This window comes from Nocardia sp. NRRL S-836 (assembly GCF_001279525.1).
In the GTDB taxonomy this organism is placed as follows: domain Bacteria; phylum Actinomycetota; class Actinomycetes; order Mycobacteriales; family Pseudonocardiaceae; genus Lentzea.
This window is the reverse complement of record NZ_LGDY01000105.1, coordinates 1-56,483: the sequence shown is the minus strand read 5'-3', so window position 1 is coordinate 56,483 and position 56,483 is coordinate 1. Positions and strand designations below refer to the sequence as shown.

57 protein-coding genes (1 of these 57 running past the window's edge) are annotated in these 56,483 nt (G+C 71.5%); 31 read left to right on the top strand and 26 right to left on the bottom strand.

Features of this window, described 5'->3' with window-relative positions:
• The 8 genes from ADL03_RS23720 to ADL03_RS23685 form a co-directional block, all read left to right on the top strand.
• Positions 1–1,024: the 3' portion of an MFS transporter gene (locus ADL03_RS23720; RefSeq protein WP_053735733.1), read on the top strand. The gene continues 152 nt to the left of window position 1, outside the view; the window shows 1,024 of its 1,176 coding nt (coding positions 153–1,176); its start codon lies off the left edge, out of view; it ends in the stop codon at positions 1,022–1,024.
• Complete coding sequence (locus ADL03_RS23715) at positions 1,021–1,806, top strand: trans-aconitate 2-methyltransferase (protein WP_053735732.1); 786 nt, start codon at positions 1,021–1,023, stop codon at positions 1,804–1,806. The genes ADL03_RS23720 and ADL03_RS23715 overlap by 4 nt, the downstream gene beginning before the upstream one ends.
• A gap of 11 nt (positions 1,807–1,817) precedes the next feature.
• Positions 1,818–3,347 (top strand): ABC transporter substrate-binding protein, encoded by a 1,530-nt coding sequence (locus tag ADL03_RS23710; RefSeq protein ID WP_053735731.1) that lies wholly within the window; start codon positions 1,818–1,820, stop codon positions 3,345–3,347.
• Complete coding sequence (locus ADL03_RS23705; protein WP_197288590.1) at positions 3,344–4,288, top strand: ABC transporter permease; 945 nt, start codon at positions 3,344–3,346, stop codon at positions 4,286–4,288. The genes ADL03_RS23710 and ADL03_RS23705 overlap by 4 nt, the downstream gene beginning before the upstream one ends.
• Entirely contained in the window at positions 4,285–5,058 is a 774-nt protein-coding gene (locus ADL03_RS23700; RefSeq protein WP_053735729.1) for an ABC transporter permease, read from the top strand. Before ADL03_RS23705 ends, ADL03_RS23700 begins: the two co-directional genes overlap by 4 nt.
• Complete coding sequence (locus tag ADL03_RS23695) at positions 5,055–6,473, top strand: ABC transporter ATP-binding protein (RefSeq protein ID WP_053735728.1); 1,419 nt, start codon at positions 5,055–5,057, stop codon at positions 6,471–6,473. The genes ADL03_RS23700 and ADL03_RS23695 overlap by 4 nt, the downstream gene beginning before the upstream one ends.
• Positions 6,470–7,060: a GNAT family N-acetyltransferase gene (locus ADL03_RS23690; protein ID WP_053735727.1), complete on the top strand. Its 591-nt coding sequence runs from the start codon at positions 6,470–6,472 to the stop codon at positions 7,058–7,060. The genes ADL03_RS23695 and ADL03_RS23690 overlap by 4 nt, the downstream gene beginning before the upstream one ends.
• A gap of 557 nt (positions 7,061–7,617) precedes the next feature.
• Entirely contained in the window at positions 7,618–9,303 is a 1,686-nt protein-coding gene (locus tag ADL03_RS23685; RefSeq protein WP_082373413.1) for an RICIN domain-containing protein, read from the top strand.
• Between the two features lie 55 nt (positions 9,304–9,358).
• Here ADL03_RS23685 and ADL03_RS23680 read toward each other — a convergent pair whose 3' ends face one another.
• Positions 9,359–10,921, bottom strand: a complete 1,563-nt coding sequence (locus ADL03_RS23680) for a translation factor GTPase family protein (protein ID WP_231642170.1) — start codon at positions 10,919–10,921, stop codon at positions 9,359–9,361.
• A 189-nt stretch (positions 10,922–11,110) separates the two neighbouring features.
• Here ADL03_RS23680 and ADL03_RS23675 point away from each other — a divergent pair, with 189 nt between their 5' ends.
• Entirely contained in the window at positions 11,111–12,073 is a 963-nt protein-coding gene (locus ADL03_RS23675; RefSeq protein ID WP_157529128.1) for a threonine/serine dehydratase, read from the top strand.
• Positions 12,074–12,143: 70 nt separating this feature from the next.
• Here ADL03_RS23675 and ADL03_RS23670 read toward each other — a convergent pair whose 3' ends face one another.
• From ADL03_RS23670 to ADL03_RS23655, 4 genes are all read right to left on the bottom strand, one after another.
• Positions 12,144–14,006 carry a DUF1996 domain-containing protein gene (locus tag ADL03_RS23670; RefSeq protein WP_053735724.1) on the bottom strand — a complete coding sequence of 621 codons (1,863 nt, stop codon included), beginning with the start codon at positions 14,004–14,006 and terminating at the stop codon, positions 12,144–12,146.
• Between the two features lie 174 nt (positions 14,007–14,180).
• Positions 14,181–14,963 carry a three-helix bundle dimerization domain-containing protein gene (locus ADL03_RS23665; protein ID WP_231642168.1) on the bottom strand — a complete coding sequence of 261 codons (783 nt, stop codon included), beginning with the start codon at positions 14,961–14,963 and terminating at the stop codon, positions 14,181–14,183.
• A 268-nt stretch (positions 14,964–15,231) separates the two neighbouring features.
• Positions 15,232–15,468 carry a hypothetical protein gene (locus ADL03_RS23660; protein ID WP_053735723.1) on the bottom strand — a complete coding sequence of 79 codons (237 nt, stop codon included), beginning with the start codon at positions 15,466–15,468 and terminating at the stop codon, positions 15,232–15,234.
• A 225-nt stretch (positions 15,469–15,693) separates the two neighbouring features.
• Positions 15,694–16,197 (bottom strand): MarR family winged helix-turn-helix transcriptional regulator, encoded by a 504-nt coding sequence (locus ADL03_RS23655; RefSeq protein WP_053735722.1) that lies wholly within the window; start codon positions 16,195–16,197, stop codon positions 15,694–15,696.
• Between the two features lie 155 nt (positions 16,198–16,352).
• Here ADL03_RS23655 and ADL03_RS23650 point away from each other — a divergent pair, with 155 nt between their 5' ends.
• Positions 16,353–17,297: an NADP-dependent oxidoreductase gene (locus ADL03_RS23650; protein ID WP_053735721.1), complete on the top strand. Its 945-nt coding sequence runs from the start codon at positions 16,353–16,355 to the stop codon at positions 17,295–17,297.
• A 171-nt stretch (positions 17,298–17,468) separates the two neighbouring features.
• Here ADL03_RS23650 and ADL03_RS23645 read toward each other — a convergent pair whose 3' ends face one another.
• The gene (locus ADL03_RS23645) at positions 17,469–18,284 is read right to left on the bottom strand and encodes an SDR family oxidoreductase (RefSeq protein ID WP_053735720.1); all 816 of its coding nucleotides are present in this window, start codon (positions 18,282–18,284) and stop codon (positions 17,469–17,471) included.
• Between the two features lie 82 nt (positions 18,285–18,366).
• On the opposite strand from ADL03_RS23645, the gene ADL03_RS23640 reads away from it, so the two are divergent.
• Complete coding sequence (locus ADL03_RS23640; RefSeq protein WP_053735719.1) at positions 18,367–18,789, top strand: MarR family winged helix-turn-helix transcriptional regulator; 423 nt, start codon at positions 18,367–18,369, stop codon at positions 18,787–18,789.
• Position 18,790: 1 nt separating this feature from the next.
• Here the strand turns inward: ADL03_RS23640 and ADL03_RS23635 are convergent, their stop codons facing one another.
• The 6 genes from ADL03_RS23635 to ADL03_RS50255 form a co-directional block, all read right to left on the bottom strand.
• Entirely contained in the window at positions 18,791–19,375 is a 585-nt protein-coding gene (locus ADL03_RS23635) for a TetR/AcrR family transcriptional regulator (protein WP_231642161.1), read from the bottom strand.
• A 35-nt stretch (positions 19,376–19,410) separates the two neighbouring features.
• The gene (locus tag ADL03_RS23630) at positions 19,411–20,151 is read right to left on the bottom strand and encodes an aminotransferase class IV (RefSeq protein ID WP_053735717.1); all 741 of its coding nucleotides are present in this window, start codon (positions 20,149–20,151) and stop codon (positions 19,411–19,413) included.
• Positions 20,148–21,308 (bottom strand): chorismate-binding protein, encoded by a 1,161-nt coding sequence (locus ADL03_RS23625; protein ID WP_053735716.1) that lies wholly within the window; start codon positions 21,306–21,308, stop codon positions 20,148–20,150. Before ADL03_RS23625 ends, ADL03_RS23630 begins: the two co-directional genes overlap by 4 nt.
• A gap of 32 nt (positions 21,309–21,340) precedes the next feature.
• Complete coding sequence (locus tag ADL03_RS23620) at positions 21,341–21,946, bottom strand: LuxR C-terminal-related transcriptional regulator (protein WP_053735715.1); 606 nt, start codon at positions 21,944–21,946, stop codon at positions 21,341–21,343.
• Positions 21,947–22,003: 57 nt separating this feature from the next.
• Complete coding sequence (locus tag ADL03_RS49735) at positions 22,004–22,645, bottom strand: LuxR C-terminal-related transcriptional regulator (RefSeq protein ID WP_063798683.1); 642 nt, start codon at positions 22,643–22,645, stop codon at positions 22,004–22,006.
• 137 nt (positions 22,646–22,782) lie between these two features.
• A complete protein-coding gene (locus ADL03_RS50255; protein WP_255353390.1) occupies positions 22,783–22,905 on the bottom strand; it encodes a hypothetical protein in 123 nt (40 codons plus the stop codon).
• Between the two features lie 211 nt (positions 22,906–23,116).
• Here ADL03_RS50255 and ADL03_RS23610 point away from each other — a divergent pair, with 211 nt between their 5' ends.
• Positions 23,117–23,407 (top strand): LuxR C-terminal-related transcriptional regulator, encoded by a 291-nt coding sequence (locus tag ADL03_RS23610; RefSeq protein WP_197288589.1) that lies wholly within the window; start codon positions 23,117–23,119, stop codon positions 23,405–23,407.
• Between the two features lie 28 nt (positions 23,408–23,435).
• Here ADL03_RS23610 and ADL03_RS23605 read toward each other — a convergent pair whose 3' ends face one another.
• A complete protein-coding gene (locus ADL03_RS23605; protein WP_197288596.1) occupies positions 23,436–25,247 on the bottom strand; it encodes a 1-deoxy-D-xylulose-5-phosphate synthase in 1,812 nt (603 codons plus the stop codon).
• Positions 25,248–25,578: 331 nt separating this feature from the next.
• On the opposite strand from ADL03_RS23605, the gene ADL03_RS23600 reads away from it, so the two are divergent.
• Entirely contained in the window at positions 25,579–26,481 is a 903-nt protein-coding gene (locus ADL03_RS23600; protein WP_053735762.1) for a cyclopropane-fatty-acyl-phospholipid synthase family protein, read from the top strand.
• A gap of 88 nt (positions 26,482–26,569) precedes the next feature.
• Positions 26,570–27,403 (top strand): methyltransferase domain-containing protein, encoded by an 834-nt coding sequence (locus ADL03_RS23595; protein WP_053735712.1) that lies wholly within the window; start codon positions 26,570–26,572, stop codon positions 27,401–27,403.
• Between the two features lie 56 nt (positions 27,404–27,459).
• On the opposite strand, the gene ADL03_RS23590 is transcribed toward ADL03_RS23595, so the two are convergent.
• Positions 27,460–28,680: a cytochrome P450 gene (locus ADL03_RS23590; protein ID WP_197288588.1), complete on the bottom strand. Its 1,221-nt coding sequence runs from the start codon at positions 28,678–28,680 to the stop codon at positions 27,460–27,462.
• A 297-nt stretch (positions 28,681–28,977) separates the two neighbouring features.
• Between ADL03_RS23590 and ADL03_RS23585 the strand changes: the two genes are divergently transcribed.
• The 8 genes from ADL03_RS23585 to ADL03_RS23550 are packed head-to-tail and all read left to right on the top strand — an operon-like array spanning position 28,978 to position 39,025.
• Positions 28,978–30,015 (top strand): polyprenyl synthetase family protein, encoded by a 1,038-nt coding sequence (locus tag ADL03_RS23585; protein ID WP_197288587.1) that lies wholly within the window; start codon positions 28,978–28,980, stop codon positions 30,013–30,015.
• Positions 30,016–30,040: 25 nt separating this feature from the next.
• The gene (locus ADL03_RS23580; protein ID WP_053735710.1) at positions 30,041–31,207 is read left to right on the top strand and encodes a cytochrome P450; all 1,167 of its coding nucleotides are present in this window, start codon (positions 30,041–30,043) and stop codon (positions 31,205–31,207) included.
• An 11-nt stretch (positions 31,208–31,218) separates the two neighbouring features.
• Positions 31,219–32,115, top strand: coding sequence for a UbiA family prenyltransferase (locus ADL03_RS23575; RefSeq protein ID WP_053735709.1), 897 nt, complete (start codon positions 31,219–31,221; stop codon positions 32,113–32,115).
• A complete protein-coding gene (locus ADL03_RS23570) occupies positions 32,112–32,942 on the top strand; it encodes an arylamine N-acetyltransferase (RefSeq protein ID WP_053735708.1) in 831 nt (276 codons plus the stop codon). Before ADL03_RS23575 ends, ADL03_RS23570 begins: the two co-directional genes overlap by 4 nt.
• Positions 32,939–34,951 (top strand): aminodeoxychorismate synthase component I, encoded by a 2,013-nt coding sequence (gene pabB, locus ADL03_RS23565; RefSeq protein ID WP_053735707.1) that lies wholly within the window; start codon positions 32,939–32,941, stop codon positions 34,949–34,951. Before ADL03_RS23570 ends, pabB (ADL03_RS23565) begins: the two co-directional genes overlap by 4 nt.
• Before the next feature lie 21 nt (positions 34,952–34,972).
• Entirely contained in the window at positions 34,973–35,899 is a 927-nt protein-coding gene (locus tag ADL03_RS23560) for a diiron oxygenase (protein WP_053735706.1), read from the top strand.
• A 44-nt stretch (positions 35,900–35,943) separates the two neighbouring features.
• Positions 35,944–38,040 (top strand): aminodeoxychorismate synthase component I, encoded by a 2,097-nt coding sequence (gene pabB, locus ADL03_RS23555; RefSeq protein ID WP_369809007.1) that lies wholly within the window; start codon positions 35,944–35,946, stop codon positions 38,038–38,040.
• Between the two features lie 43 nt (positions 38,041–38,083).
• Positions 38,084–39,025, top strand: coding sequence for a 4-hydroxy-3-methylbut-2-enyl diphosphate reductase (locus tag ADL03_RS23550; RefSeq protein WP_053735704.1), 942 nt, complete (start codon positions 38,084–38,086; stop codon positions 39,023–39,025).
• Between the two features lie 15 nt (positions 39,026–39,040).
• Here ADL03_RS23550 and ADL03_RS23545 read toward each other — a convergent pair whose 3' ends face one another.
• Together ADL03_RS23545 and ADL03_RS23540 are read right to left on the bottom strand one after the other, a co-directional pair.
• Positions 39,041–40,237 (bottom strand): hypothetical protein, encoded by a 1,197-nt coding sequence (locus ADL03_RS23545; RefSeq protein WP_053735703.1) that lies wholly within the window; start codon positions 40,235–40,237, stop codon positions 39,041–39,043.
• Between the two features lie 71 nt (positions 40,238–40,308).
• Positions 40,309–41,196: a LysR substrate-binding domain-containing protein gene (locus ADL03_RS23540; RefSeq protein WP_053735702.1), complete on the bottom strand. Its 888-nt coding sequence runs from the start codon at positions 41,194–41,196 to the stop codon at positions 40,309–40,311.
• 77 nt (positions 41,197–41,273) lie between these two features.
• On the opposite strand from ADL03_RS23540, the gene ADL03_RS23535 reads away from it, so the two are divergent.
• The 3 genes from ADL03_RS23535 to ADL03_RS23525 are packed head-to-tail and all read left to right on the top strand — an operon-like array spanning position 41,274 to position 43,895.
• Entirely contained in the window at positions 41,274–42,485 is a 1,212-nt protein-coding gene (locus ADL03_RS23535) for an acetyl-CoA C-acetyltransferase (protein ID WP_053735701.1), read from the top strand.
• On the top strand, positions 42,482–43,255 hold the full coding sequence (locus ADL03_RS23530) for a CoA transferase subunit A (RefSeq protein WP_053735700.1): 774 nt from the start codon (positions 42,482–42,484) through the stop codon (positions 43,253–43,255). Before ADL03_RS23535 ends, ADL03_RS23530 begins: the two co-directional genes overlap by 4 nt.
• Before the next feature lies 1 nt (position 43,256).
• Positions 43,257–43,895 carry a CoA transferase subunit B gene (locus tag ADL03_RS23525; protein ID WP_053735699.1) on the top strand — a complete coding sequence of 213 codons (639 nt, stop codon included), beginning with the start codon at positions 43,257–43,259 and terminating at the stop codon, positions 43,893–43,895.
• Positions 43,896–43,916: 21 nt separating this feature from the next.
• Here the strand turns inward: ADL03_RS23525 and ADL03_RS23520 are convergent, their stop codons facing one another.
• From ADL03_RS23520 to ADL03_RS23485, 8 genes are all read right to left on the bottom strand, one after another.
• Positions 43,917–44,414: a glutathione peroxidase gene (locus tag ADL03_RS23520; protein ID WP_053735760.1), complete on the bottom strand. Its 498-nt coding sequence runs from the start codon at positions 44,412–44,414 to the stop codon at positions 43,917–43,919.
• A gap of 27 nt (positions 44,415–44,441) precedes the next feature.
• On the bottom strand, positions 44,442–45,671 hold the full coding sequence (locus ADL03_RS23515) for a PP2C family protein-serine/threonine phosphatase (protein ID WP_053735698.1): 1,230 nt from the start codon (positions 45,669–45,671) through the stop codon (positions 44,442–44,444).
• A 102-nt stretch (positions 45,672–45,773) separates the two neighbouring features.
• Positions 45,774–46,409, bottom strand: coding sequence for a hypothetical protein (locus tag ADL03_RS23510; protein ID WP_053735697.1), 636 nt, complete (start codon positions 46,407–46,409; stop codon positions 45,774–45,776).
• Between the two features lie 238 nt (positions 46,410–46,647).
• On the bottom strand, positions 46,648–47,868 hold the full coding sequence (locus ADL03_RS23505) for a helix-turn-helix domain-containing protein (RefSeq protein ID WP_053735696.1): 1,221 nt from the start codon (positions 47,866–47,868) through the stop codon (positions 46,648–46,650).
• A 120-nt stretch (positions 47,869–47,988) separates the two neighbouring features.
• On the bottom strand, positions 47,989–48,807 hold the full coding sequence (locus ADL03_RS23500; protein WP_053735695.1) for an alpha/beta hydrolase: 819 nt from the start codon (positions 48,805–48,807) through the stop codon (positions 47,989–47,991).
• A 191-nt stretch (positions 48,808–48,998) separates the two neighbouring features.
• A complete protein-coding gene (locus ADL03_RS23495) occupies positions 48,999–49,889 on the bottom strand; it encodes a helix-turn-helix transcriptional regulator (RefSeq protein WP_053735694.1) in 891 nt (296 codons plus the stop codon).
• Between the two features lie 84 nt (positions 49,890–49,973).
• Positions 49,974–50,777 carry an SDR family oxidoreductase gene (locus ADL03_RS23490; RefSeq protein WP_053735693.1) on the bottom strand — a complete coding sequence of 268 codons (804 nt, stop codon included), beginning with the start codon at positions 50,775–50,777 and terminating at the stop codon, positions 49,974–49,976.
• A gap of 197 nt (positions 50,778–50,974) precedes the next feature.
• On the bottom strand, positions 50,975–51,226 hold the full coding sequence (locus ADL03_RS23485; RefSeq protein ID WP_053735692.1) for a hypothetical protein: 252 nt from the start codon (positions 51,224–51,226) through the stop codon (positions 50,975–50,977).
• 62 nt (positions 51,227–51,288) lie between these two features.
• Between ADL03_RS23485 and ADL03_RS23480 the strand changes: the two genes are divergently transcribed.
• Entirely contained in the window at positions 51,289–51,915 is a 627-nt protein-coding gene (locus tag ADL03_RS23480; protein ID WP_053735759.1) for a TetR/AcrR family transcriptional regulator, read from the top strand.
• Here ADL03_RS23480 and ADL03_RS23475 read toward each other — a convergent pair.
• Positions 51,904–52,764 carry a LysR family transcriptional regulator gene (locus ADL03_RS23475; protein ID WP_053735691.1) on the bottom strand — a complete coding sequence of 287 codons (861 nt, stop codon included), beginning with the start codon at positions 52,762–52,764 and terminating at the stop codon, positions 51,904–51,906. The genes ADL03_RS23480 and ADL03_RS23475 overlap by 12 nt on opposite strands.
• 82 nt (positions 52,765–52,846) lie before the next feature.
• On the opposite strand from ADL03_RS23475, the gene ADL03_RS23470 reads away from it, so the two are divergent.
• Positions 52,847–53,569, top strand: a complete 723-nt coding sequence (locus tag ADL03_RS23470; protein ID WP_053735690.1) for an SDR family oxidoreductase — start codon at positions 52,847–52,849, stop codon at positions 53,567–53,569.
• Positions 53,570–53,572: 3 nt separating this feature from the next.
• Here ADL03_RS23470 and ADL03_RS23465 read toward each other — a convergent pair whose 3' ends face one another.
• A complete protein-coding gene (locus ADL03_RS23465) occupies positions 53,573–53,995 on the bottom strand; it encodes a MarR family winged helix-turn-helix transcriptional regulator (protein ID WP_053735689.1) in 423 nt (140 codons plus the stop codon).
• Between the two features lie 103 nt (positions 53,996–54,098).
• On the opposite strand from ADL03_RS23465, the gene ADL03_RS23460 reads away from it, so the two are divergent.
• The 4 genes from ADL03_RS23460 to ADL03_RS48610 all read left to right on the top strand — a co-directional run.
• A complete protein-coding gene (locus tag ADL03_RS23460) occupies positions 54,099–54,839 on the top strand; it encodes an alpha/beta fold hydrolase (protein WP_053735758.1) in 741 nt (246 codons plus the stop codon).
• 51 nt (positions 54,840–54,890) lie between these two features.
• The gene (locus tag ADL03_RS23455) at positions 54,891–55,559 is read left to right on the top strand and encodes a hypothetical protein (protein WP_053735688.1); all 669 of its coding nucleotides are present in this window, start codon (positions 54,891–54,893) and stop codon (positions 55,557–55,559) included.
• 265 nt (positions 55,560–55,824) lie between these two features.
• Positions 55,825–56,070: a hypothetical protein gene (locus ADL03_RS48615; RefSeq protein ID WP_053735687.1), complete on the top strand. Its 246-nt coding sequence runs from the start codon at positions 55,825–55,827 to the stop codon at positions 56,068–56,070.
• Positions 56,071–56,078: 8 nt separating this feature from the next.
• Positions 56,079–56,483, top strand: a 405-nt coding sequence (locus ADL03_RS48610) for a PPE domain-containing protein (protein ID WP_197288585.1), incomplete at its 3' end; no start/stop codon positions are given.

The window sequence follows — 56,483 nt, the reverse complement described above, 5'->3', positions numbered from 1 at the left end:
GCTGAGCCAGCAGGGGCTGTTCCTGGTGGGCGGCACGGCGTCGGACCGGCTCGGGCCGCGGACGGCGATCCTGGCCGGTTGTGCGTTGCGCACGGTCGGGTTCGGGCTGTTCGCGATCGGTGAGTCGCTGACCGTCGTGCTGCTCGCATCGGTCCTCAGTGGACTGGCCGGGGCGCTGTTCAACCCCGCGGTGCGCGCGTACATCGCCTTGGAGGCGGGGAAGGAGCGCACCGAGGCGTTCGCGCGGTTCAACGTCTACGCCCAGGCGGGTGCATTGTGCGGGCCGGTGCTCGGCAGTGTGTTGCTGCTGTGGGACTTCCGCGTCTCGGCGGTGGTGGCGGCCGGGATCTTCGCGGCGCTGACCGCCGCCCAGGCCGTCGTGCTGCCCGCACGTCCGGCCGCTCGCCGGGGCGGGTCGGTCCTCGGCGACTGGCGCGAGTGCCTGGCGAACCGCCGGTTCGTCGCGTTCACCGGCGTGCTCAGCGGGATGTTCGTCCTGCAGAACCAGCTCTACCTGCTGCTGCCGATCCAGGCGCAGAAGGCCACCGGGTGGGCGGGGGTGGTGGCCGCGCTGTTCGTGGTCTCCACGGTCGTCACGCTGCTGTTCCAGGTGCGCATCACCCGCTTCGTGGCGGACCGCACGCGGGGACCCGTGATCGCCGCCGGCCTCGCCGTGATGGGCGCGGGCTTCGCCGTGCCCGCGCTGTGGTCCGGGCTCGTGCCGGTGCTGGTGGCCACGCTCGCGCTGGCGGCCGGGGTGATGATCGCGCACCCGCTGGTCTACGACCTGATCCCCTCGTTCGGCCCGGACAGCCTGGCGGGCACGCACTTCGGCGTGTTCTACCTCGGGTCGGGGCTGGCCGCCGCCCTCGGCAACACCGCGATCGGGTGGGTCAGCGGGGTCGGCGACCGGCTCGCGTCCCTGCTCTGCGTCGCGATCGGACTCGTCAGCGCCGCCGGTGTGGCCTGGCTGCACCGCCGCGGCGCACTCACCCCGGCGCAGCCGGAAGGGATCACCCGATGAACCTGCTCACCGACAACCCCGAGCTGTACGAGCACCAGTTCCCCGATCCCGGGCACGTGGCCGCCCGGTTCGTGCACGACGTGGTGACCCGGTTCGGCGGCGGACGGGACCTGCTCGACATCGGCTGCGGCACCGGCCGTGACGCGGGCTGGTTGTCGCGCAACGGTTACCGCGTCGCCGGCATCGACAGCTCGGCGGCCATGCTCGCGCACGTCCGCAAGCACCACCCGGCGGTCGGCGTGGCGCTGGCCGACATGCGGTCCTTCGACCTCGGCTGCCGCTTCGACGTCATCACGTGCCTGGACAGCGCGATGCTGTACTGCCACACCAACGCCGACCTGGACGCGTTCCTGGCCCGCTGCCGCGCACACCTCTCGCCGGGCGGCCTGCTCGTCGCGGAGATGCGCAACGGCGCGTTCTTCCTGGGCAACACCGAGCTGCTCGACGGTGTGCGCACCCGCTCGGTCACGTGGCGGGGCACCGAGTACACCTCGCACACCGAGCTGTGGATCGACCACGCCGCCCAGCTGCTGCGGCGCCGGCGCACCTGGGAGTGGGCGGAGCGCACCGAACCGCTCGTGCAGCGGTCGGCCTGGCGCCTGCTGTTCCCGCAGGAGCTGCGCCACCTGCTCGACCTCGCCGGGTTCGACGTGCTCGCCCTGTTCGACGCGCCCGGCCCGCGCACCGACCCGCTCTGGACCGCCGACGCCCCGCTGAGTGGCGCGCTGTCCGGCGACCGCCTCCACGTCGTGGCCCGCCTCCGCCGAGACGGGTGCCAGTGAAAGGAACCAGAATGTCCCTGAACCGCCGCGGTTTCCTCGGCCTCACCTCCGGTCTGGCGGTCGGCACCCTCGCGGGGTGCGGCGCCGGTGCGGCCCCGGCGGCCTCCACCCCGCGCACCGGCGGCCGGCTCCGCGCCGCGTTCGCCGGTGGTGGCGCCAAGGAGGTCCTCGACCCGCACCTGGCCAACCTGTTCGTCGAGGCCGCGCGGTCGAAGGCGATGTTCGACAAGCTCGCCGACCTCGGCGGTGACGTGTCGCCGCAGCCGCGGCTCGCTCAGAGGTGGGAGCCGAACGTGGACCTGACCCGGTGGCGGATCACGCTGCGCCAGGCGGCGTTCCACGACGGCAGACCGGTGCGAGCGCAGGACGTCCTCGCGAGCTACGCGCGCATCCTCGACCCGAAGCGCGCGTTCCGCGCCAAGTCGAGCCTCGCGCTGATCGACCTGCCGAACAGCCGTGCCGTCGACGACCGCACCGTGGAGTTCGCGCTGAAGCGGCCGTTCGGCGAGTTCCCCAACGCCCTCGCGGCGTTCGGCGCCTACATCGTGCCCGAGGGCGCGGAGGACTTCACCGCACCGGTCGGGTCGGGGGCGTTCCGGTTCGTGTCGTTCGAGCCGGGCCGGTCCGTGCTGCTCAAGCGCAACCCGGACCACTGGGAGGACGCGCCGCTGCTGGACGAGCTGGAGTTCGTGATCGCCAACGAGGAGTCCGCGCGCACCAACGCGTTGCTGGGGGGCCAGGTCGAGTACGCGCACGACCTCACGCCGACCACCGCGCGCGGCAACGCCTCCGGCGACCGGATGACGATCCACCGCTCCCCCAACAGCGCGGTGCAGGCGTTCGCCATGAAGGTGGACCGGGCCCCGTTCGACAACCGCGACCTGCGGGAGGCGCTGTTCCTGCTCGCCGACCGGCCGCAGCTGGTGGAGTCGGTGCTCGCGGGCAGCGGGCAGGTCGGCAACGACCTGTTCGGCAAGGGCTACCGGCACTACGCCGACGACCTGCCGCAACGGGAACGCGACCTGGACAAGGCGAAGTTCCTGATCCGCAAGGCCGGTGCGGAGGGCCTGGTGGTCAAGCTCGACACCTCGACGGCGGCGGCCGGCATGGTCGAGGCCGCCACGGTGTTCGCCGACCAGGTCAAGGGCTCCGGCCTGACCATCGAGGTGGTGCAGGGCAACAAGGACAGCTACTGGGCGGACACGCTCAAGAACGGCTCCCTGTCGAGCTTCCGCTCCGGTGCCATGCCCATCGAGACCCACATCGCGCAACGCCTGCTCAGCGGTTCGGGCACCAACGTGACCAGGTGGGCGCGGCCCGAGTTCGACGCGCTGTACGAGAGGGCGGTGTCCACTTCGGACCCGGCCGCGCGCACCCGGGCGTACCGGGAGATGCAGAGCGTGCTGCACGCCGAGGGCGGCTACCTGATGTGGGGCTTCGCCGACTGGATCCTGGGCGCGAAGCCGACCGTCGGCGGGATCTCCACCGCACCGGCCAACACGCTGGACTGGGCCCGGTTCGACAAGGTGTGGCTGGGGTGAGCCTCGCGTCCTACACGGCCCGGCGGGCCGCGCTGGGGCTGGTGCAGGTGCTCGCCGTGGTCACCCTCGTGTTCTTCCTGGTGGAGGCCCTGCCGGGAGACGCGGCGGTGGCGTTGGCCGGTGACAACCCGGACCCCGCGCGGATCGCGCAGATCCGTGCGGCCATGGGCCTGGACCGGCCGACGGCCGAGCGGTTCGCGCAGTGGCTCACCGGGTTGCCACGGCTGGACTTCGGCGTGTCACTGGTGTCGGGGCGGCCGGTCGCGGAGTTCCTGTCGAGCGGGATCGGCCCGACCGTCGTGCTGGCGGCGCTGACCCTGGTGCTGCTGGTCCCGATCTCGGTGCTGGTCGGGGTGCTGGCGGCGGTGCGCGAGGGCAGCCTGCTGGACCGGGCGCTGACGTCGGTCAGCGTGGCGCTGCACTCGATCCCCGAGTTCGCGCTCGCCGTGGTGCTGATCGCGGTGTTCGGCGTGCGGCTGGCCTGGCTGCCGCCGACCGCGGTCGGCGCGGACCTGGCCGCCCAGCCCGCCGTGCTGGTGCTGCCGCTGGTGGTGCTGCTGGCCCGGCCGATCTGCTCGATCAGCCGCCTGGTGCGTGCGGGGATGGTGGACGCGCTGGCGTCGGACCACGTGCGTCACGCCCGCCGGCTCGGGATCGGTGAGACGCGGGTGCGGTTCGCCCACGCTCTGCCCAACGCGCTGGCACCGGCGGTGCAGCAGGTCGCGCGGACCACGGACTGGTTGCTGGGCGGGGTGATCGTCGTCGAGGCGGTGTTCGTGATCCCCGGGCTCGGCACCGTGCTGGTGGACTCCGTGGCGGCACGCGACCTGCCGGTGGTGCAGGGCCTGGCCGTGGTCTTCGCCGTCACCACGGTGGCCGTGAACCTGCTGGCGGACCTGGTGGCGTTCCGGCTGGCACCACGCGCGGAGGTGGTCGCGTGAGGCGCGCGGGTGTCGGCGGGTTGCTGATCGCGGTGCCGCTGGCGCTGGCGCTGCTGGGACCGCTGTTCGTGCCGGACCGGCAGACCCGCGGCGCGCCGTTCGTGCCGGTGGGGCCGCTGGGCACCGACTTCGTGGGCCGCGACGCCTGGTACCAGGTGCTCGCGGGCGGCCAGACGGTCGTGCTGGTGGCGTTGACGGCCACCGCCGCGTCCTACCTGGCCGGTGTGCCGTACGGCGTTCTCGCGGCCACCGCCCGGCTGCGGCTGGTCGACGAGGTGCTGATGCGCCCGCTCGACGTGCTGCTCGCGGTGCCGTCGCTGCTGGTGCTGATCCTGGTGGCCGCCATCGCCGGTCAGGGTCTGCTCGTGCTCGTCGGTGTGGTCACGCTCGTCAACTTTCCCGACGTCGCACGCCTTTCGCGCGCCGCGGCACTGGAGATCTCCGGACGGCCCGCGCTGGAGGCGATGCGCATGCAGGGCGAGTCGTGGTGGCAGACCTCGATCGTCTACACCGGACGGTCGATGCTGCGCACGCTGGCGGCCGACGTGGGCGTCCGGCTCACGGCGGCGCTGTACCTGGTGGCGTCGGCCAGTTTCCTGGGTGTCGGCGTGCCGCCCGACGCGGCGGACTGGGCCGTGATGGTGGACCGCAACCGCGGCGGGTTGTTCCTGCAGCCGTTGACGGTCGTGGTGCCCGCGCTGCTGATCGTCGCGTTGTCCGTCGGGCTGAACCTGGTGTTCGACCGCGCGTTGCGGCGGGTGCGCACGTGACCCCGGTCGTGCACGTCGAGGGCCTGCGTGCCGAGGCGGGCGGGCACGTGTTGCTCGACGGCGTCAGCTTCGCGTTGTCCGCGGGCCGGGTGCTCGCCCTGGTCGGTGCGTCGGGCAGCGGCAAGACCACCACCGGCCTCGCCCTGCTCGGTGAGCACGCTCCCGGCGTGGCGGTGAGCGGACGCGTGGAGGTGCGTGGACGCGTGGGGTTCGTGCCGCAGCAACCGGCCTCCGCGCTGAACCCGGTGCGCCGCCTGGGCGCCGTGTTCCGCGAGATCGCCGCGCTGCACGACGGTGCTCCCGCCGACCTGGTCGGCACGGCGCTGCGGCGGGCGCGGGTGCCGGCCGAGCTGTTGCGCCGCTACCCGCACCAGCTCTCCGGTGGGCAGCAGCAGCGCGTCGTGCTCGCCCAGGCGCTGGTCGGTGACCCGGCGGTGCTGGTGGCCGACGAACCCACCACCGGGCAGGACGCCCTGACCCGCGCCGAGGTCGTGGACGAGCTCGCAGCCGTTGTGGCGCAGGGTGTCGCGCTGGTGCTGCTCACCCACGACGTGGAGGTGGTGCGGGCGCTCGCCGACGAGATCGTGGTGCTGCGCGCGGGCCGGGTCGTCGAGGCCGGATCCGCTCACGAGCTGCTGAACACCCCCCGCGAGGACTACACCCGCGCGTTGCTCGACGCCACCCCGCAGGCGTTCGCCGAGGTCCCCGAACGGGCGCCGCGGCTGCGGGTGCGCGGCCTGACCGCACGGCACCGCAACACCACCGTGCTGCACGACGTGGACCTGGACGTCGGCGAACGCCTGGCGGTCGTCGGCCGCTCGGGCAGCGGCAAGACGACCCTCGGCCGCTGCCTGGCCGGTCTGCACCAGCAGGCCACCGGCGAGGTGCTCCTGCACGGCCGGCCGCTCGCGCGGTCGTTGCGCCGCCGGTCGCGGACCGCCCTGGCCGCTGTCCAGTACGTCTTTCAGGACGCGCGGGGCTCGTTCGACGAACACCGCCGTGTGCTGGACCAGGTTGCGCGAACAGCGGTGCGGCTGCGCGGGATGCGGGCAGCGGACGCCCGTGCCGCGGCACTCGCCGCGCTGGACCGGGTCGGCTTGGACGAGGAGGCGGTGTCGCGCCTGCCACGCGGCCTGTCCGGTGGCGAGCTGCAACGCGCCGCGCTCGTGCGTGCCCTGCTCGCCGAACCCGAGGTGCTCGTGTGCGACGAGATCACCTCGGGCCTGGACGCGGTCACCCGCGCCGGGTTGCTCGACCTGCTCGCGAGCGTGCCGTGCGCGCTCGTGCTGATCAGCCACGACCTCGACGTCGTGGCCCGTCTCGCCGACCAGGTGGTCGTGCTCCACGAAGGGCGCGTCGCCGTGCGCGGTCCGGTCGCGACGACCCTGGACGGCGCGAAAGAGAGGATGAAGTGAACAAGCACCACAAGGCAGCGGACGTCCACCCGGCCGGCCCCTACGAGGTGCGGCCGGCGACCCACGCCGACCTGCCGGGCGCCCGCAGCGTCATGCTGGACACCTTCTACCGCGAGTTCGGCCACGGCTACCGGCCCCAGTGGCACGCCGACGTGATCGACCTCGCCGCCACCTACCTCGACACCCCGCGGCACGCGCTGTTCGTCGCGGCCTGCGGGGACGAGGTCGTGGGCACCACGGCCGTGCGGGCGCAGGGGCCGGCGAGCCCACCGCATCCGGCGTGGCTCGCGCAGCGCTACGCCGGCGACCGGACGGCCCAGCTGTTCCGGGTGTACGTCCGCGCCGAGCACCGGCGCCGTGGCCTGGCACGCGAACTGGTCGGCGCCGCGGTGCGGTTCATCGCGGAAACCCCCGGCTACGAACAGATCTACCTGCACACCGACACGCGGGTGGCCGGTGCGGAGGCGTTCTGGCGCTCGGTCGCGGTCGAGGTCTGCGACGCCCGCGACGGCGACCCCGGCCGCAACCAGACCGTGCACTTCGAGATCCCCGTCCCGGCCCTCGCCGGTGCGCTCGACCGGAGATGACGTCGGCCGCTCCGCAGCGGAACACCACCCGTTCTTGATCGCGGTCGGGCGCGCATCGGCGCCCGGCCACGATCACGACGCTCGCCCGACTCCAGTGCCAAGTCCGCTGTTGCCACGGCACCGCGCCCGAGGCCGCGTGCGCCGCGAGGCCGTTCGCCATGCCCCGCATGAAGTCCTGGAGGTAGTTGGGGAACGCCTCGCCCATCTCCCCGGCGACCTCGTAGGTGCCGTGGTCCAGACTGAATGCGTGAGAGTGCGGTCCACCGGTCCGGAATTGCGGTGGAGCAGCCGCCACTCGGCTGACGGGATTCATGGTGGTGAACCAGGGAATGGGCCGTTTTGTTCACGAGTGTGACCAGCGGATATTTCCGCACTCACACCGTTGATCGATTCGACATGCGCTGACCTGTTCATTCGATGCGTTCGATTGCGAGCATCGACTCCACCAGCATTTTTCTGCCGTTGACCGCACGCCGAGAACGCTCCTAGCATCCGACGGGAAACCGCCGCGCTTCTGACCGAATCCCTTCCTCTCACCGTTGAGAAGTGGAGTTCCCATGGGCATTTCGGAACAGCGCCGGACGCGACGACGCCGCGTCCGCGCGGGACTGGTGTCGGGCGGTGCCGTCGTCGCGCTCGTCACCGTTCTCGCGGCGTGGCCCGGCTTCGCCGCGAACGCGAACGCCGCGGGCACCTACGTGCTGAAGAACGCCGGCAGCGGCCAGTGCCTCGACGCGGGCACGAGCCCGTCGAGCGGGACGCAACTGCGGCAGCAGGCGTGCGCGGGCCAGGAGTGGGCGCTCACGGAGGTCAGCGGCGGGGTCCGGATCACCGCGGGCGGCCTGTGCATGGGCGTGCGCGACGGCTCGACGAGCGCGGGCAAGCCCGTGCAGCTGGAGACGTGCACCGGTGCGGCGAGCCAGGTCTGGGCGCTGACCCCGAGCGGCACCGACCACCGCCTGGTCAACGCCAACGGCGGGAAGTGCCTGAACGTCAAGGACAACGCCACGACACCGGGAGCGTTGATCCAGACCAACTCCTGCGACGGTGCCACCACGAAGCAGTGGACGCTCACCCCCGCCGGCGGTCCGACCAGCACGACCACGTCGACCACCACCACAACCACGACGACCACGACGACGACCGGCACGCCACCGACCAACGCGCTGTACGTGTCGCCGACCGGTCGTGACAGCGCTTCCGGCACGATCTCCGACCCGACCACGCTGACGTCCGCGCTTCCCCGCGTGGCCGCCGGTGGCACGATCTTCCTGCGTGGCGGCACGTACAGCTTCGCGCAGACCGTGACGATCCCGCCCACCAACAACGGCACCGCCGGTGCCCTCAAGAAGCTGACCGCGTACCAGGACGAGAAGCCGGTGCTGAACTTCTCGGCGCAGACCGAGGACCCGGCGAACCGGGGCCTGGCCGTGAACGGCTCGTACTGGCACGTGTACGGCATCGTCGTCGAACGCGCCGGGGACAACGGCATCTTCGTCGGCGGCAGCCACAACATCTTCGAGCGCACGATCACCCGGTTCAACCGCGACACCGGCCTGCAGCTGTCCCGCATGTTGTCGACCACGCCGAAGGACCAGTGGCCGTCCTACAACCTCGTCCTCAGCGCGGAGTCGCACGACAACGCCGACTCCGACGGCGAGGACGCCGACGGGTTCGCGGCCAAGCTCACCTCCGGGCCCGGCAACGTGTTCCGCTACTCCGTGGCGCACAACAACATCGACGACGGCTGGGACCTCTACACCAAGTCGGACACCGGACCGACCGGCGCCGTCACCATCGAGGACTCGCTGGCGTTCAAGAACGGCACCCTGAGCAACGGCGGCCAGGCCGGCAACGGCGACCGCAACGGTTTCAAGCTCGGCGGCGAGGACATCGCCGTCAACCACACGATCACCCGCACGATCGCCTACGACAACGGCAAGCACGGCTTCACCTACAACCGCAACCCCGGTTCCATGACGGTGTCGAACAACCTCGCCATCGACAACGACGAGCGCAACTTCAACTTCGAGGCGGGCAGCTCGGTGTTCCGCACCAACACCTCCTGCCGCAGCAGCAGCGGGAGCAACGACAAGGTCGTCGGCAACGCCGACTCCTCCAACCAGTTCTGGGCGGGCACCAACGGCTCCCGGTGCTCCGGCTACTCCGGAGCCCTCGGCTGGTCGTTCGCCTCCGGCGGCAGGCTCGTCGTGACCCTCGGCGGCAAGCCCGTCGTGCTCTGACGACCCGCGCGGCCGGGCCGGCGCTCACACCGCGCCGGCCCGGTCACCGCACACCTCAGGCGTAGTGGTCGAACTCGCTCTCCAGCACGCCTTCCCCGCGGGTCAGGGAGGGCAGTCGCCGGTGCAGCTCGTGCACCCGCGCCGCCGGAACGTGTCCTTCGAGGACGGTCGTGGTCGTCGTCAGCGGAACCGCACCGGCCTTGCCCAGCGCGACGAGCACCGCGGCGAGCGTGTCCGCCGGGACCTCCAGCCGGAAGCGGTGCACCGGTTCGCACGTCACGGTTCCGGCTCGGTGCAACGCTTCCCGCAGCACGATCGGGGCGAGGCCGCGGAAGTCGCCGGCCGCGCTCACCGGCGAGAAGTAGCCGGAGTGCGTCATCGTGACCGTGCAGTCGTGCACCCGGTCGGCGCGCAACGCGTCCCGCACGGCGTCCTCGGTGGCACGGAAGAAGGCGAGGGGCAACGAGCCCAGCTCCACCTCCAGCCGGAACTCCTCCGGCCCCGGTTCCACCCGCAGCCCGATCGTGGCCGCGTAGGGGTTCTCACCGAGGAACCGCACCGCCGCACCGACGCCACGGGGACGTGCCACGCGGACCGTCCTCGTCTCGCGGAACGTGACGGCGACGCCGTACTCCAGGGCGAGCGTCGCCTCGATGACCTCCTTCTGCACCTCGCCGTACAGCGAGACCACGACGTCGTCGCCGTCGAGCCGCAGGTTGATCAACGGGTCCTGCTCGGCGAGCTGCCGCAGCGCCGAGTGCAGGGCCACCCGGTTGTCCGACTCCACCACGGTTTCCAGCGTCGGCGGCGCGAAGTGGTGGACGCGGTCGCGCCGCGCGGCGCCGATCGTGTCGCCGATGCGGACGTCGAGGCCCCAGAGCTTCGCGATCTGCCCCGCCCTGGCGGTGGTGCGGCGCGGTGCCGAGCCGCCCTCGAACACCGCGATGGCGGTGACTTTTCCTTCGCTGTCACCGATCCGCACCCGGTCGCGCACCCGCACGGTCCCGGAGAACAGCCGCACGAACGCGACCTTCTCCCCCGCCCGGCCCCGTTCGACCTTGAACACCGTGCCCGACAGCGGGCCGTCGACCTGGTCGGTGACCGGCAACGCCGACGTGACACCGGCGACCAGCTCGTCCACCCCGGCACCGGTGATCGCCGACCCGAAGTAGATCGGCACGTCGGCCGCCAGCTTCTCGGCCACCTGGCGCGCCACGCGTTCCCCGTCGGCGCCGCGGCGGTCCATCTTGTTCACGAAGACGACGGTCGGGATCTCCAGGCGCCGCAACGTGCGCATGAGCACGCGGGTCTGCGCCTGCACGCCCTCCACCGCCGACACCACCAGCACGGCGCCGTCGAGCACGTCGAGCACCCGTTCCACCTCGGCGATGAAGTCCGGGTGGCCCGGTGTGTCGATCAGGTTGACCACGACGTCGCCGACGGCGAACGACGCGACGGCGGACTTGATCGTGATGCCGCGCTGCCGTTCGAGCGCGAGCGAGTCGGTCTGCGTGTTCCCCGCGTCCACGCTGCCGAGTGCGTCGATGACACCGGCGGTGTGCAGCAACCGCTCGGTGAGGCTGGTCTTACCAGCGTCGACGTGAGCCAGGATCCCCAAGTTCAAGGTGCGCGACAAGCGTCATGTCCTCTAGATAGGCAACGAATACCTTCTGGGTGAACACGAACGCCTCGCGCATGTGCCTCTCCTCGTCCAGTCGACTGGTCTCGGGCAGTGGACCAGGCCACGGCCTGCGACGCAACCGAGTTTCCGGCCCTTTCGCGCCGGACCGCTGGATACGATCCCGGAGTGCCCGAGACGCGGCTTGATCTCGACCGGATCCGCGCGGCCCGCCGCATGATCGACCCGGTGTACCTGGACACGCCGATGTACCGGTGCGATGCGCTGGGACGCCGGCTCGGCTGCACCGTGAGCGTCAAGCTGGAGACGGCGAACCCGGTGCGCAGCTTCAAGGGCCGCGGCACCGAGCTCGTCACCGGCCTGCTGACCCGGCAGGGTCGCACCGCCGTCGTGTGCGCCAGCGCCGGCAACCTCGGCCAGGCACTCGCCTGGTCGGGTCGCCGCCGCGGCCTGGATGTGACGGTCGTGGCGTCGGTGAGGGCTCCCGCGGCGAAGCTCGACCGGATCCGCGCGCTGGGTGCGGAGCTGGAACTGGTGGACGGCGACTTCGAGATGGCCCGCGAGCGGGCCGTGCGCATCGCGTACGAGCGCGGCATCCGGTTGCTCGAGGACAGCCTGGACGTCGAGACGTGCGAGGGCGCCGCGACGATCGGGCTCGAACTCGCGGACGTCGGGTCCGCGTTCGACGCCGTCCTGATCGCACTGGGTGGCGGTGCGCTGGCCACCGGCGTGGGCCACGTGCTGAAGACCCTGGTACCCGCGGCCGAGGTGATCTGCGTGCAGCCGGCGGGCGCACCGGCGCTGACCCGCTCGTGGCACGAGCGGCGCGTCGTCACCACGGAGACGACCGACACCATCGCCGACGGCGTCGCCGGCCGGTTCCCCATCCCCGAGGTCCTCGGCGACCTCCTGGAGGTGGCGGACGACGCCGTGCTCGTGCGCGAGTCGTCGATCATCGCGGGCATGCGGCTGCTGCTGGAGAACACCGGTCTGGTCGTGGAGCCCTCGGCGGCGCTCGGTGTCGCGGCCGTCCTCGAAGACCGCGACCGGTTCGCCGGCCGGCACGTCGTCACCGTGGTCTGCGGCGGCAACGTCGACCTCGACGCCTACCACCGCTGGGTTCGTTCCTGACGCACGGGTGGAGCTTCCCTTTGACGGTCAGGGAAAGCTCCACCCGTGCGGGGTCACGCCGGAGCAGGGGTCAGGAGCACTTGCGCCCGTCGTTCACGCACTTCACGATCTTCGCCATCGTCTCCTCGGAGTTGACGTTCGCGAAGTCGTTGTGGTCGGAGAACGGGTTGTGGTTCTCCTCCGGGAACGCGTCGAGCTGGTACTGGCCCTTCTGCTGGACGTCGCGGGAGATGTCGTAGGAGATGCTGATCCGCAGCTGCGGGATGGCGCGGAAGCCCTGCGGGCAGGCGCCGGTCTTCTTGTCGGCGAACCGGACGTGGTCGCGGTGGTTGGCGCTGTCGGCGTTCTGACCGTCCCAGCAGCCCGCGAAGTCGTGCACCCGCATGACCTTGCTGCCGTTCGGGCAGATCACGTACTTGTCGGACAGGCGGTCATCGAAGCCGCTGCACGTCCACGTCGCGCGGGCGTTGGCGGGGCCGCGGCTGGTCGGCTTGGCGTCACCGGTGACCATCTTCAGGAACTTCGGCATGGCCGTGACCTTGCTGGTCGCGTTGCCGCGGTACTCGATCTTCACCTGGGCCGGTCGGACGATCTTGCCGTTGTTGCCGACGAGCTCCAGGTTCTTGCCACTGGGCGCGGCGAGCGGCGGGGCGGTGGTGGTGGTCGCACCGCCGTTGTTGTTGCCGCCGTTGCCGTTGTTCCCGTTGCCGTTGTTGTTGCCGCCGTTGTTGTTGCCGCCCTCGTTGTTCTCGTTCAGGCCACACGGCGCGAGGCGTTCCAGCCCCTGCGGCCGCTCCGCGTTGCGGCCGATCGCGATCGCGATCCGGTCGAGCGTCGCGACCCGCTTGTCCTTCAACGGCCCGAGGATCGCGTTGTCGACGAAGTTGGGGCCGCCCTGCCCCTTGGTGGTCACCAGGCGCTGGTTGGCCTCGGCGATCTGCTTGTCCAGCAACGCGAGGTTGCGGTCGACCTCGTCGACGGCCTGGTCCGGCACGCCGGGCAGCGCACCGCGCACGGACGGGCACTTGATCGTCGGCGTGGCGGCGTCCTGCTCGGCGCCGTTCTGCTCGGCGCCGTTCTGGCCGGCCTGCTGGAGAACGCCGTCCGCGGCGAACTTGCGCGGCTTCGAGTGCTCGCCGTGGCCCGCACCGCCGTGGTTGCCGTGGCCGAAGCGCAGGTCGCAGTCGGCCAGCGAGACCAGGTTCGGCTTGCGCGCGGACCGGCCGATGGCGATCGCGATGCGGTCGAGGGTGGCGACCCGCTTGCTGCGCAGCGGACCGAGGATCGCGTTGTTGACGAAGTTCGGGTCGGCGGGGTTCTCGTTGCGCGCGACGCGCTCGTTGGCTTCCTTGAGCTGCTGCTCCAGCAGCTGGAGGTTCCTGGTCACCTCGTCACGGACCCGCTGCGGCACGGCGGGCAGCCGGTCGCCGACGCCGGGACACGCGACCTCGCCCGGTCCCGTCTCCTTGACCTTGTCCGGAGTGGAGCCGACGTCCTGCGGGTTGGCCTTGGGGTTGATGCGCAGGACCGGCCAGAAGTAGGATGAGCGGTCACCGTTGCGGCAGGTCGTCTCGGAGTCGAGCAGGCTGTCGTCGGTCGACTCGGCGCTGATCGAGAGGTTGCCGACGAAGTCGTGCACGTGCTGGGCACCGTGCTTCAGACCCGGCTGGGCGACCGGGTTGTCGGCGCTGAACTTGCCCTTCTCGTTCGTGCCGCAGTCGACCGTGAACACACCGCCGGCCCCGTTCTGGCCGACCTCGGGGTTCACGACGTTCTTGTTCACCCGCTCGATGGGCACGAACGCGCCAAGCGGCGCCGGCTCACCGTCCTTGGCGGCCAGCGCCACGGTGGCCGTGGCCGCCGCGACCACGGCCACCGCCGACAACGAGGCGATCAGGCGGAACTTCCGTCTGTCGACTGTGCGGTGCGTCATGCGTCCTCCTCGATCGTGCCGTGCATGATCGGGAGTACGTACAAAGCCGCTCGGCGGCTCAACCGCGAACGCACTGTCGAATGATTCGACTGTCACGCACCCGGCGTCCGGTGGGCGGCAGCCCCACGACGCGACCGGACGATCAGTCGAGGCGATGAGGTCCGTGATCGTGGTTCAGAACGCGCGGCGCAGCAGCCGGTGCGTGCGCCGGACCGCGGCCAGGCGTTCATCGCCGTTCAACGCGAGGGCGCGCACGACCGGGTCGTCGGGTCCGCGGCGCTGCCGGATCTCGGCGAGCCGGCTCTGCACGGTCGTCGGCTGGCCGTCCGGACCGGTGCTCATGTCGCAGTACCAGAGCGCGTCGCGCAGCCGGCCCTGGTTGTCCGCGAACTCGCGGAGGGCGCCGGCCAGGCCGGTCAGCTCGGCGACCGCGGCGGCGCCGGAGTGGTAGGCCACCAGGCCGCACACGCGGTCCTGCACACCGGCCCGGCGCAGGTAGCGTGCCCCGTCCAGCGGGTGCAGGCCGGTGTCGGCGAGTTCGGCCGCGTAGCCGATGTCGTGCAGCCACGCCGCGGCGACGAGCAGGTCGCGGTCCGGCGCCGGCAGCACGCGCGCCACGTGTTCGGCCCGGCGCGCCACACCGGCCGTGTGAGCCCAACGGCGGGGCAGCTCGGCAGCCAGCAGGCGCCGTGCGGTGTTCCGCGCCCAGGTCGACAGCGATGTTCCGGCCGGCTGCGGCGGCACCGACGGGAAGGTCAGTGCGGCTGCCCGCACCTCGCGGGCCACGAACAACGGGACGTACTCCTGCAGCCGCGCGCCGCCGAAACGCGACCGGGCACGTTCGATCCACTCGTGCACGAGGCTCGGCGGCACCTCGTCGTACTCGCGGACCAGCCTCGACTCCAGGCGCCGGATGCGGTCGTCCGCCTGGTTCCCAACCTCCGCGGTGGTCGTCACGCGGTCCACCGTAGGCCCTCGCCGCGAGACGACGACAGGCCTCTGCCACCCGGTGCTGGCGCGGCGCTCAGCCGTGGGGGTCAGCCAGGCGTCACGCCATTACCGATTTTCGCCGTCTCGTCGCGCGGAAGAACACAACGGCCGATCCCCGAAGTATCAGCCGGTCCGGTGCAACGACCTCAACGGCAGGAACGGAGCCCAGCGTTTCCGCAACGGCCCCGTTCCACCACCACGACAACGACGCAACCGGAGGAAACGTCGTTTCACATCACTTGTCGTCGGGGTTTCCGCACAGGCCGCTGTCGTTGTCGGACAGCACCGGCACCGCGATGACGTTGACGTCGATGAAGCAGGCGTTGATGTCGCTGAGGATCTCGGTGTCGTCCAGGTCGACCAGGCCGACCTGCTCGGTCACGTCGAGGTCGGGGGTGTCGGCCAGCGCCTGGGAACCAACACCGAGGAAAGCGCCCGCGATGGCGAGGGCCGCTCCTGCCTTCTTCAGCACGAAAATCTCCTAGAACAGTTGTGATCGATCAGGATTGGGCAAGCAACTACACCGGCCGCAACGCCCGAACCGTAGCGAGACCACCGCGGAACTCTGAAATCCGTCATCACGCGATCGTGTGAATAGTGGCGCTCATTCACACGATCGGGTAAATCGGGGCGTTCGACAGCCGGAGAATCCTCGTCGTTTCACACCTGGACGAGAAAACATCTGCTATTGGGCCGGTCAGGCCTTGCCCTTGCGCCGGCGGGGTGCGGCGGAACGGGGTGGCGTCGACCGCATGTGGTCGCGCACCGGCGCCAGCAGCCCGGCCAGCGCCTGGACGTCCTGCCGGGAGAGCGGCTCGAAGAGCAGGCCGCTGACGACCTCGACGTGACCGGGCAGCACCCGCGCCAGCAGCGCGCGGCCGGCGTCGGTGATCGTGACGGTGACGCTCCGCTCGTCGTCGGCCGAGGGGGCACGTACGACCAGGCCCGCCTTCTCCAGCAGCCCCGCCTGGTAGGTCAGGCCGCTGCGGCTGTAGACGACGCCGTCGGCCAGGTCGGTCATGCGGTGGCTGCCCGTGGGTGAGTCGCCGAGCCGGGCCAGCAGCTGGAACTGCACGTAGCTGAGGTCACCGGCCTCCCGCAGCTGCTGCTCGACCGCGTGCCGGAGCAGGCTGGTCACCTCGACGAGGGTGAAGTAGGCGCCGAGCTGGACCGGGTCGAGCGACGGCGGCGGAGCGGACATGGCCCGAGTTTACTGCTTCGAATTCGAAGGAGCCGACCCAGCACGAAGACCACCCTGGGTGCCGCACGTCACTTGCTTCGAATTCGAAGCAGCTGTAGCGTCGTCCGCAGTTGCTTCAAGTTCGAAGCAACATCCGCGAGTCAGGGAGACCCCCGATGAAGGCAGTGCGTTTCCACGAGTACGGCGCCCCTGAAGTCCTGCGCCACGAGGACGTGGAGGTGCCGGTACCCGGCGCCGGCCAGGTGCTGGTCCGCGTCGCCGCGACGTCGTTCAACTCCGTCGACGGCAACATCCGCGGCGGCTTCATGCAGGGCCCCATCCCGGTGGAGCTGCCGCACACCCCCGGCCTCGACGTCGCCGGCACGGTCGACGCGCTGGGCGAAGGCGTGGACGGGATCGCCGTCGGTGACGAGGTCGTCGGCTTCCTGCCGATGAACAGGCCCGGTGCGGCCGCCGAGTACGTGCTCGCACCGGCCGAGGCACTGGCATCGGCACCCAAGAGCATCTCTCTGCCCGATGCGGCCGCACTGCCGGTGGTGGCCCTCACGGCGTGGCAGGCGCTCTTCGACCACGGCAAGCTGACCGCCGGGCAGCGCGTGCTGATCAACGGCGCGGGCGGTGCGGTCGGCGGTTACGCCGTGCAGCTCGCCAAGGGCGCCGGTGCCCACGTGATCGCCACGGCCAGCCCGCGCAGCAGTGCCGCGGTCGAGGCAGCCGGTGCCGACGAGGTCGTCGACCACACCACGACGAGCGTGACCGCGGCGGTCACCGAGCCGGTGGACCTGGCGATCAACCTCGCGCCGGTCGACCCGGCCGAGCTCGCCGCACTGGCCACGCTGGTCCGGCCCGGCGGTGCCGTCGTGAACACGACCGTGTGGATGCCCGCGCCGTCCGACGAGGAACGCGACGTGCGCGGTATCGACCTCTACGTCCGCAGCGACGCGGCTCAGCTGGCCGAGCTGGTGGCCCGGGTCGACAGCGGCGAGCTGCGCGTCGAGGTCAGCCGACGGGTGCCGCTGACCGAGCTGCCCGCACTGCACGCCGAGGCCGCCACGGGCGCGGTGATCGGCAAGGTCGTCGTCCTCTCCCCCACCGCCTGACGCCGCTCCTCACCGAGAAAAGGGCCATGACACTGGCCCGATGACCGTCGGCGGTGTCGCGCGCTCTGGGAACCGGTCATCGGCGCGATCAGCCCGGTGCCCGCCCGAGTTCGACGCCATCGCGTCCACCTCGGACGTCACTCGGCGCGATGGCCGACGGGCTGCGGGTGCTCAGACCAGGTCGACCACCTGGTGCAGGCGCAGGCGGCGGTTCAGCGCGCCGGTGACGCGGGTGACGGCGGTGCGCGGGAGCAGGCGGGCCGCCCAGGTCATCCCCCGGTTCACCGCGCGGCCGGGGTAGGAGACGGCACGGCGTCGGGCGTAGTCGTCGAGCAGCCTGCGCGCGACGACGTCCGGGAGGTCGGCGAAGGCCGGGTCGATCGTGGCCGAGGTGCCGTCGAAGAACCCGGTCGCGATCGCGCCGGGGTGCGCCGCCATCACGTGGACGCCCGTGCCGCGCAGCTCCTCGGCGAGGGCCTCGGTGAAGAACAGCACGAACGCCTTGGTGGCGGCGTAGACGGCCTGGTACGGCATGGGCTGGAAGGCCGCGGTGGAAGCGACGGTGACGATGCCGCCCGTACCGCGCTCGACCAGGTCGCGGCCGATCGCGTGGGTCAGCTCGACCAGGCCGCCGGCGTTGAGGTGGATCGAGCGCAGCTGCGGGTCGAGCGGCCGGTCGAGGAACGGGCCCGCGCTGCCCGCACCGGCGTTGTTGACGAGCAGGTCCACGGTCAGGTCGCGTTCCCGCAGCGCGCGCAGGACCTCGCGCGGGCCGTCGGCGGCGGCGAGGTCGGCGGTGATCACCTCCGGCCGCGCGTCGCCGTGCCGTTCCCGGAGCTGCCCGGCCAGCTCGCGCAGATCGCCCTCGGAGCGGGCGAGCAGGACCACCCGCGCACCCCGGCGGGCCAGTTCCAGCGCCAGCTCACGGCCCAGCCCCTTGGACGCGCCGGTGACCAACGCGGTGACACCGCGGTACCCGTGGCTCACAACGGCCTCCTTTACTTCGAGTCTCGAAGCACCAACGCTAGCAGAGTACTTCGAGACTCGAAGAATCAGTAGGATTGGCGGCATGACGGCGGCCGACCTCACCGCGGCAGTGGCCGCGACCTACGACGTGTGGATGCGGACCGTCGACCTGATCGGGCCCGTGCTGAGCGAGCACCGGCTGACCGAGGCGACCTTCCAAGCGCTGTGGGCCATCGACCCGGCGGAGCCGCCGCCGTCGATGAAGGTCATGACAGAGCGGTTGCACTGCAACGCGCCGAACCTGACGTTCGTGACCGGTCAGCTCGTCGACCGGGGGCTGGTGGAGCGGTCCGTGGACCCGGCCGACCGCCGGTCGCGGGTGCTGAGCCTCACGGCCAAGGGGCGCCGGGTCCGTGACGAGGTGCTGCGGGCGACGCTGCGGACCACACCGCTGGCGAACCTCGACGAGGACGAGCTGCGGAAGCTCACGGCGTTGCTGCACCGCGCGCTGCGCACGACCGGCTGAGTCAGTTCGCGCCGGTCCGCGACCGGAGCAGGCCCTCGACCCCGGCCAGGAACGTCTCCCCGACCTCCACCGAGTCGGTCAGGCACCCCGCCGCCATCGCCCCGTCGCGGAGCATCACGAAGTGCCGGCCAGCGCGTGCCGCCGACTCCGCGTCGATCTGCGCGAACAGGTCCGTGACGGTGCTCAGGAACCACTCGCGGTGGTCGAGGACGGCCTTCAGCACCGGATGCGCGCGGTCGGGGTACTCGGCGGCGGCGTTGAGGAACGCGCACCCGCGGAACCCGGCCGACTCGATGCCCGCGGCGATCGACCCGGCGACGGCGCGCAGCACGTCGGCGGCGGGCAGACCACCCGCGACGGCCTGGTCGACCTGGTCGCGTTCCATCCCCGCGACGGTCTGGAGGTAGGCGACGACGAGCTCGTCCTTGCCGGCGAAGTGCCGGTAGAGGGTGGCGCGGGTGACCTTCGCCTCCGCGACGATCCGGTCGATCCCGACGGAGTGCAGCCCCTCGGCGTAGAAGATCCGGGTGGCCGTGGCGAGCAGGCGGGCCCGCGCTTCGGAGACCTGGCCTCGAGCGTTGTGCACCATCACGACGGTAGCAGACAGAACGGTCAGTACCGTCAAGGGTGCAGCACCGCGCGCCACTCGGCCGCCCGCACGGCGGGACCGGCCGTCAGCTCGCACTCCCGCCACCCGGTCACAACGCGGATGCCGTGCAACGCGCTGAGGCTCCACACCTCCAGTCCGTCCAAAGAGGCCAGATCGCAGCGCTCGGGCCGCACCGGCACCCCTCGCCGGGCGGCCAGGCCGACGAGCAACCGGCGCGTCACGCCGTCCAGCACGGGCAGGCTCGGATCGGGCACGCACAACCGGTCGCCGCGCCACCACACGATCGAGCTGAGCGCGCCCTCCAGCACGGTGCCGACGCCGGTGCGCAGCAGCACCTCGTCCGCACCGAACTCGGCGGCCGACGCGCGCAACGCCTGCATCGCCACCAGGTCCGGCCCCTTCGTGCGCGGGTCGCGGCGGGGGTCCGGGCCCGGATGCGGCATCAGCACCACGCCCGTCGAGCGCTCGGGAGCCGGTCGCACCCGCAGGCGCAACCGGTGGTCGGTCCCGCACTCGACGCGCGGGAACCAGCGGCCGGTGCCCGGCACGAGGGCGGCCGCGGACTTCAGGAACCGGCGCACCTCCTCCGCGCTGGGCCCGGCCGCCCGTTCGCACGCCTCGGTGAACCTGTGGTGGTGCAGCGAAAGCCCGCGCGTGACGCCGTCCGCGACCAGCCACGAGTCCGCCACCAGCAGTCCGGCGTCACCGGAGTCCTCGACCAGCCGGTCGTCCTGCCACAGGAAGGTGCTCACGTCTCTCCTCGCTCACGACCCCACGCGCCCAGCGGAACCAGGAAACGGGAGACGCCACGCAGCTTCTCGGTCGTCTCCGCCAACTCACGCCCCGGCTTCGCCGCCACGTCCGCTCCGGCCCGCAGCCACGTGCGACCGCGGTGCCGGAACACACCGCGCAGCACCGGTGTCACGTCCAGCGCACCGTCCGGCTCGGCCAGGACGACCGCGCCGCCGTACGGGCCGCGTCCTGGTTCGACCCGGTCGATCAACGCGCACGCCCGCGCCTTCGGGACGCCCGAGGCCGTGACGGCGGGCAGCAGAACGGCGACGGCGTCCCACGACGTGCGGCCCGCCGACAGCGTGCCGGTGACCTCGGCGACCGGGAAGTCCGCCACCCGCACCGATCCCGGCTCGCACACGGCGGCCAGTTCGGCGGCCACCAGGCGCACCGCGATCGCGTGCCCGAACACCGCCGTGGCGGCGGGGCACGGTTCCTCCCGCCACGCCACGTCGAACACCGGCTCCCCGCCCGGCGGCCCCGGCAACCGCGCCACGACACCACCGGCACCGTCGACCCCGATGACGACCTCGGGCTCGAACCCGAGCACCTCCCACCCACCGAGCCGCAGCAGGTACGACCGCGCCGGGTCGCGGCCGCGCCGGCCGGCCAGGTGGGTCGCGGTGAAGTCGACCTCCTCCGGCACCGGCACGGTCCGGGACAGGACCACCCGGTCCAGCAGGCCCGCCTGGATCTCGGCCACCGCCGCCCCGACGGCCGAGCGGTACTCGTCGGCGCCGTGCGTCCGCACCGGTGCCAGGACCCTCGCCTCGACGACGTCCACAGTGGACACGTCCGCGAGCCGCTTCTCCAGCACGTCCAGCGCCGCCTCGTCGTCCGCGCGCAGCAGCGCCGTGCCGTCGCGGAACCGGATCTCGGTGCGCGGCACGGCGAAGTGCCCGGCGCGGTCGAACGACACCCAGCCGTACACGGTGCGACCGGACCGGCGGGCCGCGTCGGCGGGGCTGTCCGCGACGGTCTCCGCCGCGCCCTCCGCGAAGTGCACGGTGGTGCCGTTCTCGTGGACGACGTGCGGCTCGGCGGCGGTGCGGGCCAGCGCCGTGGCCGCCTCCAGCGCGTCACCCGCGAAGGGAACGCTGCGCTCGTGCGTACTCATCAGGGACCTCACCTGTGGCAGTGCGGCGGCGGTCAGATCACTCCGGTCCGCAGCGCGTAGGCCACGGCGTGGGACCGGTTGCGGAAGTGCAGCCGGGTCGTGATCCCGAAGACGGTCTGCTTGATCGACCGTTCCGACAGGTGCAGCCGCGCGGCGATCTCGGCGGTGTTGCACCCGTCGGCGGTGAGCCGCAGGACCTCCACCTCGCGCTCGGTGAACTCCGGTCCCGCACCGTCCGCGGGGGCGCGGTTGATCGCCTCGACCTGTTCGGCCAGCCTGCGGCGCCGTTCGCTCAGGGTCTCGTCACCCCTCGCCGGCGCGGTGAGCACGGCGCGGACCAGCTCGTCGCCGGTCACGCGCTGCCGGGGCAGGATCGTGACGACGTTGGCACCGACCGACCTGAGGTCGTCGTCGCCGATCTCGTCCACGAGCAGGACCGCGGGAACGTTCCCCGCCGTCACCCGGTACACCTCGGCCGCCACGTCGGCGGAGAACCGCTTCGCCACCACGCTCACCACGTCGTAGTGGCCGCCGGGGTCGCCGTGGGCCTCGATCCCGCTCCTCGCGCGCAGGAACCCGACCAGACCCGCCTGGGTGATCGGGTCACGCGCCTTCACCAGGACCGTCGCCGCGACCATCGCTGCACCTCACGTCGAAACGTCGGGACGTCAGAACTCCGGACCCGCCACCGCAGGTCAGATCACGCCGTGGCGCAGCGCGTAGGCCACCGCGTGCGGCCGGTTGCGCAGGTTGAGCCTGCTGGTGACGTCGTGGATCAGCTTCTTGACCGACCGCTCGGAGAAGCTCAGCTTGGCGGCGATCTCCGCGGTGTCGTGCCCGTCGGCCATGAGCCCGATGACCTCCACCTCCCTGGGCTTGAGCCCCGAGGCGCGCAGGCCGTTGGGTTCGAGCAGTTCCGTGTGCACCCACCGGACGTGCCGGACGAGGTCGCCGGCCAGCGCGAACGGCAGCACCGCGCCGCCGCGGGCCGCGGTGAGCACCGCGGCGTGGAGCCGGTCGGCGGTGAACTCGGCGGTGGGCAGGACGGCCACGACGTTGCAGTCGACCGCCATGACCACGTCGATGCGCTCGACCTCCCGCGCCACGAGGACGACGGGCCGGTCGAGGAGCCGCCGCAGCTCCCTCAGCGCCGTTGCCACGTCCACGGAGAGCCGGTCGGCCACGACGACGACCACGTCCGTGGCCGCCCGTGCCGCGGCCGTGCCGAGCACCGGTTCCTCGCGCACCTCGACATCGGGAAAGGACTGCAGAGAAGTCGTGGCACCGGTTCGCGCGATGAAGTCCTCACAACACACGACGACGCGCGTGGCAGCCATTCCTTCCTTCCCTCCCGCAAAAGAATTCAGGCAACTCCGAGCGTACGACAGATCACCGAGAGCCACCAACGCCGTATCAATTGGCTCCCGAACAATGCATCCCTCCTCGGCCGTTCGCCGTACAGGAAAGCCGATTCCTACGCGATCGCGCGGGTTGACAACCCGCACGCTCCCTGCACCTCCGGAATGCCCGGTTCGCCGGATTGGTCGACAACGTTGACGCTGCCCTGATCGGGCCGCACCACCTCTGCAACCAGCACGTTTTCGCACCTCGTTCCCCAAGGGGTCACACCGGGGTCCCCAAAGGGAAGTGATTGCACCGGTCTGCGACGACATCGTTGACACGTCTACGGGAGGTCGCGCAGGATCACTCCTCGTCACCACCTGACCACTGATCGACATCACGGTGATTCCAGGTCCAGTCCCCCGATTCAACCCGCGGCCACCAGCCGCGCGGGAATGGATGGGTGCATGTATCACGGACAGCACGAAAAGTGGAAACGCGAGCAGCAGCCGGGCGGCTGCTGGAAGCCCAGCTCCCTGCAGGCGAGAATTCTGGAGGGTGTCGCGGCCGGCTTCTCCAGCGACCGGCTGTCGAGAGAGCTGTACCTCAGCCCGAAGACCGTCGACTACCACGTGCGCGTCATGTCCGACAAGCTCCAGGCGCCGAACCGGGTCGCGCTGGTGTCGAGGGCCTTCGTGCTCGACATCCTGCGCGCCGACTCGTGGCCGCCGCGGGTCGCCTGCGAGACCGTGGACTGACCGCGGTGCGTCCCCGCAACCACCGTCCTCACCGCCCCTCCCCCGCGTGAACGGCCCACGTGCCGGCGTCGTCGATGCCGTCGGGCGTGGCGTCGAGGCCGGCGAGCAGGTCCACCACGGCCCTCGTGAGGTCGTGCGCGGTCAGCCCGCAGGCGGCGAGCACCTCGGCCCGCGAGCCGTGGCCGAGGAACCGCCGCGGGATGCCGAACTCCCGCAGCGGGGTGCTGACGTCGTTGTCGCGCAACGCCTGCGCGACCGCCGAACCCACGCCGCCCGCGCGGCTGTTGTCCTCGACCGTGATCGCGAGCCGGTGGCGGCGGGCCACGTCGGCCAGCGCGGGGTTGACCGGCGAGACCCACCGGGGATCGACCACGGTCACGCCGATGCCCTGGGCCCGCACGCCGTCGGCGACCGCGAGCGCGAGCCCGGCGAGCGCTCCGACCGCGACGACGAGCACGTCCGACGGGCCGGAGCGGCGCAGCACGTCGATCCCGTTGAACGTGGCGACGGCGGGCAGGTCCGGGCCGACGGGTCCCTTGGGGAACCGCAGCAGTGTCGGGCCCTCCGACCACGCCACGGCCTCGGCCAGCAGCTCGGCCAGCCGGGCGCCGTCGCGTGGTGCCGCGATCCGCAGCCCCGGCACCACCTGCAGCACCGAGAGGTCCCATATGCCGTTGTGGCTGGGCCCGTCGTCGCCGGTGACGCCGGACCGGTCGAGGACGAACGTCACCGGGCGCCGGTGCAGCGCGACGTCCATCAGCACCTGGTCCAGCGCGCGGTTCAGGAACGTGGAGTAGATCGCCACCACCGGGTGCACGCCGCCCAGCGAGAGGCCGGCGGCCATCGTGACCGCGTGCTGCTCGGCGATGCCGACGTCGATCACGCGGCCGGGGTGCTTGCGCTGCAACGGGAGCAGGCCGGTCGGCTCGGCCATCGCCGCCGTGATGGCGACCAGGTCGGCGCGCTGCTCGGCCAGCTCGACGAGCGTCTCGCCGAACACCGACGTGAACGACCGGCCGGACGACGGCAGCGGCAGTCCGGTCACCGGGTCCATCGGCTTGACGGCGTGCCCGAGGTCCAGGTCGTTGTCCTCGGTGTGCCGGAACCCCTTGCCCTTGGCCGTGATCACGTGCACGACGACCGGCCTGGCCAGTGCGGCCGCACAGCGCAACGCTTCCTGCACGGCCGCGATGTCGTGGCCGTCGACCGGGCCGAGGTGGGCGAGCCCGAGCTGCTCGAACACACCGGGGCCGCGCCCGGCGCGCAGGTCGGCCAGGTGCCGGGCGAGCCCGCCGACGGTCGGCGCGTAGGAGCGGCCGTTGTCGTTGAGCACGATGACGAGCGGCCGGTCCGGTCCGCCCGCGATGTTGTTGAGCGCCTCCCAGGCCATGCCGCCGGTCAGCGCGCCGTCGCCGATGACCGCCACGGTCGCCCGGTCGTGCCGGCCGAGGTGGGCGTCCGCCCTGGCCAGTCCGTCCGCATAGGACAGTGCGGTGGACGCGTGGGAGTTCTCCACCAGGTCGTGTTCGGACTCCTGCGGGCTCGGGTAGCCGGAGAGCCCGCCCGAACGGCGCAGCCGGTCGAACCCGGCCTGGCGGCCGGTCAGGATCTTGTGCACGTACGACTGGTGCCCGGTGTCCCAGAGCACGCGGTCGCGCGGGGACTCGAAGACCGTGTGCAGGGCGATGGTCAGCTCCACCACGCCCAGGTTCGGCCCGAGGTGTCCGCCGGTCGCGCAGACCCGGTCGACCAGGAACGCGCGGATCTCCCCGGCGAGGTCGCGGAGCTGTGCGGCGGTCAGCTCGCGCAGCCGCGCCGGGTCGCGCACGGTTTCCAGCAGCGCCATGTCGAACAGTGCTCCTCACCGGGTGTGGTCGCTCTCGGTCGGTCCGGACCGGTCGTGGCGGGTCCGCCACCATTCCCACTGCGTTCCCGAACTCGGACACGGCATTGGTGTCGCGCAGCAGCCACCAATCCGGAGAATAGTCCGTTTCGAACCGCGTGCCGCGTCGTTTGGGGTTTTTCCCAAAGTCGGAACCGGGCCCACGGGCGTCGTTGACACCGCCAGTCCCGCGCCGCCACGATGGAATGCGATCGCTATTCGCGATGAATCCGGTCCTCAGGCCATTCACCAACGCAGTCGTCGGCAACCGAGCCCTGGAGAAGTGACCGTGTCAAATCTTTCAAGTTCACCTCTGGCAGCGCTGGACCCCCAGGACGAGGTACGGGTAGTCGGCCAGTACTACGACGGCAAAACGGCCAAGCTCGTGCGCAAGTACGGCCCGGGACCCCGGATTCACTACCACGTGGGCTACTACCCGAACTCCGCCACGCCGTCGCACGCGCCCGGCGCCACGCCGGAGGACATCCGCGGCAGCATCCGGGTGCACCAGGAGGGCCTGCTGCAGTACGCGGCCAAGATCTGGGGCGCGGAGCACCGGCTGTCGGGCAAGGTGCTGGACGTCGGCTGCGGTCTCGGCGGCGGCTCGCTGTTCTGGGCCCAGGAGTACGGCGCCGACGTCACCGCGGTCACCAACGCGCCGGAGCACGCGCCGATCGTCGAGGGCTTCGCGCGGGAGGCCGGCGTCGGCGGGAAGGTCCGCGCGCTGGTCTGCGACGCGAACCAGCTCACCGTGGACGACGGCCCGTACGACGCGGCGGTGGCGATCGAGAGCAGTGGGTACTTCAACCGCCCGCAGTGGTTCCAGCGGCTGGCCGATGTCATCCGTCCCGGTGGCAGCGTGTGCATCGAGGAGGTGTTCACCACCCGTCCCGGCGGTGCCGACGTGTGGGCGGAGTACTTCTACTGCAAGCCGGTCTCGGTGCTCGACTACGCGGAGGCGGCGAAGGCCGCGGGGTTCGAACTGGTCGACGAGGTCGACGCCACGGCGGAGACCGCGCCGTTCTGGGAGGAGAGCGCCGCCTGGACGAAGGCGGTGCTGGACAGCGACGACAGCCTTTCCGCCGTCGAGCGCAGGAACATGCGGATCTCCCTGCTGGCGAACGAGGCGCAGGGCGCCGAATGGCGAGCGGGCGGCCTGACGCTCGGCTTCCTGCGCTTCGAGAAGAGGTGAAGGAGAAGGCGTTGCCCCCGCGCTCGGCCGGGACTGCCCGGCCGAGCGTCCGCATGTCCACCCCGTTCCCGACGATTCGGAGTTCGTCATGACGATCGACCAGTCTCCCGCCCACCACGCCGGGGTCCGCAACGTGTACGACGGGTTCGGCCGGGTCTACCGCTCCGTGTGGGGACCGAACATCCACTACGGCTACTGGGAGGACGACGCCGACGACAGCTCCGTCGAGGTCGCCACGGACCGCCTGACCGACCTGATGATCTCGGGCCTGGCCGCGCAGCCCGGCCAGCGGGTCCTCGACATCGGCTGCGGCATCGGCCACCCGGCGCGGCGGCTCGTCCGCACGGCCGGCGTGCACGTGGTGGGCATCAGCATCAGCCACCTGCAGGTGCAGCAGGCGAACGAGGACGCCGCCGCGGCCGGGCTCGGCGACAAGGCCACGTTCCAGTTCGCCGACGCCATGGACCTGCCGTTCCCCGACGCCTCGTTCGACGCGGCCTGGGCGTTCGAGTCGATGTGGCACATGCCCGACCGCGGCCGGGTGCTCGCCGAGACCGCCCGCGTGCTGCGGCCCGGCGGCCGGCTCGTGGTCGCCGACGTCGTCCAGCGCGAGCCGATCACCCCCGACGGCCAGGTCGTCATCGACCACATCAAGGCCAACTACGGGGTGACGACCCTGGGCACCATCGACGAGTACGAGAAGAACCTCGCCGCGGCCGGGTACGTCGACGTGGAGATCCGCGACATCACCGACAACGTGATCCGCACCCTGCTGCTCATGGCCGACGCCTTCGAGACGGTCCGCGACAAGCTCGCCGACCTGGTCGGCGGTGAACAGGCCGACTCGCTGATCGACTTCGTGCGCCGGTTCGGGTCCATCCCCGAGAGCGGCTACATCTACGTGACCGCGGTCCGCGCCTGACCTGACGACAGCACGGAAGAGCCCCGGCCACACCTGGCCGGGGCTCTTCCTCGTGGTCACTGCCGGACGCGCAGCTCGGTCAGCGCCCGCAGCGGGAACACCGGCTTGTACCGGCGCGACTGCCCCGGCGCCAGGGTCAGGCCCGGCATCCTGGCGGCGATGGCCTGCACCGCGACCTCCAGCTCCGCACGGGCGAACGACGCCCCGAGGCAGAAGTGGATGCCGTGCCCGAACGCGAGGTGCGAGGACGAGCCGCCGCCGGGGCTGAACGCGGCGGGACACGCGTGCACGCGGCTGTCCCGGCCGGCGGTCCCGTACAGCAGGAGCAGCCTGCTCCCCTCGGCCAGGTGCACGTCACCGACCACCACGTCGCGGGTCGCCGTCCGGTACATGCCGGCCAGCGGGGCGTCGAACCGCAGCCCCTCCTCGACGAGGTCGCGGGTGTCGATCGTGCCGTCGGCGACCCGTGCCCAGCCACCGGGTGAGCTCAGCTGCTGGTACGTGATCGTGCCGAGCGCCTCCGCGCAGGTCATGTGGCCCGCGAAGATCAGCGTGGGGATCTGCACGGCGACCTCGTCGGCGGTGAGCGTGTTGCCCGCCCTGCCCTCGTGCAGCAGCTCGCTGATCAGGTCGTCCTGCGGGTGGGCCAGCCGGTCCCGCGCGAGCTCGCGGGCGAACGCGCCGAAGTCGACCAGCCCCTGCGCCCATTCCCGCAGCAGCTCGGGGTCGGTGTCGCGTTGCAGCATCATCAGCTCGATGCGCTGCTCGGACCACAACCGGCAGCGGTCGAGGTAGTCGTCCGGCACCCCGAGACGCGCGCACATCACCTCAAGCGCGTACGGCACCGCGAACGCCTCGATGAGGTCGAACTCGGCGTCGGCCGCGGCGCGCTCGACGAGGTCGGTGGCGATCTTGCGCATCGTGGGTTCGAACGCCCTGACCTTGGCCGGCGTGAACCCGATGTTGAGCACCTCGCGGACCCTGGCGTGCGCGGGCGGGTCGAGCGAGCCGACGCCCAGGCCACCGTCACCGCGCCACGTCTTGAACATCCTGGCCACGTCGTCGGGCAGCGGCACCCTGGGACGCGGGTTGTGGTCACGCGCCGAATAGCTCTTGTCGTCCTTCAGCACGGCGAGCAGTTCCTCGCGCCGGGTGACGCACCACGCGTCGAGCAGCGGCGCGTAGAACACCGGCTCGTCGTCCCCGATGCCGGCCAGGAACTCGTACGGGTCGTCGCGATGTTCGCCGTACGGGTCGAACGGCCTGCCTTCGCGCAATTTCCCGGAATCGGCTGATACAGCCATTTCGCCTCTCAAGCATTGAGTGAACCGTCGCCAGGGGGCGGGTCGCGTCGCGCAGCCACCAATCCGCACATTAGTCCAGTTCAGGCTCTGCGCCGCCGTCTTTGGGGTTTTTCCCAAAGTCCACCGCGCTCGCACGGCGTTCGTTGACACCACCGCGAAGGCTCGTTCAGGATGTTGACCGGAACCACGGCTCACATTCCCGGGCACCGCCCGGGGGTTTTCCGCGTTCAATTCACGAACGCGATGTGCGAGCACCGGAGGAGAATCCCGATGAGCACACCCGGCACTGCGTCGACGGGGCTGCAGGCCCTCCTGTCGCCGGGGATGGTGCGGTCAGCGGTGTTGCCCGTCGTGCGGCAGCAGGTGTCCGCGCTGGAGCCGACCCTCGCCCGGATCAGCGCCTACCACCTCGGTTTCACCGACGAGCGCGGCGAGCCCAGCGGTGCCGCCAGCGGCAAGCTGACCCGCGCCTCGTTGATGATGGCGGCGGCAGCGGGCGTCGGACTGCGGCCGGAGGACGTCGTGTCCCAGGCGGCGGCGTTGGAACTGCTGCACAACTCGACTTTGGTCCACGACGACATCATCGACGCGGACGACCTGCGCCGCGGCCGCCCGGCCGCGTGGAAGGTGTTCGGCACGGGGCTGGCGATCCTGGCCGGGGACGCGTTGCAGGCGCTGAGCATCCAGATGGTCGTGGAGGACCCCGGCCCCGGCCGTGCCGAGATCTCCGGCGCGTTCGCGGAGGCCACCCGGCTGGTGCTCTCCGGCCAGTCCCGCGAGCTCACCGTCCGGCTCGGACCGGACGCCGGCGTCGCGGAGTACGACCGGATCGTGGAGGAGAAGACGTCCGCGCTGCTGGAGTGCGCGCTGGTGACGCCGGCGTTGCGGGCGGGCAGCCCCGGTCACGTCGTGGCGGCGCTGCGCGGAGCGGGCCGGCACCTCGGTCTCGCCTTCCAGATCGCCAACGACGTCGAGGACATCTGGGGCGACCCCGCGGTGACCGGCAAGCCCGTCCGTGGCGACATCGGGCGGCGCAACCCGTCCTTCCCGGTGCTGGCGGCGCTGGCCGCGGGCGGTGCGGCCGGCGAGCGGCTGCTCGGGCTGTGGCAGTCCGACGACAGCACGGCGGCGCACCTGCGGGAGATGGCCGACCTCGTCGAGGAGTCCGGCGGCCGCCGCACGGCCGAGCAGACCTCGCGCGACCACTTCGGCTCCGCGCTGGCGCACCTCGGCCGGGCCGAGCTGTCCCCGGCGGCGACGGCCGAGCTGACCACCCTGTTCGACCGCATCGTCCACCGCACCACGTGAACCTCGATCCCGGCGGAGGTCGTCAGTGAGTACCCCGGTTCAACTGCCGTTCGAGCAGGAGGACGTCCTGCGGCTCGCGCCGCGGTTGCGCGAGCTGCAGTCCCAGGGCGCGGTCCACCGGGTGCGCACTCCCGACGGCGGTGCGGCGTGGCTGGTCACCGGTCACGCGGAGGTGCGGCAGCTGCTCGACGACGACCGGCTGAGCCGCACCAACCCCGACCTGGCCGCGCAGGACCCCGGCTCGGCGCTGCTCGCGAGCCTGCTGGGCGGTTTCGCCACCGACCACGCCCGGATGCGCGCGTTGCTGGAACCGCACTTCTCCCCCGAACGCATGGCGGAGCTGCGCCCGTACGTCGAGAAGCAGACCGGGCAGCTGCTGGACCAGCTGGCCGAGCGGACGCCGCCGGTGGACCTGCGGGAGGCGGTGGCGCTGTCGTTGCCGATCCAGGTGATGTGCGAGTGGCTGGGTGTGCCGCAGGAGGACAAGGACCGCTTCGGCGGCTGGACCAGGGACGCGGCTGGCGTCGGCGACCCCGTGCGGTCCAAACAGGGGCTGGGCGGGCTCTTCGGCTACTGCAAGCAGCTCGTCGCGGAGAAGCGGCGCAACCCCGGTGACGACGCGATCTCCCGGATCTGCGCGACCGAGGGCATCACCGACGACGAGGTCCTCGGGCTGACGGCGTTGCTGCTGTTCGGCGGCTACGAGACCACGGTGGCCAGGATCGGCACGAGCATCGTGTTGCTGCTGTCCGATGTGGACCAGTGGCGGGCGGTGGTGGACGACCCGGCGCTCATCCCCGGTGCCGTCGAGGAAACCCTGCGGATGTCGATGCCGAACCCGCACAACGGCGGCATGCCGCGGTACGCGGTGACGGACTTCGAGGTCGACGGGGTGGTGATCCGGGCGGGTGACCCCGTGCTGCTGAACATCATCGCGGCCAACCACGACGAGGCGGTCTTCCCCGCACCCGGCCGGGTCGACGTCACGCGCGACACCGTGGCCAGCCTGGTGTTCGGCCACGGCGCACACCACTGCGTGGGCGCGGCGCTGGCGCGGATGCAGCTGCAGGTGGTGCTCACCCAGCTCGTCGCACGGTTCCCGTCGCTGCGCCTGGCCGTCGGCGTGGACGAACTGGAGCTGCGCACCGACACGTTGATCGGCGGTTTGGTCGAACTCCCGGTGACCTGGTGATTGGGACCCTGATGCTGCACAAGATATCCGCGGACGTCGTCACGAAGAGCCCGGACCCGGTCCGCCCGTACCTGCTGCTGATGCGGCTGGACCGGCCCACCGGGTACGTGCTCTACCTGCTGCCCGGTCTGTGGGCCGTCGTCTTCGCCGCGGGCAACCGGCCGGACCTGCTGTCGGTGGCGGCCGTCGCCGTCGCCGCGGTGCTGATCCGCGGCTTCGCCTGCGCGAGCAACGACGTGACCGACCGGGAGATCGACGCCCGCGTCGCCCGCACCGTGGGGCGGCCGGTCGCGGCGGGCACGATCAGCGTCCGCAACGGGATCCTCTGGGGTGCCGCACAGGCCCTGGTGGCCCTGCTGGTCCTCGCGGTCGCGAACGTCCAGACCGCGCTGGTCGCACTGGCCACGTACCCGTTGATCGTCGCGTACCCGTTCATGAAGCGCTTCTTCTTCTGGCCCTCGGGGTTCCTGGGGCTGGTGATGAGCACCTACGTGTTCGTCGGCTGGACGGCGGCGACCGGGAACACCGACTACCCGCCCGCGGTGTACGGCCTGTACGCCGCCGGGACGTTCTGGACCATGGTCCACGACGCCATCTACTCCCACCAGGACAAGGAGTACGACCGGCAGATCGGGGTCAGGTCCTCCGCGCTGCTGTTCGGCAAGGCGACCAAGGCGTGGCTCTCGCTCTTCGTCGTGCTCAGCGTCGCCGGCGTGCTGTGGGCCGGTTCGCTGACGTCGATCGGGTGGGCGTTCTACGTGGTCGTCCTGCTGGCCGCGCTCTACCTGGCCTATCTGCTCTTCCGGGTGGACCTGGACGACCCGAAGGCGTGCTGGGACACCTTCGTCGCCAACACCAACTACGGCTGGATCGTCCTGGCCGCCGTGATCGCCGGGCAGTTCACATGAGCGGTTCGATGTGGCAGGGAGCTGCCGTCGACCTGGACGCCTACCTGGCCCGCGTGGGCCACGAGGGCGACGTGGCCGCGGACCTCGACACGTTGCGGCGCCTGCACACCGCCCACGTCGGCGCGATCCCCTTCGACAACCTCGACCCGCTGCTCGGGCGCACGGAGGTGCCGCTGGACCTGGACAGCGTCCAGGAGAAGGTCCTGCGGCAGGGGCGCGGCGGCTGGTGCCTGGAGCAGGTCGTGCTGATGGCAGCCGTGCTGGACCGCATCGGGTTCACGTTCACGGCGTTCGCCGGACGGACCCGGATCCGCACCGGGAGCAGGTTCGGCCCGGCACTGCACGTGGCGCTGCTCGTCGACCTGGACGGCGAGAAGTGGCTGCACGACGTGAGTTTCGGTGCCCACGGACTGCACGAGCCGATCCGGTTCGCGGAGAACGCGCGGCTGGACGGCCCCTGGTCGTTCGACCTCGTGCGCGAGCCGACCGGTGAGCACGTGCTGCGGCTGCTGCGGCCGGAGGGGCCGGCGGAGCTGTACGGCTTCACCACGGACGTGCGCTACCCGTCGGACTTCGAGCTCCTCAACCACTTCTGCCTCACCCACCCGCGTTCGCCGTTCAACCACCGGATGGTGCTGCAGCGCACGCGGCCCGACGTGCGGCACCTCCTCGTCGGCAACGTGCTCACCGAACTGCGGCCGGGAGTCCCGGCGGCGGTCCGCGAGCTCGACGAGGCGGAGACGCTGGCCGCTCCCGAGGACATCTTCGGGATCACGCTGAAACCGGACGACGTCCAGATCCTCGGGAAGACCCTGGCCGGCCCATGACGCGCACCCTGCTGGTGGACAACTACGACTCCTACACCTTCAACCTGTTCCAGCTGATCGCCGAGATCAACGGACGGGAGCCGGTGGTCGTGGTCAACGACGACCCGGCGCTGCCGGACCTGTGGCGGGAGGGCTTCGACAACATCGTCGTCTCCCCCGGTCCTGGCCGGCCGCAGAACTCACGCGACATCGGTCTCGTCGGGGAGCTGTTGCGCCGCACGACGTTGCCGGTGCTCGGGGTCTGCCTCGGGCACCAGATCATCGGGCACCTCGCGGGCGCGACCGTGGCCGCCGCGCCCGAGCCGCGCCACGGTCACCTCGCGAAGGTCTCCCACGACGGGGACCCGTTGTTCGCCGGGGTGCCGAGCGAGTTCGTCGCGGTCCGGTACCACTCGCTCTGCGTGCGCGAGCCGCTGCCGGAGGAGCTCGTGCCGATCGCGTGGGCGGACGACGGCGTGCTGATGGCGTTGCGGCACCGGGATCTTCCGCAGTGGGGCGTGCAGTTCCACCCCGAGTCGGTCGCCTCCGGGTACGGCAGGGAGATCCTGCGCAACTTCGCCGAGCTGACCCGCCGGGGCGGCGCGTCCGGGGAGCTGGAGATCGTCAGCGCCGCCGTGCCGACGACCGCCGACGCCGAGACCGTCTTCCTGGAGCTGTTCGGCGAGTCCACCCACTGCTTCTGGCTCGACAGCAGCCGGGTCGAGGAGGGGCTGTCCCGGTTCTCGTTCCTGGGCGACGTGTCCGGGCCGCACAGCGAGGTCGTGACCTACCGCTCCGGCAGCGGGGTCGTGCGGGTGCGCGACGCCGCCGGGGTCCGTGACGTTCCCGGCAGCGTGTTCGACTACCTGGAGCAGCGGCTGAGCGAGCGGCGGATCCCCGACACGTCACTGCCGTTCGACCTGACCGGCGGCTACGTCGGCTACTTCGGGTACGAGCTGAAGGAGGAGTGCGGTGCCGCGGCCGTCCACAGCGCCGAAACCCCGGACGCCGCCTGGATGTTCGCCGACCGGATCGTCGCTTTCGACCACCAGGAGGGCTTGACCCACCTCGTCGCCGTGCACGCCCCGGCGACCCGGCAGGACGCGCTGGACTGGGTGGACCGGACCACGACCGTCCTCTCCGGACTGCGGCGGAGGGACGACGAGCCCGCGGACGAACCGTGCGCGCCGCCCGACGCCTCGCGGTTCCTGGTCCGCGACCGGGACGCCTACCTGGCCGACATCGAGGAGTGCCAGCGGCAGCTGCGGCTGGGCGAGAGCTACGAGATCTGCCTGACGAACAAGCTGCACCTGCCGTTCCACGACGACGACACGGCGTTCTACCGGCGGCTGCGGCGGGCGAACCCGGCGCCGTACGCCGCGTTGCTGCGCCTCGGTGACATCTCGGTGTTCTGCTCCTCGCCGGAACGGTTCCTGCGCGTCGAACGCGACCGCACGGTCACCAGCAAGCCGATCAAGGGCACCGCCCCGCGGGACGCCGATCCCGTGCGGGACGCCGAGATCGCCGCCACCCTCGCGTCCAGCGCCAAGACGCAGGCCGAGAACCTGATGATCGTCGACCTGCTGCGCAACGACCTGGGGCGGGTGTGCGAGGTGGGCAGCATCTCCGTCGACCCGTACCTTGCCGTCGAGAGCTACCAGACCGTGCACCAGCTGGTCTCCACCGTCCACGGCCGCCTCAAGGACGGGGTCGGCGCGATGGACTGCGTGCGGCAGTGCTTCCCCGGCGGCTCGATGACCGGGGCGCCGAAGCTGCGCACCATGGAGATCATCGACGGGCTGGAGACGGAGGCCAGGGGCGTGTACTCCGGCGCGCTCGGCTACTTCGGCCTGTCCGGCGGCGCCGACCTCAACATCGTGATCCGCACGGCGGTGCGCGTCGGTGACCGGCTGAGCATCGGTGCGGGCGGAGCGATCGTGCTCGACTCCGACGCCGGCGACGAGTACGAGGAGATGCTGCTCAAGGCGGCCGCGTCGCTGCGCGCCTGGCGTGCGCCGTCCCCCCGCTGAACGACTGAAGGAGGTTTTCCGATGCCCGGCACCCCGACCCGTGAAGAGGCCGACTACGAGCGCGACCTGCTGGTGCAGCTGAACCGCCGCTGGGCCAGGCGGGTGGCCGTCAAGAAGGACGAGCTCGACCTGGACGGGCACTTCGACGCGCGCCTGCCGGACTTCCCGGAACACCTCGTGCCGGTGCTCGCCCTGCCCGGCGCCGAACGGCTCGACCGAGACGCCCGCGAGCGGATCCTGTCCGCGGCGTGGATCGCCTACAACGCCAAGACGGCCGCCATCGAGGACGAGATCATCCTGCCGGCCTGCTCGCTGATGCTGCACGGCAACATCCCCGTCCGCCGGGATGACGCCGCTGTCGAGGCGCTGCACCAGACGATGCTCGACGAGCACTACCACATCCTCATGTGCCACAACGCCGTCGGCGTCACGCGGCGACGCAGGGACATGGCGGACGTGCGGTTCGCACCGGACGTCTGGTCGGTGGTGCGGGGACTGGCCGCGGCGCGCACCGGGCTGTCCGGCTTCGACCGCGACATCGTCGACATCGCGTTCTCGCTGGCCGCGGAGACGACGATCAGCGGGTTCCTCTCGACGCTGTCGACGGCCCAGGACATCCAGCCGATGAACCGCATCACCACCGACCTGCACCGGCGGGACGAGAGCGGCCACGCGGTGGTGTTCCGCGAGCTGTGCGGCTCGCTCTACCGGAGCCTGGACAGCGCGCAGCAGACGATGTTCCGCGAGGCGCTCGTCAGCGGCCTGACCGCGTTCCGCTCCGCCGACCTGGAGCCGTGGGTGACCGTTGCGGCGCAAGGCGGTTTCGAGATCGGCGTGGACCAGCTGCGCGAGTGGGCGGCGGCACGGCCGGTGCCGAAGCGGGACAACGGACCGTTGCAGCTGCTGCTCGACGACCTGGGGATCAGCCACGACCTCCTCGGGACCTGAGCCCGGCAGAAACGACCACCCCCAGGCGCCCACCGAAGCTGGTGATGAAACCGATGCGCGTGCTGCTCGTCGACAACTACGACTCCTACACCTACAACCTGTACCAGCTGCTGGCGCAGGTGTACGGCGTCGCGCCCGTGGTCGTGCGGAACGACGCCGCGGACTGGGAGCACCTCGGCCTCGACGGCTTCGACGCCGCGGTCATCTCGCCGGGGCCCGGCCATCCGGCCGTCGCCCGCGACTTCGGCCGGTCCCGCGACGTGCTGGAGCACAGCGGGTTGCCGGTGCTGGGCGTGTGCCTGGGCCACCAGGGCATGGGGCTGCTGGCGGACGCGCGGATCACGCCCGCCCCGCAGCCGCGGCACGGGCACCTGACCACGGTGCGGCACACCGGCGACGGGCTCTTCGCGGGGCTGCCGCAGGACTTCACCGCCGTGCGGTACCACTCGCTGAGCATCGCCGAGCCCGTTCCCGCGCACCTGGAGGTCACCGCGCGGGCCGAGGACGGCGTCGTGATGGGCCTGGCGCACCGCGAGCGTCCGTGGTGGGGCGTGCAGTTCCACCCCGAGTCGATCTGCACGGAGCACGGCGCCCGGCTCGTGGCGAACTTCCGCGACCTGGCCCTGGCCTCGGGTGCACGCCGGTCCGTCAGTGGGCCCAGCCACGCGGTCAACAGCACCGCACGGTCCACTGTGCACGGCCGGGGTGCGCCGCTGCGGGCGCACATCCGGATGCTGGACAAGGCCGTCGGCACCGAGGCTGCCTTCCAGACCCTGTTCGGCGCGAGCCGGCGGTCGTTCTGGCTCGACAGCGCGCACGTCGAACCGGGACTGGCCCGCTTCTCGTTCCTGGGCGCCGCGGACGCGCCGGGCGCCGAGCTGCTCACCTACCGGGTGGAGGACGGGCACGTCGTCGTGGCACCCGCGGGCGGCACTGCGCGGTTCGAGAGCGGCACCATCTTCGAGGCCCTCGACCGCCGCACCGGCCGCGTGGTCGACGGCACCGAGGAGCTGCCGTTCGACCTCGCCGGCGGCTACGTCGGCTACTTCGGGTACGAGCTGAAAGCCGACTGCGGTGCCCGCCGCGTCCACCGGTCCGGCACCCCGGACGCCGTGTGGGTGCAGGCCGACCGCTTCATCGCCGTCGACCACGCCGAGAACCGCACCTACGTCGTCGCCGTGTGCGAGCAACAGGACCTGGCCGCGGCCAAGGAGTGGACCGGCACGACCGTCCGCGTGCTGGCCGACCTGCCCACCGCGGCACCGGACACCGCCGCCGCACCGCGGGCCGAACACCACGAGGTGACCGGCCTGCTGGTCCGGTCACGGGCGCAGTACCTCGCCGACATCGCCGAGTGCGACCGGCTGCTGCGCGAGGGCGTGAGCTACGAGATCTGCCTGACCAACACGCTCCGCCTGCCCGCACCGGCCGACGACTTCGCGTACTACCAACGCCTCCGGCGGCTCAACCCGGCTCCGTACGGGGCTTTTCTGCGGTTGGGCGACGTCACGGTGCTCAGCTCCTCGCCGGAGCGGTTCCTCAAGGTCGACGCCGCCCGCACGGTGGAGACCAAGCCGATCAAGGGCACCGCGCCCCGCCACCCCGACCCGCGCACCGACGACGAGCGGCGGCGCTCGTTGCAGATGGACCCCAAGACCCGCGCGGAGAACCTGATGATCGTGGACCTGCTGCGCAACGACCTCGGGAGCGTCTGCGAGGTCGGCAGCGTCACCGTGCCATCGTTGATGGCGACCGAGTCCTTCGCGACCGTGCACCAGCTGGTCTCCACGGTCACCGGCACGCTGCGCGCCGGCACGTCCGCGGTGGACGCGGTGCGGGCGTGCTTCCCCGGCGGTTCCATGACGGGGGCGCCGAAGCTGCGCACCATGGAGATCATCGACGCGCTGGAGACCGAGGCGCGCGGCGTCTACTCCGGGGCGATCGGTTTCCTGTCGCGCAACGGAACGGCCGACCTCAGCATCACCATCCGCACCGCGGTGAGCCACGACGGCGAGCTGACCATCGGGGCGGGCGGCGCCATCGTGCTCGACTCCGACCCCGCCGCCGAGTACGACGAGATGCTGCTCAAGGCGCAGGCCACCCTGCGCGCGCTGCCGAAGGCGAAGGTGCCCGGCTCCTGAGGCCTGGTCACCACCGAACCCACCCCAGTCGGAAGGCCCCCTGATGACGGACCACCCGCCACGCTCGGTGCTGCTCGCATCGCCCAGGTCGTTCTGCGCCGGGGTGGAACGCGCCATCGAGATCGTGGAACGACTGCTCGACCAGCGCGGCGGCCCCATCTACGTGCGCAAGCAGATCGTGCACAACATCCACGTCGTGCGGTCGCTGGAAGCCCGTGGCGCCGTGTTCGTGGAGGAGCTCTCCGAGGTACCGCCCGGTGCCACCGCGGTCTTCTCCGCGCACGGCGTCTCCCCCGCCGTGCGCGAGGAGGCCGGTGACCGCTCGCTGGAGGTGATCGACGCGACCTGCCCGCTGGTGGCCAAGGTGCACGCGGAGGCACGGCGGTTCGCCGACCGCGGCGACACGATCGTCCTCATCGGACACGCGGGTCATGAGGAAGTGGACGGCACGCTGGGAGAAGCGCCCGAGCGGATGGTGCTCGTGGAGACCGCCGCGGACGTCGAGGCGCTGGAGGTCACCGGGCCGGTGTCCTACCTGACGCAGACGACACTGGCCGTGGACGAGACCGCCGAGGTGGTGGAAGCGTTGCGGCGCAAGTTCCCGCAGCTGCGCGGGCCCGGTTCCGACGACATCTGCTACGCCACCACGAACCGGCAGATCGCGATCCGCGACGTGGCGGCGCGGTCCGACCTGGTCCTGGTGGTGGGGTCGAAGAACTCGTCCAACTCGGTGCGCATGGTCGAGCTGGCGGCCCGCGGTGGCACGCCGGCGTACCTGATCGACGACGCGTCGGAGATCGACCCGGCGTGGCTGGAGGGCGTGTCCGCGGTGGGGGTGTCGGCCGGTGCATCGGCTCCGCCGGAGCTGGTCGACGAGGTGGTTGCCGCACTGCGGGAGCGGGGTGCCGTCAGCGTGTCGACGCACACCACCGCGACCGAGACCATCTCGTTCACCATGCCGTCGGCGGTGCGCCGGGCCGACTGACCGCGCACCCGATGGTCAGAGCGGGCCGGTGGGGCGCCGACCGGCGGTCAGCTCCTCGACCTGCTCGGCGGTGAACGGCGGGCCGAGCAGGTCGGCGCGCACGGCGTGGCAGCGGAACATGTCGGCGATGTAGTGCATCCGGTCCGGCAGGTCGGCCCAGTCCCGCGCGGCGGTGTCGCGCACGCTGTCGGGCGTCGGGTCGACCTGGGCCAGCAACGCCAGCAGGTCCGGGTCGGCCAGCTCGGTGAGCAGCGGCGGGAACGTGGCGGGCAGGTCGTCGCTCAGGTCGAGCACCTCGCCACCGGGCAGCGCCAGCGTCATCAGGTGCCGGGTCACCGCACGCCGGACCACCGCACGTGCCTGGTCGGCGAGCTGTTCGGTGGCGATGCGCACGGCGGTGCGCCGGCCGAGCACGAACAGCAACGCCTTGCGCAGCCAGCGGACCACCGCGTTGCCGGGCAGCAGCAGGTCGAACAGCCGCTGTTCGAGCTCGCGGGGGTGGACCACGGGCGCCTGCATCGCGGCGGCGATCTCCGGCTGCAGCCGGGTCTGCTCGTGCAGGCCGACCTCGATGTTGGCCAGCAGCAACAGTTCCGCGCGCTGCTTGGCGTCGCCGGTGGTCATCGCCCGGTGGTAGCGGCCGAAGGCCTGGCGGAGGTAGCGCTGCCCCTCCGGCGGCTCACCGGGCCGCAGCGAGTCGCGGAACTCCCCGATCGGCTCGTCCGCACCGCCGGTGAACGCGGCGAGGAACCGGGCGAACTCCCGTGCGACCTCCTCGAAGACCTTGAGGTTGCCCCGTGCCGCGGCGGCGCTGACGTCGTCGAGCCGCGCGGTCGCCAGCACGGCCTGCCGCACCACCCCGTGGGCGTGCTCCAGCACCTCCTGCGGAACACCCCGCCGCAGCCCGCGCACCACGAGGTCGACCCCGGCGGCCACCTCGGGCGAGGACCTGAGCAGCCGCTCGACCGTGCGCGCGAGGTCCTCCTGCCGGATGGACTGCCCCACCTGCCTGGACGCCCACACCGCGAAGGTGCACCAGTTCGCGGCCCCGCCGGTGCGCGCGGCCAGTGCCCGCGACAGCCGGTGGTAGCAGTGGGTGATCTGCAGGTTGCGGACGACCGGGTCGGCGTGGGCGGAGATCCACTCGACCTCACCGACCGCCGGTGCGCTGTCCTCGCCGAGCACGTGCGCGTCCGCACCGGTCTGAGTCATCGAGCTGACCTTCCTCCCAGGGGCCTACACCTCCTGGATCGTCCGCCGGGCGGAGAACGTGACGGTCCGGTTCAGCGCTGCCGCGTCAGCTCGTCGAGCACCGCGAGCGCCCGCGTGAGAACGGGTGAGTCGTCGTCCGCGCGCACGGCGGCCGCGAGGTCGATGCGGTGGTCGCCGGTCAGCGGGCGGTAGACCGTCCCGGTCACGCCGAGCTCCGCCACCGGTTCGGGCACCACCGCCACGCCGAGTCCGGAGGCCACGAACGTGACCAGCGTCGAGGTCTCCTCGACCTCGTGCCGGACCCGCGGTTCGAACCCGGCCGCACGGCACAGCCGCGACACCACGTCGTGCATCACCGAACGGCCGCGGGAGGCGTGCACGACGAGGTCCTCCTCCCGCAGGTCCGCGATCCTCAACCGGCGGCGCCGGGCGAGCCGGTGGTCCTGCGGCAGCGCGACGATGAGCCGGTCGCGGCGCACCGTGCTCAGCCGCACGGACGGGTGCTCGACCGGCGGCCGCAGCAGCGCGAGGTCGATCCGGCGGGCGAGCAGGGCCTCGACCTGGTCGGGCGCCAGCATCTCGCCGCGGAAGGCGAAGTCGACCTCCGGCAGCTCCTCGCGCAGGGTGCGGGCGAGAGCGGGCAGCAGGCTGTAGGTGGCCGACCCGACGCAGCCGACCACCAGGCGGCCCTCCAGACCGGCGGCCACCCGGCGGGCCTCGGCTCCGGCGTCGTCCACGGCGGCGAGCACGGCCCGTGCGCGCTCCAGGTAGACGGTGCCGGCGCGGGTGAGCTCGACCCTGCGGGTGGTGCGGTGCAGCAGGGTGACCCCGAGCTCGGCCTCCAGCTGCTGGATCTGCTGGGACAGCGGCGGTTGCGCCATGTGCAGGCGTTCCGCGGCACGGCCGAAGTGGCGTTCCTCGGCGACCGAGACGAAGTAGCGCAGATGGCGGAGTTCCACCCATTGATACTCGCAGAGTCTCAATGGTCGTGAAATGAGTATTTCCAGATATCAGCCTGAGGACCTAGCGTCGGGGCATGACCGACGTCGTGATCTGCGAGCCCGTCCGGACCCCGGTCGGGCGGTTCGGCGGTGCGCTGGCCCCGCTGGGTGCCACCGACCTGGCCGCCACCGTGCTGAAGGAGCTCCTCCGCCGCACCGGGCTGGGCGAGGGCGACGTGGACGACGTCGTCCTCGGGCAGTGCTACCCCAACGGCGAGTCGCCCGCGATCGGCCGGATCGCCGCGCTCGACGCGGGCCTGGGCGTGGGCGTGCCCGGTGCGCAGGTCGACCGCCGGTGCGGGTCCGGGTTGCAGGCCGTGCTCTACGCGGCCGGGCAGGTCGCGACCGGTGCGGCACGGGTCGTGGTCGCCGGTGGCGCCGAGTCGATGTCGCAGGTGGAGCACTACGCGCTCGGGCTGCGCACCGGCGTGCGGGGCGGCAACATCGAGCTGATGGACCGGTTGGTGCGGGCACGGGAGACGGCGGGCGGCCGGTTCCACCCGGTGCCCGGCGGCATGCTGGAGACCGCGGAGAACCTGCGGCGCGAGTACGGCATCTCCCGCGAGGAGCAGGACGAGCTCGCGGTGCGCTCCCAGCAGCGGTGGGGCGCGGCGCAGGAGGCCGGCCGGTTCGCCGACGAGCTCGTGCCGGTGACCGTGCCGGGCCGCAAGGGTGACGTTGTCGTCGACCGCGACGAGCACCCCCGGCCCGAGACGACGATCGAGGACCTGGCGGCGTTGCGGCCGGTGCGCGTGAAGATCGACCCGGAGTCGACCGTCACCGCGGGCAACGCCAGCGGGCAGAACGACGGCGCCGCGCTGTGCGTGGTCACCACCCTCGCCGAAGCGGAGCGGCGCGGGCTGCGGCCCCTGCTGCGGCTGCGGTCGTGGGCCGTGGCCGGAGTGGGCCCCGAGGTCATGGGCATCGGCCCGGTGCCGGCCGCGGCCGCCGCGCTCGACCGCGCCGGGCTCACCCTCGACGACCTGGACGTCATCGAGCTCAACGAGGCGTTCGCCGCGCAGGTGCTGGCCTGCCTGCGCGAGTGGAAGATCGACCCGGCCGACGAGCGGCTCAACCCCAACGGGTCCGGCATCTCGCTCGGCCACCCCGTCGGTGCCACCGGTGCGCGCATCCTCGCCACGCTCGCCCACGAGATGCGGCGCCGCGACAGCCGCTACGGCCTGGAGACGATGTGCATCGGCGGCGGACAGGGGCTCGCCGCGGTGTTCGAGGCGGTGCGGTCGTGAGCCTGGACAAGGTGGTCGCGAGCCCGGCCGAGGCGGTCGCGGGGGTCCGGTCCGGCGCGAGCATCGCGGTCGGCGGCTTCGGACTCGCGGGCATCCCGTGGTTCCTGATCGAGGCGTTGCTGGAGCAGGGCGCCGACGACCTCACGATCGTGTCCAACAACTGCGGCGTGGACGGCGCCGGTCTCGGGCTGCTGCTCGACCACCGCCGGATCAGCCGCGTGATCGCGTCCTACGTCGGCGAGAACAAGGAGTTCGCCCGGCAGTACCTCTCCGGCGAGCTGACGGTCGAGCTCACTCCACAGGGGACACTCGCGGAACGGTTGCGGGCGGGCGGTTCCGGCGTCGGCGCGTTCTACACCCCGACCGGTGTCGGCACGCTGGTGTCCGAGGGCGGGCTGCCGTGGCGCTACCACCCCGACGGCACGGTCGCGGTCGTCTCGCCGCCGAAGGAGGTCAGGACGTTCCACGGCAGGGAGATGGTGCTGGAGGAGTCGATCGTGACCGACGTGGCGCTGGTGCGGGCCGCGGTCGCCGACCGCGCGGGCAACTGCGTCTTCCACGCCGCCGCGCGCAACTTCAACCCCGCCGTCGCGATGGCGGGCCGGTTCACGGTGGTCGAGGCCGAACGGGTCGTCGACACCGGTGAGATCGACCCCGACCACGTGCACCTGCCGGGCGTGTTCGTGCAGAACGTCGTCGCGCTCACGCCGGAGCAGGCCGCGCGCAAGGACATCGAGAAGCGCACCACCCGCGTCCGGGAGGCGGACTGACATGGCCTGGACCCGCGACGAGATGGCCGCCCGCGCCGCGCTCGAACTGCGCGACGGCGAGTACGTCAACCTCGGCATCGGCCTGCCCACCCTGATCCCCGGCCACCTGCCGCCCGACTCGACCGTGACGCTGCACGCCGAGAACGGCATCCTCGGCGTCGGCCCGTTCCCCTACGACGACGAGGTCGACCCCGACCTGATCAACGCGGGCAAGCAGACCGTGAGCGTGCTGCCGGGCGCGTCGTTCTTCGACTCCCCCACCAGCTTCGCGATGATCCGCGGCGGCCACATCGACACCGCCGTGCTGGGCGGCATGCAGGTCTCCGCGCACGGCGACCTCGCGAACTGGATGGTGCCCGGCGCGATGGTGAAGGGCATGGGCGGCGCCATGGACCTCGTCAGCGGCGCCGGGCGCGTGATCGTCCTGATGGAGCACACCACGCGCACCGGCGAGCCGAAGCTGGTCGAGTCGTGCTCGCTGCCGCTGACCGGGCGCCGGGTCGTGGCCCGCGTGATCACCGACCTGGCCGTGCTCGACGTCGCCGACGGGGCGTTCCACCTCGTGGAGCCGGCTCCGGGGGTCTCGGCGGAGGAGGTCGTGGCGAAGACCGGTGCTCCGGTGGTGGACCGGCGACCGTGACCTCGTGGTGGCCGCGTTGGGTCAGGCCTGACGCCGGTCGAGCGCCGACTCGATGGCCGAGGTGACCACCTCGGCCTCGGGCTCGGTGGCCGGCCGGAACCGGGCGAGCACCTCGCCGTCACCGGACACGAGGAACTTCTCGAAGTTCCACTGCACGTCACCGGCCTGGCCGTCGGCGTCGGCGTGCCCGGTCAGCGCCTCGTAGACGGGGTGGCGGCCGGCGCCGTTCACGTCGACCTTCTCGCACATCGGGAACGACACGCCGTACGTGGCCGAGCAGAACGTCGCGATCTCCTCGGACGTGCCGGGCTCCTGGCCGCCGAACTGGTTGCACGGGAAGCCCACCACGCTGAACCCGCGGTCGGCGTACTTGCCCTGCAGCCGCTCCAGGCCCGCGTACTGCGGCGTCAGCCCGCACCTCGACGCGACGTTGACGACGAGCAGCACCTCGCCCTTCAGCGGACCGAGGGCGTCGGGCGCTCCGGAGAGCGTGGAAACGGGGATCTCGAAGATGCTCACCACGCCAACCTACTTGGCGTGCCGGCCTCAGCCGTCGTGCCGGTCGCCCGGCTGCCCGTGCCGGATCGCCACCAGCGCGACGTCGTCGGTGGCCGGCTGGTCCCCGACCAGCGCGGCCATGACCTGGATGCACACCGCCTCCGGTTCCATCGGCGTGACCGCGCCGCGCAGCCGTTCCAGCCCGGCGTCGAGGTCCTGCCCGCGGCGTTCCACGAGACCGTCGGTGTAGAGCACGACCAGCGCCCCCGGCGGCAGCTCGACGGTGGTGCTCCTGCGCCCGCTGCTGGCGAGGTTGAATCCGACCGGCGGGTCGACGCGGACATCGGCGAACCGGGCCGCCTCACCGGGCACCGCGAGCACCGGCGGCAGGTGCCCGGCCACGGCGAGGGTCATGCGGTGACCCGCCGTGTCGACGACCGCGTAGGCGACGGTGGCCATGGTGTCGTGCTCGAAGTGGTTGGCCTTGCGGTCGAGCATGTCGAGCACGACAGCGGGATCGGCGTGTTCGAGCGCATACGCGCGCAACGCGCTGCGCAACCGCCCCATGACGACGGCGGCCCGCAACCCGTTGCCGACGACGTCCCCGATCACCACCCCCATCCGCCCGCCGGGCAGGTCGAACACGTCGTACCAGTCCCCGCCGACGCCGCTCTCCGCGCCGGGGACGTACCGGGCCGCCAGCTCCCACCCCGCCGTGCTCGGCAGCTGCGAGGGCAGCAGACTCTCCTGCAACATCGCGGCCGCGGCCCGTTCGGACCGCGTGCGGTCCACGTACACCGCCACCGCCAGCCGGTCCGCGACCAGCTGCAACGCCTCGATCTCCTCCTCGGTGAACCAGCGCGCCGTGGTGCTGCCGACGTGCAAAACCCCGGTCAGCTCCCCCTCGGCGATCATGGGCACCCCGAGCAGCACCTCCAGCCCGTGCTCCCACAGCAACGGGTTGACCACGGTGGACTCGTCGACCTGTTCGAGCTGCAACGGCGCCCGCGACTCCGCCACCCGCCCCGCGAACCCCTTGCCGACCGGCACCCGCACCCCCTGGAAGACCTCCTCCTCCAGACCGGCGGTGGCCCTCGCCACCAGCAGCGTGCCGCTGCGGTCCACGAGCAGGACGGTGGCGGTGTCGACCGCGAGCAGCTCACGGACCCGTTCCAGCAGCACCGCCAGGAGGTGGTCGAGGTCGAGCTCCTTGAGCGCCCCGTCCGTGACCGCGTCGAGGACACGCAGACGGAACGGCGAGCTCCCGGCCCCAGCCATGTCACCTCCCGTAACCACCGTGCGCACGCTACGTCCGACCGGCATGATCGGCAAAGGGTGCCACAGGCTGGTTGGGGTCGTGGTGAACCTACTCCGCGGAGGTCACCGCCGTGGGGCTGCGTCGTGCTGTTCAGCGAGTTCCGTCAGCGGGACGACCGTGCAGCCGCGGAGTTCGCGGACCAAAGCCGAGGCGACCACCCAGCGGGTGTCCGGGTCGTCGTAGGCGAAGTTCGACCCCTCGACCGCGACAGGCCCGGACACGCCCTTGCGGTAGAGCGTTCCACGGACTCCGGCGACCTCGAACCGACGGACGCGGAAAGCCGCGGCTCCCCGCCTGAGTGCCGGGCACAACCGCAGGGAGAGGACAACGCACCGCACGCAGACAGGCGGCTCGGTGCAGGCCATGCCGTCGGGCCAGTCCGGCCAGTCGCCCCGGTAGTCCCGCAGCAGCCACAGCACGCCGTCGTCGTTCCGGTCGGCGGGCCCAGCGCAGACCTGGCACAGGAGCTTGCGCATGGCGCGCCGTTGCCTGAGCGGATGCACCCTGCCGAACTCCGGCTTGCCCACGCCGTGGCGCAGGGCCGGCCGCTGCCACAACACGCCGCGTGCGTCCCGGTCGCCGACGAGCTCGTCCCCGTAGCCGACGCCGTGACCGGGACGCTCCACCACGCGCGAGGGGATCTGCTGCTCGGCGCTCCACGCGGTGATGTACGGGGCGATGATGTGGTTCTCCCGCACACGACCAGGTGCCGGCCCGTTCGTCGCGGTGAATGCAGGTATCACGCAGTCGCTTCCTCAGGTTGCCGTCGATGAGAGGCGCCCAGGCGCCTATGCACGAATATGACGGCCTTCCGAGCAGGTCAGAAGTGACAGCGATTCAGAGCGCGCGCGAACGAGCAAATGCCCTAGGACGGGGTGCCCTACTCCACCAACGCTTCGCCGTCCGCTGGTACAGCGTGTCCTTGCGCAGACGTTGCTACAGGTCGATGTCCAGCCGATCGGCCAGCCGCAGGAGCGGCGTCTGCTTGCGGCGCGCGCGCTCGGCCAGCTCGTGCACCGTCTGGCGGCTGAGGGTGTGGTAGCGCATCCATTCCGGCGCGATGCGTTCCGCCGCGAGGAGCTGTGCGGTAGCGGCTTCGTCCTGGTCGAGCTCGCTGTGCGCTATGGCCAGGTCGAGCAGGTGCCTCGCACGGAACGTGGGCGACACCCAACCGTTGGCGGGCACCGACTTGGCCAGCTCCAGCGCGTACTCGAAGCGTTCGCTCTCCACCGCCGCGTTCACGGCCGCGATGGCGGCGTTGGTCGGCCCGAACGGTGTGGCGTAGATGTTGTGGTCGCTGCCGACCCGTGCCGCAGCCGCGCGGGCCAGGCTCATGTGCTCTTCCGAGCGTTCGACCTGCTTGTTGCGCACAGCCGCGCTGCCTGCCCGGAGCATCAAGATCCCCCACACCGCCAGCCGCTCCGCCGAGTCGCGCAGGAAGTCCGGCCTGAGCTGTTCGGCCTTGCGCAACGCGGCCGTTTCGGCGTCGGCCAGTCGTCCCTGCTTGAAGAACACCCATGACAGGGCCGAGACGTTCATCGCCTGCAACAGCTCGTCACCGGAGCGCTCCGCGGCTTCCTGGGCACGGATGAGGCCGATGTAGCCGATGTCCGGCTTGCCGAGTGCGGTCAACATCGTCGAGGCGATCTGGATGACCTCGGACAGCAGTCCGTAGGCGGTCACCTGGTCGTCACCGTCCAGCTCACGCACCGCTGCGCGCGCCTCGGCCATGAGACCGGGCAGCATGACGCCGAGCTGCGCGAACGAACCGTGCTGGCGGATGGACTCCGCGTGGGCGAGGGCCAGGCGGAGTCCATCGACCGAGGGCGGCTCGTCGTTGAAGACCTCTTCGTCCGCCAGCCCTGGGAAGTAGGACAGCGAGGTCAGCTCATCGCGGATGGCCAGAATGCCGACGGACTCCTCGTCGACCATCGGCTCGATGGTGCTGGTCTGCCCCAGGAGCTGCGGCACGTCGACGTCCAGCGCACGGGCGATGCGGGTCAACGAACTCATGCTGGCCGTGTGCCGGATCTCCTGTTCCAGCTTGCGCACCAGGTCAACGCTGACCTCGGCCTTCTCCGCCAGCTGCTCCTGGGTGAGCTGGCGGCGCTTGCGGGCGCGCTTGACACGCAGGCCAAGGCTTTGGTCGCTGGTCATGGAGCCCATCCACCTCCCGCTACCGGTGAAACCGAGAGCCAGCACCAGGATACGCACCTCCTGACCTCGCCAAATGGGTGACGCGGGGGTGGGACGTGGTGTCCTGGCCGATGCGCTGGCTCAGACAGCAACCCAGTCGCACACCGTCTTGATGACTGACCCTTGCCAGGCCTGGCTTTGTGGATCGGCGTACGCCGGGTCGTCGTGCACGGCGAAGCCGTGCTGCGCCCCCTCGACTTCCACCAACCGGTGCTCCCCGCGGAGTTGCCGGTCTGCCCGCCTCGACACCTCCACCGGAACGAACGTGTCACGTGTTCCGTGGACGAGCAGCGTCGGCGCGGTGATCCTGTCCAGCACGTCGAGCGGCCGAATCCAGAACACCTCGTTGAGAAATGCACGGCCGTGCTTGACCGTGGGCGAGTGCGCGATGAAGCCCTGTTCGGCGAGCTGCGCGGCCATTTCGTCGTTCAGGCGGTCGCCATCCCAGTACGGCTTCTGCTCGATGTAGCGGTTCCTGTAGTCGAGCTGGGGGTTGAGCAGCACGAGGCGGTCCAGCTCGGCCGGCCGCGTCCCGGCGTAGTAGGCGGCGAGGCCACCGCCGAAACTGGTCCCGAGCAGGCTGGCCCGCGTGGCACCGGTTGTCTCACGGATGTGTTGCAGCGCCACGGAAACGTCGTTGAGGTGGCCCGCCAGCGTGGTGTCCTGCTGTGGCCCGTCGCTCTCGCCGTGGCCCCGGAGGTCGTAGCGGAGTGCGGCCACGCCCGCCTCGGCGAGACCGGTTGCCAGCCTGGTGAAGAAGCCGCCTTCGTCGCGGGTGACGCCACCGCCGTGGACCAGCACGATGGCGTGGTCGGTGGGCATGTCCGGCGTGACGAGTGTTCCGCGCAGGTGGAGGCCGTCGAGGGTGCGGATGGTGGTCTCGATGCTGCTGACGGACATCCCGGCTCCCGCGTGTTGACGATGACGCCATGATCGCAGGAACCGGCGCTGAGCTGCGGATCGTGGGGGCGGCCGGCACCTGATTCAGATCTGCCCGGAAGTTGCCGCTGCTCGCGGAAAGGTTTCCGCCGAACCCGAGAATTCTCTGACCAATGCGTGGCAGCCCCGTCCAGCCCCGAGGGGTCCGAACGTCAGCGGAGTGCTTGGACCTCGGTCGCCGGCCTGTCCCGTCCCGCCGCCCACGACGCCAGCAGGGCCAGACCGTCCGCGGCCGGCGTGTCCGCGGCAGCGGTGTAGACGTTGAGGAGCAGGCCGGGGTCGGCGGGCAGGTCCATCGACTCGACGTCCAGGTCGAGCCGGCCCACCACGGGGTGGTGCAGCCGCTTGCGGCCGGACCGGTGGAGCCGGACGTCCCGGGACGCCCACCGCTGCCGGAACAGCTCACTGCGGGTCGACAGCTCACCGACCAGGGCGATCAGCTCCTCGTCGTGCGGGTTGCGGCCGGCTTCCATGCGCAGCTTCGCGGCCACGTCGCAGACGATCCGGTCGTAGTCGACGAAGAACGTCCTCGCCGCCTCGGGTTCCAGGTACACGAACCGCGCGGTGTTCGCCGGCCGTCGCGGGTCGGCGAACACCGGTGAGTACAGCGCGCGGACGAGTGGGTTCACGGCCAGGACGTCATAACGGCCGTTGCAGATCCACGCCGGCGCATCAGTGATGGCGTCGAGCACCTGCTGAAGCGCCGGGCGCACCGTCACGGCGGGGCGCCGGCGGCGTGGACCGCCGGGCGCCCCGGACTGCCGCGCGAGGTGGAACAGGTGATCGCGCTCGGCCTCGTCCAGTTGCAGGGCGGACGCCAGCGCGTCCAGCACCCCGTCGGAGGCTCCGGCGAGGCTGCCGCGCTCCATGCGCACGTAGTAGTCGACCGACACGCCCGCGAGCAGGGCCACCTCTTCGCGGCGCAGGCCCTTGACCCGGCGGTTGCCGCCGTAGACGGGCAGTCCGGCCTGCTCGGGCGTGATCCGCGCACGACGTGAGCTCAGGAACTCCTTGATCTCGGTGCGCAGATCGAGCTTGGTCACGCCTTCACCCTAGGCCCGGTCCGCAGGCGGAGGGAGGCACTGCCAGTACCCCCGACGGAGCCGTTCGCGACCAGGCCTCGACGCTCAGGTGCCTGACGCGGTCGTGGCGATGCCGCCGTCCACCGGGATGACCGCACCCGTGAGGTAGGAACCGGCCCGGCTGGCGAGGAACACGGCGGTGCCCGCCATGTCGTCGTCGCGGCCGAGCCGGCGCAGAGGGGCCTTCGCCGCGATCGTGTCGCCGATGGCGTCGAGCGTGGCCGCCATCATCTGCGACGGGAACGGTCCCGGTGCCACCGCGTTCACCGTGATGTGCTCCGGGCCCAGTTCTCTCGCGAGCACTCGGGTGAGCTGGTGGAGTGCCGCTTTGCTGCCCGCGTAGGAGTAGTTGGGCGAGGCGGCGACGTGGATCGCGGCGATGCTGCCGATGTTGATGACCCGCGCCGGGTCATCGGCGGTGCCCGCCCTGCGCAGTGCCGGCAGCAGCGCCTGCACCAGCCAGAACGGCGACTTGAGGTTGAGGTCGAGCACGGTGTCCCAGGCCTCGTCCGGGAACGTCTCCAGGGGCTCGCGCCACATCGCTCCCGCGTTGTTGACGAGGACGTCCAGGCGGTCCGAGTCGGCCTGGACGAGGTCGGCGAGGCGCCGGCACTCGTCGTGCCTGGACAGGTCGGCGGGGATCGCCCGGACGTCGCCGAACTCGGACAGCAGGCGCTGTGCCTCGGCGCACGCGTCCGCCGTGCGTGAGCTGATGACGACACGGGCGCCCGCCTGGAGGAGGCCGCGCGCGATCATCATCCCGATGCCCCTGGTGCCACCGGTGACGAGGGCGTACTTCCCACTCAGGTCGAAAAGGCCCGGGTGGCTGGTGAATCGGCTGTCCGCCATTGGTCTCCGCACTTCTGAACTGGACTGACGCGGGTGCAGCCCGCTTGTCCGTGGAGTGGTTTGTCGGCGCTTTCGTTCAGGGCGCCTGGAACGAGGCTGGCAGGCGTTCCGGACGGCCGGGAGATCCTGGCGTTACAGGTACTGCGGGAGCCACCCTTGCCCGGTGCGCGTGGCCCTGCGCACCGGCTCGTCTCCGCTCAGGACCGCGGTCGGCGGCGGCGGCGTGGCAGCACGACCGGGTCGCCGGGCGCGGGGGCCTCGGCCTGCCGTTCGTCCTCGGCCCGGACCTCGATGTTCGTGCGGTGCGCGATCGGGTCCCAGATCTCCTCGAACGGTCCCATGAGCGACTGGCCGCTGCCGCTGCGGCGGGCCCTGAGGGCATACCAGACGAACCCGGCCAGGAAGAGCGGCAGGCTGAGAAACGCGGCCACGGAGGCCAGTAGCTCCATGCGACCGACCGTACAGTAACGTTGTGCACCCAGAAACGTTCTGTTACTGAATGGACGGGCCGATGACCCGGCTGACACGCGCCGAGCAGCAGCGGCGCACCCACGACCACCTGCTGGCGGCGGGACGGCAGGTGTTCCTGCGGCGCGGTTTCCTCGCGGCGACCGTGGAGGAGATCGCGGCCGACGCCGGCTACACCCGCGGCGCGGTCTACAAGCACTTCGGTGGCAAGGAAGGGCTGTGGCTGGCGATCGTCGAGGCCGACGCGGACACCCACCTGGCGGCACTGGGCGCCGCGCTCGGCACCGCCACCACTCGCGACGGCCTGATCGCCGTCCTGGCGGGCGTGAGCCCGGCCGACGAGGACGCCGCGCGGTGGAGCGCGGCGGCCGCGGAGGTGCTCGCCGCGACGGCGCAGCAACCCGAGGTCGCGAGCCTGGTCGCCGCCGTCCAGCAACGCCACGACGACGCGGTCGTCGCCCTGCTCACCGAGCACTCCCGGCGGCTGGGCCTGACGCCCGCGCTGCCGCTGCACCAGGCCGTCGTCATGCTCGGCGCGCTCGGCATCGGCCTCGCGCTGCGCCAGACCGTCGCACCGGCGCCTGACCCCGCCGCCATCGTCACCTACGTGCTGGGCACCGTGTTCCCGGCACAGCACCACTCGCCCGCCGGGGCCCGCTCACGAACCTGACCGCAGCCCCGCCGCCGTGCGGACGAACGACGCGACGGCCGGGGACCGGTTGCCCGGCTGCCACGCGAGCACCGTCGTGACGTCCGGCGCGTCGACCACCGGCACCGCGACGTGCTCCGGCCACTGCCAGGCCCGGCTGGACGCGGGGATGACGAGCAGCGTCCTGCCCAGCGCCACGAGCTGCGCGAGCTTCGACTGCGTGCGCACCTCGGGACCCGGTCCGTCCGGATAGGACCCGTCGAGCCGGGGCCAGCGGGCGATCGGCAGGTCCGGTACGTCGCTGACGTCGGCGAGCACGAGCTCGTCGCGTGCGGCGAGCGGGTGCGTGGCGGGCAGGATGGCGACCTGGCCCTCGACGGCGAGGTCCTCGGTGTCGAACCCGGCGAGGTCGTCGTAGGGGCGGTGCATGATCGCCACGTCCGCGCTCCCGTCGCGCAACAGCCCGGCCTGCTCGCCGACCTCGCACAGCAGCACCTCGACGGCGGGTGCGCCAGGTTCGCGCGCGACGGCGTCCAGCAGCCGCCGCAGCAGTTCGTGGGACGCGCCGGCCTTGGTCACGAGCACGAGCGGCCGTTGCCGGTCCCCCGCCTGCCGGGTGCGGCGTGCGGCGGCCGCGACCGCGTCGAGAGCGATCTTGGCTTCACGCAACAGAACCCGACCGGGTTCGGTGAGCGCCACCCCGCGCCGGTCACGGTCGAGGAGCCGGACGCCGAGCCGGTGCTCCAGCTGCCGGATCGCGCGGGACAGCGGCGGCTGGGCGATCCCGAGCCGGTCGGCGGCGCGGCCGAAGTGCAGTTCTTCCGCGACGGCAAGGAAATACCGGAGCTCGCGGGTTTCGAGATCGTGCACCCGTCCAGCCTACTCCCTGATACCCGTGCAGTATCACCGCGTACTGAACCGATCTTGGACACGGGCGCGAACGCGGCCGACCATGGCTGACGTGAACAAGAAGACCGCGCTGGTCACCGGCGCGAACAAGGGAATCGGCTACGCCATCGCGCAGGGCCTCGGGGCCATCGGCTTCACGATCGCGGTGGGCGCACGTGACACCACCCGGCGTGAGGAAGCCGTAGAACGGTTGCGCGCCAACGGCATCGACGCGTTCGGGGTCGCACTCGACGTCACCTCCGACGACAGCGCGGCCACGGCGGCCAAGACCATCGAGCAGACCACGGGACGACTCGACGTGCTGGTCAACAACGCGGGCATCGGCGGCCGGGTGGACGGCGGCGCGCAGATCCCGTCCACATTGGACCTCGACGTCGTGCGGACCGTGCTGGACACCAACGTGTTCGGCGTCGTGCGCGTGACGAACGCGATGCTCCCGCTGCTGCGCCGCGCGGAGTCGCCGCGCATCGTCAACATGTCGAGCAACATGGGCTCGCTGACCCTCCAGACCGGCCCCCAGCTCGCCGCGTACGCGCCGTCGAAGTCGATGCTCAACAGCATCACCGCGCAGTACGCCCGTGAGCTCGCCGGCACGAACGTCATCGTGAACGCCGCCTGCCCCGGCTACGTCGCGACCGACTTCACCGGCCACGCCGCGCCGCGCACGCCCGAGCAGGGCGCGGCGATCGCGATCCGGCTCGCCACCCTGCCCGACGACGGCCCGCGCGGCGGCTTCTTCGACGACGAGGGCGTCATCCCCTGGTAGTGCTCACCCGGCCGGGTCGGCACCGAGCGCGATGTCCAGCAGCTCACCGAGCTGGTCGAGCTGGGCCGCCGAGAGGTGCTGGAACGAGATCCCCACGACCTCGTCCACGAGCTCCTGCCCGGCCGCACGCAGCCGGCTTCCCTCCTCGGTGAGCCGGTGCCGCACCGCACGCCCCGGCCCCGGCGCCCGTTCGATGAGCCCACGCTCGGCCATCCGCGTGGCCAGCGACCCGAAGGACTGGTCGGTCTGGAACGTCAGCACCGCGAGGTCGTGCAGCGACGCATCGGGGTTGCGGTGCAGGTGCCGCAACGTGTCCCACTGCACCAGCGAGAGCCCGAGCGGGGCCAGCGCCTTGCTCAGCGCTCGGTGGTGGCGGTGTTGCAGGCGTTTGACGGCCAGGGCGACGTCGGCGGGGTGGTGCGGCATGGCGGTCAGCCTACCGCAGTGAGGTCAGGTTGCTTAGGTAAGGAAGCTGATATAAGGTTCCTTATATACCCGTCGAGTACTCCTGGAGCACACCGTGACCGTCATGATCAAGACCGGCTCCGTCGAACTGACCGTGCGGGAGCACGACCGCACCCGGACGTTCCTGCTCCTGCACGGCGGCGGTGGCGTGCCGACGATGGCCGGTTTCGCCGACCTGCTCGCCGGACGCACCCGCTCGCGCGTGCTGCTGCCCACCCACCCCGGTTTCTCCGGCACCCCGAAACCCGACGAGCTCGCCACCGTCACCGACCTGGCCCGCACCTACGTGGCCCTGCTCGACCAGCTCGACCTCACCGGCGTCACCGTGCTCGGCAACTCCTTCGGCGGCTGGCTGGCCGCCGAGATCGCGCTGCTGAACAGCCCGCGGGTCAGCAGCGCGGTGATTGTCGACGCGGTCGGCATCGAGGTCGCCGGACATCCGATCACCGACGTCCGCGGCCTTTCACTGCCGGAACTGCAGAAGCTGTCGTGGCACGACCCGGCCAAGGCCCCGCAACCACCGGCCACCGGCACCGGCCCGAGCCCGGACGTGCTGGCCCTGCTGAGCTACACCGGGCCTGCCATGTCCGACCCGACGCTGGCCGAGCGGCTCAGCCAGGTGCGCATTCCCGTCCACGTGATGTGGGGCGCGAGCGACGGCATCGCCGATTCGGCGTACGGCAAGGCTTTCGCCGCCGCGATCCCGGGGGCGACCTTCACCCTGCTGCCCGGCACCGGTCACCTGCCCCAGCTGGAGACGCCGGAGGACCTGCTCGCGGCACTGCTCGACCTCGACGGCGAGTGAGCACGCGCGTTCGGGATGTAACGAACCCGGTGGCCGTACCGACCTCCTGACGTGATCGGACCGGATCCCCGCCACCAGGACGTGACGCACAACCAGGTGCACTCCGACCGGCTCGACACCGCTTTCCGGGCGGGCCAGGTCCACGGCGACGCCCACGTCGGCACCACCACGGTCAACTCCCGCACCACCACGATCAGCCTGCCGGCCCTCGGCGTGGTCCTCGGCGCGGTGCTGACCCTGGTGCTGGGGCTCGTGGTGTGGAAGGTCGTCGCCACCGCCCACCCGCAGGCCTCGGTCCCGCCGATCGGTTCGACGGTGCGGACGTCACCGAAGACCAGTGCCCCACCGGATTCCACCCCGGTGCGCGAGGTGCGGCTGACCGGCAGGACCGGCGTCGACCTCGACGGCGACGAGACCGCGGCCCGGCGCGCGGACGGCGCCACCGGCGACACGGACCTCTACCTGACCGAGAACGCGCTGTTGTACGCCAACGGCAGCGGTTTCGCCGACGACCGGGGCAGCGAGCAGCAGGCGAGGGCACGGTGCACGGACGCCGTCGCGGGCGGGTACAACACGCCGTCCCCGATCCTCCCCCTCCTGGCGGGCACGCAGTACTGCTTCGCCACCTCGGACCGCAGGGTCGCGTGGTTGCGGGTCAAGAACTCGGACTGGGTCTCCTCCGGCGAGGTGGTCCTCGCCGTCCTGGTGTGGCAGCCCTGACTTCCTCGTTGGTCGGATCGACGTAACCTCCGTTGCGCCGTATGGATCATTTGGCGGTTGAACGAAACCGGGCGGGGAGCCGCTGCGTCATCCTGTGGAACGTTCACGACCACGCCGTCGTCCACCGCGAGACCCGGCCGCGCGTCCGTTCTGAGCCTGATCCTGTTGTTCCGAGGGGGGAACCGATGGCTGCCGGTGATTTCGGAGTCGGTGCCGACGCGCACGAGACGGCAGCGCACGTCACGCAGACCTCCGGAGGCAAGTGATGTCGAACCCCCTGGTGGTCAACCCCGACGCCGCGCCGTCGGGGTTCATGAACGCCGGAACCGGTGACAACGGCTGGGCCACGGGCATCTCCATCGCCGAGTCGGCGATGGACACGTTCAACGGCTTCAAGGACGGCAACTGGATCGAGGGCGGCCTCGGCATGCTCGGCCTCGCGGCCGACGCGGCCTCGATGGCCATCGACCCGTTCGGCACCCTGCGCTGTCGTCCGCGGCGTCGTTCCTGATGGAACACATGCAGCCGCTGAAGGAAGCCCTCGACTGGCTGGCCGGCAACCCGCCGGTGATCGAGTCGTACTCGGCGACGTGGAACAAGGTCGCCGAGGAGGTCGGCAAGGTCGCCACCGAGTACAAGTCCGCCGTCGACGCCACCTCCGCGTGGACCGGCCCGGCCGCCGACGCCTACCGCGCCGCGGCCGGCGGCCAGCTCGACGCGCTGTCCGGTGCCGCCTCCGCCGCGGGTTCCGTGGGGACCGTTGTCGGTGTGATGGGCATGGTCGTCGGTTTCGTGCGGGAGATGGTGCGCGACCTGATCGCCGATCTCGTCGGCAAGCTGATCACGTGGGTGCTGGAGGCCGTGTTCACGCTCGGCTTCGGCACGCCCGTGATCGTGGCGCAGGCCGTGACGGCGATCTCGAAG

Excerpts from the sequence above, each read along its gene's own strand:
- ADL03_RS23575 (WP_053735709.1), top strand. The coding sequence starts at position 31,219 with ATGCTGCACAAGATATCCGCGGACGTCGTCACGAAGAGCCCGGACCCG.
- ADL03_RS23490 (WP_053735693.1), bottom strand. The coding sequence starts at position 50,777 with ATGGCGGACAGCCGATTCACCAGCCACCCGGGCCTTTTCGACCTGAGT.
- pabB (WP_053735707.1), top strand. The coding sequence starts at position 32,939 with ATGACGCGCACCCTGCTGGTGGACAACTACGACTCCTACACCTTCAAC.
- ADL03_RS23625 (WP_053735716.1), bottom strand. The coding sequence starts at position 21,308 with ATGAGTACGCACGAGCGCAGCGTTCCCTTCGCGGGTGACGCGCTGGAG.
- ADL03_RS23500 (WP_053735695.1), bottom strand. The coding sequence starts at position 48,807 with ATGTCCGTCAGCAGCATCGAGACCACCATCCGCACCCTCGACGGCCTC.
- ADL03_RS23485 (WP_053735692.1), bottom strand. The coding sequence starts at position 51,226 with ATGGAGCTACTGGCCTCCGTGGCCGCGTTTCTCAGCCTGCCGCTCTTC.
- ADL03_RS23505 (WP_053735696.1), bottom strand. The coding sequence starts at position 47,868 with ATGACCAGCGACCAAAGCCTTGGCCTGCGTGTCAAGCGCGCCCGCAAG.
- ADL03_RS23655 (WP_053735722.1), bottom strand. The coding sequence starts at position 16,197 with ATGTCCGCTCCGCCGCCGTCGCTCGACCCGGTCCAGCTCGGCGCCTAC.
- ADL03_RS49735 (WP_063798683.1), bottom strand. The coding sequence starts at position 22,645 with ATGGCTGCCACGCGCGTCGTCGTGTGTTGTGAGGACTTCATCGCGCGA.
- ADL03_RS23545 (WP_053735703.1), bottom strand. The coding sequence starts at position 40,237 with ATGACTCAGACCGGTGCGGACGCGCACGTGCTCGGCGAGGACAGCGCA.
- ADL03_RS23650 (WP_053735721.1), top strand. The coding sequence starts at position 16,353 with ATGAAGGCAGTGCGTTTCCACGAGTACGGCGCCCCTGAAGTCCTGCGC.
- ADL03_RS23570 (WP_053735708.1), top strand. The coding sequence starts at position 32,112 with ATGAGCGGTTCGATGTGGCAGGGAGCTGCCGTCGACCTGGACGCCTAC.
- pabB (WP_369809007.1), top strand. The coding sequence starts at position 35,944 with ATGAAACCGATGCGCGTGCTGCTCGTCGACAACTACGACTCCTACACC.
- ADL03_RS23640 (WP_053735719.1), top strand. The coding sequence starts at position 18,367 with ATGACGGCGGCCGACCTCACCGCGGCAGTGGCCGCGACCTACGACGTG.
- ADL03_RS23610 (WP_197288589.1), top strand. The coding sequence starts at position 23,117 with ATGTATCACGGACAGCACGAAAAGTGGAAACGCGAGCAGCAGCCGGGC.
- ADL03_RS48615 (WP_053735687.1), top strand. The coding sequence starts at position 55,825 with ATGTCGAACCCCCTGGTGGTCAACCCCGACGCCGCGCCGTCGGGGTTC.
- ADL03_RS23685 (WP_082373413.1), top strand. The coding sequence starts at position 7,618 with ATGGGCATTTCGGAACAGCGCCGGACGCGACGACGCCGCGTCCGCGCG.
- ADL03_RS23595 (WP_053735712.1), top strand. The coding sequence starts at position 26,570 with ATGACGATCGACCAGTCTCCCGCCCACCACGCCGGGGTCCGCAACGTG.
- ADL03_RS23715 (WP_053735732.1), top strand. The coding sequence starts at position 1,021 with ATGAACCTGCTCACCGACAACCCCGAGCTGTACGAGCACCAGTTCCCC.
- ADL03_RS23535 (WP_053735701.1), top strand. The coding sequence starts at position 41,274 with ATGACCGACGTCGTGATCTGCGAGCCCGTCCGGACCCCGGTCGGGCGG.
- ADL03_RS23620 (WP_053735715.1), bottom strand. The coding sequence starts at position 21,946 with ATGGTCGCGGCGACGGTCCTGGTGAAGGCGCGTGACCCGATCACCCAG.
- ADL03_RS23585 (WP_197288587.1), top strand. The coding sequence starts at position 28,978 with ATGAGCACACCCGGCACTGCGTCGACGGGGCTGCAGGCCCTCCTGTCG.
- ADL03_RS23710 (WP_053735731.1), top strand. The coding sequence starts at position 1,818 with ATGTCCCTGAACCGCCGCGGTTTCCTCGGCCTCACCTCCGGTCTGGCG.
- ADL03_RS23560 (WP_053735706.1), top strand. The coding sequence starts at position 34,973 with ATGCCCGGCACCCCGACCCGTGAAGAGGCCGACTACGAGCGCGACCTG.
- ADL03_RS23670 (WP_053735724.1), bottom strand. The coding sequence starts at position 14,006 with ATGACGCACCGCACAGTCGACAGACGGAAGTTCCGCCTGATCGCCTCG.
- ADL03_RS23525 (WP_053735699.1), top strand. The coding sequence starts at position 43,257 with ATGGCCTGGACCCGCGACGAGATGGCCGCCCGCGCCGCGCTCGAACTG.
- ADL03_RS23470 (WP_053735690.1), top strand. The coding sequence starts at position 52,847 with ATGGCTGACGTGAACAAGAAGACCGCGCTGGTCACCGGCGCGAACAAG.
- ADL03_RS23460 (WP_053735758.1), top strand. The coding sequence starts at position 54,099 with ATGATCAAGACCGGCTCCGTCGAACTGACCGTGCGGGAGCACGACCGC.
- ADL03_RS23465 (WP_053735689.1), bottom strand. The coding sequence starts at position 53,995 with ATGCCGCACCACCCCGCCGACGTCGCCCTGGCCGTCAAACGCCTGCAA.
- ADL03_RS23480 (WP_053735759.1), top strand. The coding sequence starts at position 51,289 with ATGACCCGGCTGACACGCGCCGAGCAGCAGCGGCGCACCCACGACCAC.
- ADL03_RS23515 (WP_053735698.1), bottom strand. The coding sequence starts at position 45,671 with ATGGCTGGGGCCGGGAGCTCGCCGTTCCGTCTGCGTGTCCTCGACGCG.
- ADL03_RS23550 (WP_053735704.1), top strand. The coding sequence starts at position 38,084 with ATGACGGACCACCCGCCACGCTCGGTGCTGCTCGCATCGCCCAGGTCG.